This is a genomic window from Rothia sp. HMSC065C12 (genome assembly GCF_001812085.1).
GTDB lineage: Bacteria > Actinomycetota > Actinomycetes > Actinomycetales > Micrococcaceae > Rothia > Rothia mucilaginosa.
This window is the reverse complement of sequence record NZ_KV807679.1, coordinates 456,635-513,530: the sequence shown is the minus strand read 5'-3', so window position 1 is coordinate 513,530 and position 56,896 is coordinate 456,635. Positions and strand designations below refer to the sequence as shown.

The 56,896-nt window shown below is 59.6% G+C and carries 51 protein-coding genes and 5 tRNA genes (2 of these 56 cut by a window edge); 38 read left to right on the top strand and 18 right to left on the bottom strand.

The window, feature by feature from the left end:
* Nucleotides 1-456: the end of an ATP-dependent Clp protease ATP-binding subunit gene (locus tag HMPREF2836_RS08195; RefSeq protein WP_070630057.1), read on the top strand. It extends 2,112 nt beyond the left edge of the window; 456 of the gene's 2,568 nt are visible here — the last part of the coding sequence; its start codon lies beyond the left edge, outside the window; the stop codon is at nt 454-456.
* Nucleotides 457-593: 137 nt separating this feature from the next.
* On the opposite strand, the gene HMPREF2836_RS08190 is transcribed toward HMPREF2836_RS08195, so the two are convergent.
* The gene (locus tag HMPREF2836_RS08190; RefSeq protein WP_070630056.1) at nt 594-1,616 is read right to left on the bottom strand and encodes an HhH-GPD family protein; all 1,023 of its coding nucleotides are present in this window, start codon (nt 1,614-1,616) and stop codon (nt 594-596) included.
* 93 nt (nt 1,617-1,709) lie between these two features.
* Between HMPREF2836_RS08190 and HMPREF2836_RS08185 the strand changes: the two genes are divergently transcribed.
* The gene (locus HMPREF2836_RS08185) at nt 1,710-2,495 is read left to right on the top strand and encodes a hypothetical protein (RefSeq protein ID WP_070630055.1); all 786 of its coding nucleotides are present in this window, start codon (nt 1,710-1,712) and stop codon (nt 2,493-2,495) included.
* A gap of 117 nt (nt 2,496-2,612) precedes the next feature.
* Here HMPREF2836_RS08185 and HMPREF2836_RS08180 read toward each other — a convergent pair whose 3' ends face one another.
* Nucleotides 2,613-2,837 (bottom strand): hypothetical protein, encoded by a 225-nt coding sequence (locus HMPREF2836_RS08180; protein ID WP_060824234.1) that lies wholly within the window; start codon nt 2,835-2,837, stop codon nt 2,613-2,615.
* 108 nt (nt 2,838-2,945) lie between these two features.
* Nucleotides 2,946-4,022, bottom strand: a complete 1,077-nt coding sequence (disA, locus tag HMPREF2836_RS08175) for a DNA integrity scanning diadenylate cyclase DisA (protein ID WP_049352358.1) — start codon at nt 4,020-4,022, stop codon at nt 2,946-2,948.
* A 208-nt stretch (nt 4,023-4,230) separates the two neighbouring features.
* Here disA and radA point away from each other — a divergent pair, with 208 nt between their 5' ends.
* A complete protein-coding gene (radA, locus tag HMPREF2836_RS08170) occupies nt 4,231-5,664 on the top strand; it encodes a DNA repair protein RadA (RefSeq protein WP_070630054.1) in 1,434 nt (477 codons plus the stop codon).
* A gap of 120 nt (nt 5,665-5,784) precedes the next feature.
* Here the strand turns inward: radA and HMPREF2836_RS08165 are convergent, their stop codons facing one another.
* The 6 genes from HMPREF2836_RS08165 to HMPREF2836_RS08135 form a co-directional block, all read right to left on the bottom strand.
* Entirely contained in the window at nt 5,785-7,113 is a 1,329-nt protein-coding gene (locus HMPREF2836_RS08165) for an FUSC family protein (protein ID WP_049340432.1), read from the bottom strand.
* 162 nt (nt 7,114-7,275) lie between these two features.
* The gene (locus HMPREF2836_RS08160; protein ID WP_070630053.1) at nt 7,276-8,997 is read right to left on the bottom strand and encodes a polysaccharide pyruvyl transferase family protein; all 1,722 of its coding nucleotides are present in this window, start codon (nt 8,995-8,997) and stop codon (nt 7,276-7,278) included.
* Between the two features lie 2 nt (nt 8,998-8,999).
* Entirely contained in the window at nt 9,000-10,082 is a 1,083-nt protein-coding gene (locus tag HMPREF2836_RS08155) for a glycosyltransferase family 2 protein (RefSeq protein ID WP_070615405.1), read from the bottom strand.
* 142 nt (nt 10,083-10,224) lie between these two features.
* Nucleotides 10,225-11,259, bottom strand: coding sequence for an inorganic phosphate transporter (locus HMPREF2836_RS08150; protein WP_070615402.1), 1,035 nt, complete (start codon nt 11,257-11,259; stop codon nt 10,225-10,227).
* The gene (locus HMPREF2836_RS08145; protein ID WP_005504391.1) at nt 11,259-11,876 is read right to left on the bottom strand and encodes a hypothetical protein; all 618 of its coding nucleotides are present in this window, start codon (nt 11,874-11,876) and stop codon (nt 11,259-11,261) included. Before HMPREF2836_RS08145 ends, HMPREF2836_RS08150 begins: the two co-directional genes overlap by 1 nt.
* Before the next feature lie 418 nt (nt 11,877-12,294).
* A complete protein-coding gene (locus tag HMPREF2836_RS08135; RefSeq protein WP_083309185.1) occupies nt 12,295-13,068 on the bottom strand; it encodes a histone acetyltransferase in 774 nt (257 codons plus the stop codon).
* Between the two features lie 87 nt (nt 13,069-13,155).
* Here HMPREF2836_RS08135 and HMPREF2836_RS08130 point away from each other — a divergent pair.
* The 8 genes from HMPREF2836_RS08130 to HMPREF2836_RS08095 all read left to right on the top strand — a co-directional run bounded on the left by HMPREF2836_RS08130 (nt 13,156) and on the right by HMPREF2836_RS08095 (nt 20,112).
* Nucleotides 13,156-13,228: transfer RNA gene (locus tag HMPREF2836_RS08130), tRNA-Lys, on the top strand.
* A gap of 169 nt (nt 13,229-13,397) precedes the next feature.
* Nucleotides 13,398-13,907 (top strand): asparaginase domain-containing protein, encoded by a 510-nt coding sequence (locus HMPREF2836_RS08125; protein ID WP_080974501.1) that lies wholly within the window; start codon nt 13,398-13,400, stop codon nt 13,905-13,907.
* Nucleotide 13,908: 1 nt separating this feature from the next.
* Nucleotides 13,909-14,625 carry an amino acid transporter gene (locus HMPREF2836_RS08120; protein ID WP_070630052.1) on the top strand — a complete coding sequence of 239 codons (717 nt, stop codon included), beginning with the start codon at nt 13,909-13,911 and terminating at the stop codon, nt 14,623-14,625.
* A 192-nt stretch (nt 14,626-14,817) separates the two neighbouring features.
* On the top strand, nt 14,818-15,621 hold the full coding sequence (locus HMPREF2836_RS08115) for an organic solvent tolerance protein OstA (RefSeq protein ID WP_070630051.1): 804 nt from the start codon (nt 14,818-14,820) through the stop codon (nt 15,619-15,621).
* A 110-nt stretch (nt 15,622-15,731) separates the two neighbouring features.
* Nucleotides 15,732-16,325, top strand: coding sequence for a flagellar type III secretion system protein FlhB (locus HMPREF2836_RS08110; RefSeq protein WP_049349909.1), 594 nt, complete (start codon nt 15,732-15,734; stop codon nt 16,323-16,325).
* Between the two features lie 262 nt (nt 16,326-16,587).
* Nucleotides 16,588-18,084 carry an ABC transporter permease gene (locus tag HMPREF2836_RS08105; protein WP_246822850.1) on the top strand — a complete coding sequence of 499 codons (1,497 nt, stop codon included), beginning with the start codon at nt 16,588-16,590 and terminating at the stop codon, nt 18,082-18,084.
* Between the two features lie 92 nt (nt 18,085-18,176).
* Nucleotides 18,177-19,046 (top strand): multidrug ABC transporter permease, encoded by an 870-nt coding sequence (locus HMPREF2836_RS08100; protein WP_070630049.1) that lies wholly within the window; start codon nt 18,177-18,179, stop codon nt 19,044-19,046.
* Between the two features lie 406 nt (nt 19,047-19,452).
* Entirely contained in the window at nt 19,453-20,112 is a 660-nt protein-coding gene (locus tag HMPREF2836_RS08095; RefSeq protein WP_070599631.1) for a hypothetical protein, read from the top strand.
* 148 nt (nt 20,113-20,260) lie between these two features.
* Here the strand turns inward: HMPREF2836_RS08095 and HMPREF2836_RS08090 are convergent, their stop codons facing one another.
* Nucleotides 20,261-20,917: a DedA family protein gene (locus HMPREF2836_RS08090; protein WP_005504410.1), complete on the bottom strand. Its 657-nt coding sequence runs from the start codon at nt 20,915-20,917 to the stop codon at nt 20,261-20,263.
* A 337-nt stretch (nt 20,918-21,254) separates the two neighbouring features.
* Between HMPREF2836_RS08090 and HMPREF2836_RS08085 the strand changes: the two genes are divergently transcribed.
* From HMPREF2836_RS08085 to HMPREF2836_RS08045, 9 genes are all read left to right on the top strand, one after another.
* On the top strand, nt 21,255-23,426 hold the full coding sequence (locus tag HMPREF2836_RS08085; RefSeq protein ID WP_070630048.1) for a RecQ family ATP-dependent DNA helicase: 2,172 nt from the start codon (nt 21,255-21,257) through the stop codon (nt 23,424-23,426).
* A 42-nt stretch (nt 23,427-23,468) separates the two neighbouring features.
* Nucleotides 23,469-23,996 (top strand): nucleoside deaminase, encoded by a 528-nt coding sequence (locus tag HMPREF2836_RS08080; RefSeq protein WP_049340406.1) that lies wholly within the window; start codon nt 23,469-23,471, stop codon nt 23,994-23,996.
* A gap of 299 nt (nt 23,997-24,295) precedes the next feature.
* The gene (locus HMPREF2836_RS08075; protein ID WP_246822849.1) at nt 24,296-25,207 is read left to right on the top strand and encodes an ABC transporter ATP-binding protein; all 912 of its coding nucleotides are present in this window, start codon (nt 24,296-24,298) and stop codon (nt 25,205-25,207) included.
* A gap of 2 nt (nt 25,208-25,209) precedes the next feature.
* The gene (locus HMPREF2836_RS08070) at nt 25,210-27,816 is read left to right on the top strand and encodes a YhgE/Pip domain-containing protein (RefSeq protein ID WP_070630046.1); all 2,607 of its coding nucleotides are present in this window, start codon (nt 25,210-25,212) and stop codon (nt 27,814-27,816) included.
* 80 nt (nt 27,817-27,896) lie between these two features.
* Nucleotides 27,897-28,517 carry a TetR/AcrR family transcriptional regulator gene (locus HMPREF2836_RS08065; protein ID WP_005504416.1) on the top strand — a complete coding sequence of 207 codons (621 nt, stop codon included), beginning with the start codon at nt 27,897-27,899 and terminating at the stop codon, nt 28,515-28,517.
* 167 nt (nt 28,518-28,684) lie between these two features.
* Nucleotides 28,685-28,771, top strand: a tRNA-Ser gene (locus tag HMPREF2836_RS08060).
* Between the two features lie 185 nt (nt 28,772-28,956).
* Nucleotides 28,957-29,595: a uracil phosphoribosyltransferase gene (gene upp / locus HMPREF2836_RS08055; protein WP_005504417.1), complete on the top strand. Its 639-nt coding sequence runs from the start codon at nt 28,957-28,959 to the stop codon at nt 29,593-29,595.
* A 579-nt stretch (nt 29,596-30,174) separates the two neighbouring features.
* Entirely contained in the window at nt 30,175-30,927 is a 753-nt protein-coding gene (locus tag HMPREF2836_RS08050) for a winged helix-turn-helix domain-containing protein (protein ID WP_070615368.1), read from the top strand.
* Nucleotides 30,928-31,078: 151 nt separating this feature from the next.
* Nucleotides 31,079-31,624 (top strand): SixA phosphatase family protein, encoded by a 546-nt coding sequence (locus HMPREF2836_RS08045; RefSeq protein WP_070630045.1) that lies wholly within the window; start codon nt 31,079-31,081, stop codon nt 31,622-31,624.
* 93 nt (nt 31,625-31,717) lie between these two features.
* Here HMPREF2836_RS08045 and HMPREF2836_RS08040 read toward each other — a convergent pair.
* Nucleotides 31,718-31,809, bottom strand: a tRNA-Ser gene (locus HMPREF2836_RS08040).
* Nucleotides 31,810-32,067: 258 nt separating this feature from the next.
* Between HMPREF2836_RS08040 and HMPREF2836_RS08035 the strand changes: the two genes are divergently transcribed.
* From HMPREF2836_RS08035 to HMPREF2836_RS08005, 6 genes are all read left to right on the top strand, one after another.
* A complete protein-coding gene (locus tag HMPREF2836_RS08035) occupies nt 32,068-32,505 on the top strand; it encodes a hypothetical protein (RefSeq protein ID WP_070593201.1) in 438 nt (145 codons plus the stop codon).
* A 271-nt stretch (nt 32,506-32,776) separates the two neighbouring features.
* Complete coding sequence (locus HMPREF2836_RS08030) at nt 32,777-33,136, top strand: DUF4190 domain-containing protein (RefSeq protein WP_070593200.1); 360 nt, start codon at nt 32,777-32,779, stop codon at nt 33,134-33,136.
* 222 nt (nt 33,137-33,358) lie between these two features.
* Nucleotides 33,359-33,970, top strand: coding sequence for a polyprenyltransferase (locus tag HMPREF2836_RS08025; RefSeq protein WP_070630044.1), 612 nt, complete (start codon nt 33,359-33,361; stop codon nt 33,968-33,970).
* Nucleotides 33,971-34,149: 179 nt separating this feature from the next.
* Nucleotides 34,150-34,587, top strand: coding sequence for a hypothetical protein (locus tag HMPREF2836_RS09255; protein WP_070674494.1), 438 nt, complete (start codon nt 34,150-34,152; stop codon nt 34,585-34,587).
* Nucleotides 34,588-35,250: 663 nt separating this feature from the next.
* Nucleotides 35,251-35,694 (top strand): hypothetical protein, encoded by a 444-nt coding sequence (locus tag HMPREF2836_RS08010; protein WP_044141755.1) that lies wholly within the window; start codon nt 35,251-35,253, stop codon nt 35,692-35,694.
* Between the two features lie 82 nt (nt 35,695-35,776).
* Nucleotides 35,777-36,220 carry a hypothetical protein gene (locus HMPREF2836_RS08005; protein ID WP_044141753.1) on the top strand — a complete coding sequence of 148 codons (444 nt, stop codon included), beginning with the start codon at nt 35,777-35,779 and terminating at the stop codon, nt 36,218-36,220.
* A gap of 102 nt (nt 36,221-36,322) precedes the next feature.
* Here HMPREF2836_RS08005 and HMPREF2836_RS08000 read toward each other — a convergent pair.
* A tRNA-Ser gene (locus HMPREF2836_RS08000) sits at nt 36,323-36,410 on the bottom strand.
* Nucleotides 36,411-36,535: 125 nt separating this feature from the next.
* Between HMPREF2836_RS08000 and HMPREF2836_RS07995 the strand changes: the two genes are divergently transcribed.
* The 3 genes from HMPREF2836_RS07995 to HMPREF2836_RS07985 all read left to right on the top strand — a co-directional run bounded on the left by HMPREF2836_RS07995 (nt 36,536) and on the right by HMPREF2836_RS07985 (nt 39,516).
* The gene (locus HMPREF2836_RS07995; protein WP_005507576.1) at nt 36,536-37,546 is read left to right on the top strand and encodes an NAD(P)H-quinone oxidoreductase; all 1,011 of its coding nucleotides are present in this window, start codon (nt 36,536-36,538) and stop codon (nt 37,544-37,546) included.
* Between the two features lie 231 nt (nt 37,547-37,777).
* Nucleotides 37,778-38,317 (top strand): hypothetical protein, encoded by a 540-nt coding sequence (locus HMPREF2836_RS07990; protein ID WP_049349921.1) that lies wholly within the window; start codon nt 37,778-37,780, stop codon nt 38,315-38,317.
* A gap of 323 nt (nt 38,318-38,640) precedes the next feature.
* Complete coding sequence (locus HMPREF2836_RS07985; RefSeq protein WP_005507573.1) at nt 38,641-39,516, top strand: HpcH/HpaI aldolase/citrate lyase family protein; 876 nt, start codon at nt 38,641-38,643, stop codon at nt 39,514-39,516.
* A gap of 111 nt (nt 39,517-39,627) precedes the next feature.
* On the opposite strand, the gene HMPREF2836_RS07980 is transcribed toward HMPREF2836_RS07985, so the two are convergent.
* Both HMPREF2836_RS07980 and HMPREF2836_RS07975 read right to left on the bottom strand, forming a co-directional pair.
* Nucleotides 39,628-39,894: a hypothetical protein gene (locus tag HMPREF2836_RS07980; protein WP_049327025.1), complete on the bottom strand. Its 267-nt coding sequence runs from the start codon at nt 39,892-39,894 to the stop codon at nt 39,628-39,630.
* A gap of 107 nt (nt 39,895-40,001) precedes the next feature.
* Nucleotides 40,002-40,076: transfer RNA gene (locus HMPREF2836_RS07975), tRNA-Thr, on the bottom strand.
* A 303-nt stretch (nt 40,077-40,379) separates the two neighbouring features.
* Between HMPREF2836_RS07975 and HMPREF2836_RS07970 the strand changes: the two genes are divergently transcribed.
* Both HMPREF2836_RS07970 and HMPREF2836_RS07965 read left to right on the top strand, forming a co-directional pair.
* Nucleotides 40,380-41,150, top strand: coding sequence for a DsbA family protein (locus HMPREF2836_RS07970; protein ID WP_070615353.1), 771 nt, complete (start codon nt 40,380-40,382; stop codon nt 41,148-41,150).
* Entirely contained in the window at nt 41,150-41,938 is a 789-nt protein-coding gene (locus HMPREF2836_RS07965; RefSeq protein ID WP_070615350.1) for a spermidine synthase, read from the top strand. Before HMPREF2836_RS07970 ends, HMPREF2836_RS07965 begins: the two co-directional genes overlap by 1 nt.
* Before the next feature lie 141 nt (nt 41,939-42,079).
* On the opposite strand, the gene HMPREF2836_RS07960 is transcribed toward HMPREF2836_RS07965, so the two are convergent.
* A complete protein-coding gene (locus tag HMPREF2836_RS07960) occupies nt 42,080-43,054 on the bottom strand; it encodes an EamA family transporter (protein ID WP_070630043.1) in 975 nt (324 codons plus the stop codon).
* A gap of 201 nt (nt 43,055-43,255) precedes the next feature.
* Nucleotides 43,256-44,317 carry an EamA family transporter gene (locus tag HMPREF2836_RS07955; protein ID WP_070630042.1) on the bottom strand — a complete coding sequence of 354 codons (1,062 nt, stop codon included), beginning with the start codon at nt 44,315-44,317 and terminating at the stop codon, nt 43,256-43,258.
* A gap of 273 nt (nt 44,318-44,590) precedes the next feature.
* Here HMPREF2836_RS07955 and HMPREF2836_RS07950 point away from each other — a divergent pair, with 273 nt between their 5' ends.
* The gene (locus tag HMPREF2836_RS07950; RefSeq protein ID WP_070630041.1) at nt 44,591-45,472 is read left to right on the top strand and encodes a di- and tripeptidase; all 882 of its coding nucleotides are present in this window, start codon (nt 44,591-44,593) and stop codon (nt 45,470-45,472) included.
* Nucleotides 45,473-45,578: 106 nt separating this feature from the next.
* Here HMPREF2836_RS07950 and purB read toward each other — a convergent pair whose 3' ends face one another.
* Complete coding sequence (gene purB / locus HMPREF2836_RS07945) at nt 45,579-47,012, bottom strand: adenylosuccinate lyase (RefSeq protein ID WP_070630040.1); 1,434 nt, start codon at nt 47,010-47,012, stop codon at nt 45,579-45,581.
* A 291-nt stretch (nt 47,013-47,303) separates the two neighbouring features.
* On the opposite strand from purB, the gene HMPREF2836_RS07940 reads away from it, so the two are divergent.
* The 6 genes from HMPREF2836_RS07940 (at nt 47,304) to HMPREF2836_RS07915 (ending at nt 55,788) form a co-directional block, all read left to right on the top strand.
* Entirely contained in the window at nt 47,304-47,897 is a 594-nt protein-coding gene (locus HMPREF2836_RS07940; protein WP_070630039.1) for an ABC transporter substrate-binding protein, read from the top strand.
* Between the two features lie 14 nt (nt 47,898-47,911).
* Nucleotides 47,912-50,284, top strand: a complete 2,373-nt coding sequence (locus HMPREF2836_RS07935; RefSeq protein WP_070630038.1) for an extensin — start codon at nt 47,912-47,914, stop codon at nt 50,282-50,284.
* Nucleotides 50,285-50,516: 232 nt separating this feature from the next.
* Nucleotides 50,517-51,644: a histidinol-phosphate transaminase gene (locus HMPREF2836_RS07930; protein WP_070630037.1), complete on the top strand. Its 1,128-nt coding sequence runs from the start codon at nt 50,517-50,519 to the stop codon at nt 51,642-51,644.
* A 413-nt stretch (nt 51,645-52,057) separates the two neighbouring features.
* A complete protein-coding gene (locus tag HMPREF2836_RS07925) occupies nt 52,058-53,224 on the top strand; it encodes a thiamine pyrophosphate-dependent enzyme (protein WP_070630036.1) in 1,167 nt (388 codons plus the stop codon).
* Nucleotides 53,225-53,226: 2 nt separating this feature from the next.
* Nucleotides 53,227-54,213: an alpha-ketoacid dehydrogenase subunit beta gene (locus HMPREF2836_RS07920; protein WP_049357344.1), complete on the top strand. Its 987-nt coding sequence runs from the start codon at nt 53,227-53,229 to the stop codon at nt 54,211-54,213.
* 99 nt (nt 54,214-54,312) lie between these two features.
* Nucleotides 54,313-55,788, top strand: coding sequence for a dihydrolipoamide acetyltransferase family protein (locus HMPREF2836_RS07915; RefSeq protein WP_012902826.1), 1,476 nt, complete (start codon nt 54,313-54,315; stop codon nt 55,786-55,788).
* Between the two features lie 159 nt (nt 55,789-55,947).
* Here HMPREF2836_RS07915 and HMPREF2836_RS07910 read toward each other — a convergent pair whose 3' ends face one another.
* A protein-coding gene (locus HMPREF2836_RS07910; RefSeq protein WP_049346138.1) for a hypothetical protein crosses the window boundary here: on the bottom strand, nt 55,948-56,896 show its 3' portion. 164 nt of this gene lie beyond the right edge of the window; the window shows 949 of its 1,113 coding nt (coding positions 165-1,113); its start codon lies off the right edge, out of view — the gene reads right to left on this strand; its stop codon occupies nt 55,948-55,950.

Below are 56,896 nucleotides of genomic sequence, written 5' to 3'. Positions count from 1 at the left end.
AAGGAGCACTTCCGCCCCGAGTTCCTCAACCGCGTGGATGACATTATCGTCTTCCCGCAGCTCTCCGAGTCTGAGATTCTGCAGATTGTGGACCTGTTCGTGGGTCGCCTGGCTAAGCGCCTGGCGGAGCAGGATATGTCCATTGAGCTGACCAACGCTGCGAAGGTCCTCATGGCGGCTAAGGGTTACGACCCGTCCATGGGTGCTCGTCCGCTGCGCCGTGAGATGCAGCGCAACATTGAGGACGCCCTGTCTGAGAAGATCCTCTTCGGCGACATCAAGCCCGGTGAGAAGATCACCGTGGACGTTGAGGGCGAGGGCGACTCCGCGAAGTTCGTCTTCTCTTCTCAGCCGATGAAGGAGCTGGCTCTGGACTCGGTGCAGGAGCTGAACGAGGATGCCGCAGAGGCTCCCGCAGCTGAGGCACCTGCTGCTGAAGGTCAGGGCAACGACTAAGCTCTGGAATAAGTCCTAGGTAGCTAGGCTTAGCGCACTAAACGCCTGAGGGGCGGTACCGGAATTATTCGGTACCGCCCCTCAGGCATTTCTATTATAAGCCCCAGGAGCCTCTAGGAGCCTGTCTGCGGCGGGTACTAGAGCGAGACGAGCACAGTACCGCCCTGCGTGACTTCGCGGGCGAGAGAGTCCGCCAGAAGCCCCGCGTAGCAGCGCTGCAGCTGCTCGGCGGCGGGGGAGAGCGCATACAGCGCCTTGAGCGGGCGATGCACCGCGGCGGGTGCATCCGCCGGGAAGGCCAAGTCAGGCGAAGCTGATGCACCAGTGGCCGCAGTGGTGCCTGCACCCAGGATGAGGTCGCGTTCCACCGGCTCATGCGCCGCACGCAACACCGCCATGACTGCGCCGCGCACCTGGCGGTCCGTGCCGTGCCAGCTCTGACCCTTGGGGGTGTAGTCCGCCTCCGGCTTGCCTGCCGCAACCCAGGCACACAGATCCTCCACCGGGCACAGCTGACAGGTCGGGGACTTTGCCGTGCAGACCAGCGCACCAAGCTCCATGGTTGCCGCATTCCACAGGCAGGAGGTGGGGGTGTCGGCGGGCATGAGCGCCTCCGCCAGGCGAGTCTCAGCAGCCGTCAACGAACGCGAGGGCAACGCCTTGCCGGAGACAGCGCGCGCATGCACGCGGCGGATATTCGTATCAATCACCGTCGCGCGCAGACCAAACGCGAACACGCTAATCGCCGCCGCCGTGTAGGAACCCACGCCCGGCAGCGCCAGTAGCGCATCGTAGTCGGCGGGAACCTCGCCGCCGTGCTGCTCCACAATCGCTACAGCGGCACCGTGCAGACGCTGCGCGCGGCGCGGGTAACCCAGGCGGCCCCAGGCGCGCACCGCCTCCGAGGTGGGCTCGGCGGCAAGGTCGGCGGGGGTGGGCCAGCGGAGCATCCACTCCTCCCACACGGGTAGAACGCGCTTGACGGGGGTCTGCTGCAGCATAAACTCGCTGACCATTACGCCCCAGGGGGTGCATTCGTCACGACGCCACGGCAAATCGCGTGCCTGGTCGAGGAACCACTGGTTAATGCGTTGGTGAAGCGCTTCAACATTGGTTCCTTCGGGGAGGTGCTGAGTAGGGGTGGATGCTTCTGTGGTCATCCGAAAAGCCTACGCCACAGGGCATATATTCCCAAAACTGCATGAACAGAGTTCACTGTGATTCTCAGGGTTAAACCCGGTATCCTTAAGAGTATGTCTGAAAATGGTCCCGTTCTGCCTCCCGAAGTCTACCGCCGCCGTCGCATCGTGGCGGTTATTGCTCTGCTCGCTATTATTCTGCTGCTGGTTGCCGGCGTGACCTCCATGGTCGGCATGATTAACGGCAAGAAGGAGGCTACCGTAGCCTCCACCGCGACGGCTTCCGGTGCACCCTTCCAGAGCTTCAGTGCTCGCCCCTCCGAAACTGCTTCGGCAACCCCGTCCGCTAGCGCGACTGCCTCGGCTAGCGCTACTGCTTCGGCAACCCCCTCGGTGACCGCTTCTGCGGCACCCACTGCAAGCGCGACCACCGCTACCCCCGTAGCAACCCCGACCACGCCCGCGCCGACTCCGACTACCCCCGCACCCTCGGTGACCACTGCGGCTGTCGCGGCGGCATGTACCGCGAACGACCTAAAGGTGACCGTCACCCCCGCGAAGCGTACCTTCGCAGCCGGTGAGCAGGTGTCCTTCCACGTGACCTACACGAACTCCTCGAAGACCCCCTGCGCTGTGGGCGGCGAGGGTGCGAACACCGGCGTGGACCTGAACATCACCTCCGGTGCGGCTCAGGTGTACACCCGCAGCCTGTGCGCAGCGACTGCCGTTCAGAAGGCTGAGGTAGCCGCAGGTGCCGAGGCGGCAACCGACCTGGCGTGGGACCGTAAGATCAACGTCCTGGGTTGCTCTTCCGCTTCGACCGCTCAGAAGGGTTCTTACTGGGCGACCGCCACGGTGAATGGTGTGAGCTCGGCTCCGGTGAACTTCGTTATTCAGTAGTTCGCCTGCCTGATGTTCACAACGTCTGAACTTTCATAGTTTTTGCCCGTGAATGGGCGCGAAAAGCCCCCGTGCTGGATGATCTCCGGCGCGAGGGCTTTAGCTTTTATCTGGTTGCTACTTGGAGGCGCGAGGCTTGGCGAAACGGCGCTCGCCCAGATACCCGAGCAGGCTACCGAATGCGGTCCACTGCAGTGCCGCCAACAGCAGGGTGGACAGGTCGGTCACCTCAAAAGAATTGGGGATGACCTTGAACCACAGCAGCGGCAGGTAAATCAGGAACAGGATGGGGGACGCCCACACGAAGAACGGGACGGGGCGCTTGGTGCGTGAGTACGACATTGTGACCTCCTTGGGGTGTCAAGGTGTGAAGGGTAACCTCCACTGTCACTACATCATAATGCAAAAGGTCCTTGTGAGGCAGGAAAAGGCCGCCGAGTAGATGTACTTCTAGATGTATTTTTCTAGGCTGCTCTCGGCCATGCGGGAGAGCTGCTCACGCACCGTGCGGGCGCGAGCCTCACCCACACCGTCCACGGCACGCAGGTCCTCAAGGGATGCCGCCATGAGAGCCTGCAGGCTGCCGAAGCGCTCCACCAGACGCTCAGAAATAGCGTTCGGAATGCTCGGAATACCGGCGAGCAGGCGGAAGCCGCGCGGTTGCAGGGGAAGCTCCAGGTCGGGGTTCTCACCAAACCCAACAGCGCGGGAAATCGCGCGCAGATCCACGATGTCCATATCATCCAGGTTCTGAAGCGCCTCAACGCCGGCGGTAATCAGCTCGTCGTTCACCTCGGGCAGGTAGTCGCGCAGAATCAGGTCGCTAGCGGTCATCTCGGGGGCGCGCAGCTCCTCCAGCTGCAGGGCAATGAGGCGGCCGTGCACGCCGAGCTCCAGCACGTAGTGGCTGACCTCGCGGATAATGCGGTTCACCATCTCCATACGCTGAAGGGTCATCGCCACATCCGCCAGGGAAACGTTCGACTCAATCTCCAGGGCAGACAGGCTGGAGAGCACCGAACGCAGACGCTTCTTATAGCTTTCAAGGGTCTGAATCGCCTGGTTTGCGCGGGCCATCAGGTACTGGCTGTCCTCAACCATGTAGCGGGTGCCGTCAACGTACACCGAAATCACGGACATCGAGGCACTCACCGAAATCACCGGGAAACCGGTCTGAATCGCGGTGCGTTCGGCGGTGCGGTGGCGGGTGCCGGACTCGTTTGTCTCAATGGAGGCGTCCGGCATGAGCTGCACGCCGGCGTGCAGTAGGCGGGTGGCGTCACGGTCGCAGATGATAGCGCCATCCATCTTCGCCAGCTCGCGCAGGCGGGTTGCCGAGAACTCAGTGTCGATATTGAAACCGCCCGACGACATGGAGGATACGGTGCGGTCGGATCCGAGTACGATGAGTGCGCCCGTACGGCCACGCATGATGCGTTCCAGGCCCTCGCGGAGCTCGGTGCCGGGGGCGATTCGGGCGATAGTTTTAAGCAATAGGTCACTATAATTCATCTGCACAAAAAACATTGTACCTGTAAGGGCGGTTATTGAGCCAGGTCAGGGGCGGAACGGCGGGCTAAAGTGCCTCAAAAGCGAACGGATATTCTCGATATTTATACAGGAGTGCACGAGGTGAAACTACCTGCATTTAAAAGTAAAAATGCGTTCTGCGGTACCCCATTTCGCCGTGACCAAACACCGCGCGCCATATCGCTCCAGACCCTAAAATAGACCCATGACCGCGCGCACGAAAAACACCAAAACCGCACCCGCCTACCGCTGCACCGAATGCGGCTGGACCACCGCCAAATGGGTAGGCCGCTGCGGCGAATGCCAAACCTGGGGCACCGTCGAAGAAGCCGCCGGAGGCACCCGTGCGCGCACCCGCGCCGCATCCAGCGTGCAGAAACCCGCCCAGCCTATCGCAGAGGTCGACTCGCGCGTAGCCGCCTACATGAGCACCGGAAACCCCGAATTTGATCGCGTGCTCGGCGGCGGACTCGTACCCGGCGCGGTCATCCTCATGGCGGGCGAACCCGGCGTGGGTAAATCCACTCTGCTGTTGGATGTCGCCGCCACCTTCGCGCGCGGCACCGCCGGGAGTGCGGGACAGCAGGGGGTGCAGAATATCGCACCCCAGCCGCCGCGCCCGGTGCTGTACATTACCGGCGAGGAATCCGCCGCGCAGGTCAAGCTCCGCGCCGACCGCATCCGCGCCATCGCGGACACCCTCTACCTGACCAGCGAAACCGACCTCGGCACCGCCCTGGCGCATATTGAGCAGATCAACCCCTCCCTGCTGGTCATTGACTCCGTGCAGACCCTCGCCTCCGCGGAAGTTGAGGGTAGCGCCGGCGGTGTGACCCAGGTGCGTGAGGTTGCCGCCTCCGTGATTGCCGCGGCTAAGGAACGCAATATGTGCACCCTGCTCGTGGGTCACGTGACTAAGGAAGGCACCATCGCGGGCCCGCGCCTGCTTGAGCACCTGGTGGACGTGGTCTGCCAGTTCGAGGGCGATAAGCACTCGAATATCCGCATGCTACGCGCGATTAAGAACCGCTTCGGACCCACCGACGAGGTGGGCTGCTTCGACATGCACGAGGACGGCATCGCACCGGTGCTGGACCCCTCCGGCATGTTCGTCTCCAGTACCCCGCACCCGGTGGCGGGCACCTGCGTGACCGTCACGATGGAGGGCCGCCGACCCCTGCTCGCGGAGGTACAGGCGCTACTGGATCAGGCGGTGGCACCCGCCCCGCGCCGTACCGTTTCGGGCCTGGATTCGGCGCGTATTCAGATGCTGCTGGCGGTGCTGCAGCGCCGCGCCGGGCTGAACGTGGGCAAGCTCGACTGCTATGTATCCACGGTGGGCGGCGCAAAAATTGCCGAGCCCGCCGCCGACCTGGCGTGCGTTATGGCGCTTGCCTCGGCGGCGCAAAATAAGCCGCTACCGCGCAAACTCGCAGTCTTCGGCGAGGTGGGCCTGGCCGGTGAAGTGCGCGCCGTGCCGGGCATCCGCCAGCGCATTGCGGAGGTGGGCCGCCTGGGCTTCACGCACGTGCTGGTGCCCGCCTCCCCGACCGGCGTGGGGGACGTGCCCGAGGGCGTGACCGTGCGTGAGGTAACCACCCTGGGCGAGGCGCTCGCGCTGCTCTTCCCGCAGAAGTAGCCACCCGCGCATCAACAGCATAGAGATAGCGGAGGAGGGGGCTCCCGGCTGGCGTGAATGCCGGCCGGGAGCCCCCTCCGCTGTGTCTTGACGGTTGCCACTGACCCCGCTAGAACCCCGCTAGGAGGAGCGGCTCTCCTCCTCGTTCTCGTGCAACATGATGTTGATCGAGCGGGTGTTGAGCTTGTTCGTGCGGTGGGTGTTCACCGCGCTATCGGTCACGTCGTCAACCACCATGGAGTCATCCATGTCAGCGTCAACAATCGGGATTGCCGAGGTACGCGGTGCGTGCTTCGTGACCGCCTCACCCAGGGGCACCAGAACCGCCACGGCGTCCTTGTGGGACATACCGGTTGCCTCCATAAAGTCCACCACAATCAGGCGGAGCATCAGCACGAGTGACTCGCCCTCAAAGGTTGCCACACCCATCGTGCGCGGCTCGAGGGTGCCGGCAAGCTTAATCATGCGCTCGCGTGCCTCCATCATGTAGTGCTCGCGTTCGCCCTCTGTCGGGGCAGACATGCCCAAGCCGAGGCTCTGTGCCGCCACCGACAGCTCGGTCAGCGCGTCACTGAGCGAGAGCTGCGCGGCAGTGCGTAGCTGCACGTGGTGAATCGTGGACGCCATGCGGCGGTTGAGCACGCGGTCGTTACGGATCGCCAAATCTACCGCGGCGAGGGTCTTTGCCATGCGCGCCAGCTCGCCCTTGCTCTTGCGGCTATTCCAGGACAGCTCATTCATACCCTGCGCGGTGATTAGGTCGCCTCGGCACGCATCATACAGCGGTTGCAGGGCGCGTGCATCAAGCAGGCTCTGGTACGCCTTGTTGTAGTCGTAGTAGCGGATTGCCTCGGAGGAAAGCTGGAAAACCTTCGCGAACGCATCCATGAGAGCCTGCGCGCGTTCACGCGGGTTCTTACGCGGGTCGCGTGGCATCAGGTACATGGCGAGGAACGCGAAAGCGCCACCAACAATACCGTCGAAACTGCGGGTGAACGCATCGTCAGGTACGGGCAGCAGCAACGTGAAACAGGCCTGGAAGCTGAGCTGAATCGTAAAAATAATGCCCTTATCAATAAATCGGGCAATAATCACGGTCAAGAAAAGCACCACTGCCGCCTGCCAGGTGCCGTGACCGAGCAGAATCAGCAGAAGGTCGCCAATGAGAATGCCGAGGGTCACGCCGAAGGAGACCTCAAGGATTCGGCGGGAATGCTTAGCACCGCTTACATAGCCGAGGGATACGAGGGCAGCGACCGGCGCGAAAATGGGTTCCTGGTGGCCTAGGATGTGCTCAGCGAAAAGCCAAGCGCCCATAGATGCCGCAACAATCTGCACAGACTGAAAGAAGTCAGCCCGGACTCGGTGAATACCCTCATGGACGAACTGCCGGGTGTTCTGTTCAGTAGTGCGTAGAATCTCTGCGAAGCGTGCCATGAGCACCATCATACCGGCGCGTGTGCTCTGTACAAGGGGGTAGGGGAGTGTTGGGTGCAAGTGTGAGAGACCCCGCGCCCCGAACCCCGCTTAGCGCCCCGGCTTGGGCGGTTTTGCGTGCCGAAACCTCAGCTTGCGTACCGAGACCTCAGTGCAAGGGGCTTAGCCGCGAATCTAGCCGCGGAGGCGGCGCGCCACCCTCGCCAGCAGACCCGGCTGGGCGGGATGCGCCTCGGCGGGTGCTTCAGAATAAGCCTCAACGGTGACGGGGCGCGTCTGTTCCGCACCGTGCGCGCTGTACCCGCCGATTGCGCGGGCACACTCGAGCTGCCGGCGGTGCTCGGCATCCCAGGAGTGAGCCCGGTCAGACATCGCCCACTCGAACCCCGCGGTGAGGGAGGTTTCGGTGAAGAGCTCGCGTGCGGCACGGACGGTCGCACCCAGCGGCTCGGGGAGCGCCGGAACCTGTTCCACGGTGGGGAAGGGGGCGGGTGCCTCTACTTCGTCCAGCTTTTCTGCGCCAGATGCAAGAATCTGCGTGAGCAGGTAGGCGCGCTCGGCGCGCAGAACCTCCAGCAGCTCGGTGCGGCGTGCATCCGATGCCACCGCCGCGTGCCGCAGGGCGGCGGCAACCATCAGCTCGGGAACACCGCCGGCGAGCATGCCCAACGGCAGGGTGAACTCGCCCAGCCCGTACTGGCGCAGGGCGCCGCCCACGCGCATCTGCGTGAATGCGTCCGGCACGAGGGCGAGCACGGGAATGCCCGCCGCGGCGGAGAAGACCGCCGGGTGGTAGCGGCTGGTCAGGGTGAACGCCGCCGCGCGGTGTACCGCGATGCTCTGGTCGGCGTGCAGAATCGGTAGCAGGGTAGCCGGGGTGGAGGGGCTGAGCTGCTCGGCGATGCGCTGGTGCGCCTGAATATCGCCGCTGGTCGGGTCCTGCGGGTCACCGTAGTGGCTCAGGAATACGGGCGCGTAGCCGTGCTCGCGCCACATACCATTGAGTAGACGCGCAATCTGCTGTGCCTGCTGTTCGGTGCGCTCGTTGACGGTCACGCAGACGTAGTGTTCCGGCAGCTTGTTAAGCATCTGACCTGCGGAAATACCCTCTGCATAGCGCAGGGTGCGTGCCGGGGAGTCCACCAGGTAGTCGGTGGCGTCGTCCACGCTCAGGCGCGCGTCAATACCCCGCTCACGGCACCAGGTGAGCGAGGAGCTTTCGCGTACCGTCACCGAACGGGCGGTGCGCAGCATACGCTCCAGAACCTGCGCATCCTCGGGGTTGAGGACCGGGCCCAAGGACTGGCCGGTCACGTACACGGGCACACCCGCATGTTCGGCGGCACTCACCGCGGCGGCGCGTTCGTAGAGCAGCCAGCCGTAGCGGGAGTTGAGGTTACCGCCGCCGGAGACCACGAGCGCGTCCATGGCGGCGATGGAGTCCGCCAAGCCCACCATGCGTTCGACGGTCTGTTCCAGCGGGTGCAACACCTCGGGCAGCGCCTGCACCTGCGGTAACGCCACCAGCTCAGAGGTGGAGGGGCGCTCTCGGTCGGCGTGCAGCTCCGTCAGGACGCACTCGAACGCCGCGAGGGTCAGCTCGCGTTCAGCCGGCGCCCAGGGGAAGAGGAAAAACGGCAGGTACTCGTAGGGCGCGCCCGCCTCATGCTGTGCCGCCTCATGATTCACCGCTGCGCCAATATAGCGCGCCGAATGGCCCACATCGCGGGTCATGAGGGTGACCGCCGCGCCGCCTTCGGAAAGCGCCTGAGCGCTCGCAATGGTCATGGCTTCGTCGCCCACGTGGTAGGTGTGCTGGCCGATATCGCCAATGACGAGCACGCGCGGTGCTTCAGTAACGGGCAGTGCTGTAGAAGAATGATTGTTCTCTGTCATGGCTATGCGCCCTTCTGATCTGCCGACCCAGCCTCTGCCGAACCAGCCTCAGCACCGCGACGAACCAGGGAACGCTTCGCCAAGGAACGCAGCGCGCGGCCCGGGGTGCGCAGGTGCTTCAGAACCCGCAGACGCTCCTCAATAGCCTGCTGGCGGTTCTCAATAGCCTGCTGACGGGCCTCGATACGTTCCAGGCGGCTCTCAATAGAGCGCAGAATATCTAGGGATTCGCGGGTCAGATCGTGCCCGTCAATCACGCGACGCTCCAGGTCAGCCGCCAAATGCGCCTGATACAGGTACGCACCGGGTCGGGCACCCGCCTGCAGATCCTCGCGGATAGCGCGGGCACGCACCAACGAATCGAAGCGGGCATGATCAGCCTGACGCTTCACGCTATTTGCCTCAGCACCTTCTGCGTCGGGGCGTAGCGACCAGTACGCCAGCGGCTCATCCACCAGCAGAATATCCGCAACGGAGGCGGCACGCATGTTGAACTCCCAGTCGCCGACCACCGGCAGGGACTCGTCGTAGAAACCGACCAGCTCGTGTAGGCTGCGGCGGTAGAGAATACCGATTGGCACGGCACGGTTCGTGCGGAAGAGGAACTGCAAACCCATGCCGGGCAGGCCGTCGTGGAAAATACGCTCCTCGTACACCTCGAACTCGCCGTCGGCGTTCTCACGTTCGTACCGCTCCACAACGCGGGTGGTGCACATGAGCGCGCCGCTCTCTTCCAGCGCCGCGACGGTGCGCTCCAGGAACTCGGGTGCCCACAGGTCGTCGTCATCGTGAATCGCCACGTATTCGGAGGTGGTCGCCGCCAAACCGGCGTTGGATGCCGCCTCCATGTTGCCGCCAGCGGTGGTCAGCAGCTGCACGCGGCTGGAATCCTGCGCGTTAGAACCCAGCAAACCCAGCGGGGAAGCCTCAATGACGGCGCGGGTTGCCTGCTCGTCGCCTCCGTCGTTAATCACGCAGACCGTGTAGTCGGTGAAGGTCTGCTGCGCAATATTCTCCAGCGCGCGGCTCAAGAAGCGGGGGCGGCCCTTCGTGCGGACCAGAATAGCTACGGTAGGGGAAGACATAACCACAATCAGTCGAGGGTGAATGGGCCCGTGCCAGCCCAGGAACTCAACCCATTATGAAGGTGTGCACTGTTCAGACTCAACCCGCCGCCCGGCTAACCCGCGACAGTGGGCATGCAGGGGCACGAGCCGCCCCTAAAATTTAGCTGATGGACTGTAGCGCCACCATTGCCAGCACACCGAGCACAAAGCACGCCGGAATGGTTACCAGCCACACCAGAAGAATCTGCAGAACAATCCTGGATTTCAACGCGTTAAAACGCTGGTTCACTCCCGCGCCGAGCGCCGATGCAGTCGCCAGGTGCGATGAGGAGAACGGCACCTGCAGCAGGAAGTAGCCGAGCACCTGCACCACCGCGGTTGTGCCCTGAGCGACCGCGCCACGGAACGGGTCTAGGCGCACCATCTTGTAGGCGAAGGTGTAGCCGATGCGGCGGCCACCGGTTAGCGTACCGGCACCCAGGCTGAGGGCAATGATGAGGGTGCCCAGCAGCATCCCGCCTCGGGTGAGAGATTGAAGCAAATCCGGGTCTATGATGCGTTCGCTCAGCAGCGCCCACAGCAACAGGTACAGGTAGCCGGTCTGCAGGCCGTGCAACAGCGAAATCGCGGAGGCAGACACCGCCAGCACCTCGCGGGCGTGCTGATTCACCAGGCGCGGGTTATGCCCCACCACGAGGCGGTAGAACGGCACCACCATCAGCCAGGACAGCAGAAAAATGAGCGGCGGTAGGTAGAAGAGCGGCAGCAGGGTCGCCCCAAAAATATGCGGCAGGAAGGCGAGCGAACCGAAGCCTTCAGCGGCGCTGTCGATCCTTGTTTGGGTCCACCAGCTCACGCCGGCAAGGGCACCCACCAGCGCGTGGGTCGAGGAAGACGGAATCCTCGAAACCCAGGTGAGCACACCCCAGATAGCGCAGACGAGCAACGCCGCAACGATGCCGTTCAGGCCGGTGGTACCCTCCGGGGCACTCACCCATGAGGCGGAATACTCACCGAGCAGCAGGAACGCACCGACCACACCGAGCACGTTGAAGAGCGCGGCAAGGTACAGGGCGGAGCGCTCGCCGAGGGCGCGGGTACGCACCGGAACAGCGACGGCGTTTGAGGCGTCGTGCACACCGGTCACGTAGACCGCGGCAATGAAGGCGCAACAGGCTAGAAGACCCAGGAGCATTAGGATTCCTGAACGATAATGCGGCCGATCTCGGCGGACACATCACGCATAGCGTTGGAAGCGGCGGTCAGCTGCGCCAGGAAGGTGGCGTAGCGGCGGTACCGTTCGGGGGTGTAGCGTTCGGCAATGTACGCGTCGTATTCTTCGGCGGTGCGCAGCGCCTGGCGGGAGATGCGCAGCATGTCCATCCAGTAGTTGTCGAGGCCGCGAATATCAGCAAGTTTGGGGATGACGGCGGCGGTCAGCACCGCCTGACGCTGAATAATATCCAGGATTGAGGTGATGTGCGTGGCGAAGCCGTCAATGCTGTGCAGGGACAGCACGTGTGCGGCGCTGGTGAGCTTCTCAACGGCGTTGGTGAGCTTGCGTGCCAGCGTGTACAGGTCTTCACGCGGAATCGGCGGGGAGAAGGAGCTGCGCACCTCGGTGAGGGTTCGGAACAGCAGGTTCGTGGAGTCCGCCTCGTGGGTGAGCATGCGTTCGAAGAGTTCGGGGTACTCCGCGACGGGGGAGCCGACCATTTCAGAGAGCAATGCCGCCGCCTCACCGACCTGCGCTGAAATTTCAGCGAGGGAGGCGAGGGATTCGTTTGCGTGGGGGAAAAGTCGGTGCAGCATAGTTCCCAGTCTAACCAGTATTGGGTGGTGCGGGTGCGCATAGCCCGCGCGTATCTCATGAGCGCTCGACCCGCAAACGTCACTGCAACGACCAGTAAATGTTATAGCGCCGACCTGTTCGCGGTTGCCCGTGAGGGTTTTAAACAAAAAACGGTGGGGGTCGATTTCTCGACCCCCACCGGAACGTTTAGGGATGTCGGGTTGGGAGCGCCTCTCGGCGGAAGGCCGCTCGAAGCGGCTAAAGATTTGGAGCCCGGGGCTACCTATTAGCAACCCGACATCTTGTAATTATTATCCACCCGCACCCGGCGCAGAGTCAATTAGAAACAGGCTTTTCACGCCTTTGCGACCCAATGTGGAACCTGTGCCAATTCGCGGCACGAACCCGCATTTTTAGGCGCCCAAACGTTGCAGAAGACTAGAATGCTTCGAGGTTGGTCTGCGATTTTTCCTGCGCAGAATCACTCTCCGAACCCCCGTTAGCCTGCTGACTAGCCTCAGCGGCGCGCAGCTGGGCGGCGACCGCCTCCAAATCGTGCGCAATCTGCTCCATCTGCTGAGCCTGACGCGGCAGACGAGCACGACGCTCCACCGCCTCACGCTTCACCTCATGGCTACCCGGAACCGCACCATCCTGCCCGGCAGAGCGCGCATAATCGGTGCGAATACCCAGCGCCACCACGTGCGCAAACGCCGCGCAACGTTCCATCGCAATGTCCATATCGCCGGTGTACAGGCCCGTCAGAATCTCATCAATTGTGCGGACCACCTCGTCGGCACTCGGCGGGTCGGGAACACCCGCCACCACGTGCGAACGGTAATCCTCCGCCATGCCCAGCTCAAAAGCGCGGCTTACCCCGCGTGGCGAACGATGCACCACGTCCCGCAGCCAGTACATGCGCCACAGCGCACCCGGCAGGGAGTGGGCGCTCGCGTGCGACCAGAGTTCGGCGAGCATCTCAATACCGTAGTCGTCGGTGAAGCTGACGAGCCGCTCGGTCATCTGCTCGTCGGTGCCGCGTCCGCGCATCAGCAGGATGCGTGCGGAGGCGTGCGCCGCCTCTTCGCGTGCGGCGGGGTCCATGCCGCCTTCGTGGCGTTCAAATTTCTCGGCGGAGTAGAGGACGGGGCGGTGGTGGGTGCGGTGTCGGCTGCGCCAGGAGGCGCCGGTTGATGATGCGGGTGTAGACATAGGATTTCCCAGTGTACCGTTCATTGGCTGGGGGCCGGTAGTGTATAGTATTTCTATCTGCACACTTTCAGTTTTGTGTGGATAGGAGCGCCTTTAGCTCAGTCGGTAGAGCTACGGACTTTTAATCCGCAGGTCGTGGGTTCGAGCCCCACAGGGCGCACTAGCCGACCCGTCGCCTCCCGCTTTGCGGGGGTCGGCGGGTTTTTGCGTCTTCACCCTCGTGTGCGGGGTTTTACCCCGTGTTGATTCCGTGTGGTGGGGCGTGTCCTGCCGGGTTGGCCTGGCAGTTTTTGATTCGTGTACGTTGACCCGAAAAGATGAGGAAACCCGTGAGCGTCACCATTAAGAACCCCGAAGAAATCACGATTCTTGCCACTGGCGGCACGATCGATAAGTTCTATTCGGTGGCGGGCACCATGGATATTGGTGAGCCTGCCGCTAAGGACCTGCTGGACCGCGTGATTACCGATATCCGTTTTGATATTCGCCCGCTGATTGGCAAGGACAGCCTGGACATGACCGATGAGGATCGTGCCGAGCTGACCGAGGTGCTGAACGCTGTCACTAACGACCAGGTGCTCATCACTCACGGCACCGACACCATGCCGGAGACCGCCCGCTACCTGCTGGAGCACGCCGACCTGGGCGATAAGGTTGTGGTGCTGACCGGTGCGATGCAGCCCGCCGTGATGGCTCGTTCGGATGCCGGTTTCAACCTGGGTGCCGCTATTGCCGCACTGAATCTGCTGGAGCCGGGCGTGTACATCAGCATGAGCGGTCGTATTTTCCCTGCTGAGAGCGTGCGTAAGGACCGTTCTCGCGGTATTTTTGAGGGCTAAGATGGCTGATTCCGCTCGTATGCGGCGGGGTGAACCGGTTTCTGCCGCTGAGCTTGCGCCGGTGGCGGGCTCCTCGGATCTTGTGCCGCAGGAGCATATGTCGCAGGCGCAGCTCATGCAGCTGCAGGCTATGGATGAGCTGGAGCAGCAGGCTGACGAGTTCTGGAATGTCACCAGTGATTACCCGCTGCCGGCTAAGAACCTGTACCTGGTGCGTGTGCTACTGCTGGTCGTACCCTCGCTGATTACTGTTTATTACTTTATCCGCGTCACGCTTTTCCCGATTGGTGCGGTGCCGCTGGTCTATCTGGTGATGCACATGTGGGTTGCCATGATTTACCGGGCGAACCGTTCGGTGAAGTTGGTGTTGCTGGCGAATGCGGCATCCGGGGTTGCGGCGGCCATTATGACGGCGTTCTTTGCCTATGCGCTTGTGACGGTGCAGGGCCCGCAGACGCTGCTGGACCGTGTGGGCGTGTTCTATACGGTGGGCCTGCTGACGGTCATGGCGTCGTTCGCATTGGAGGTTCTGTTCTCGCTGTTCTATAGTTTGGCGGTTCGTAGGAGCTTGCGTTTGACGCGGCAGAAGCAACAATCGGAGCAGCAGGGCGCAGAAGAGCAGAAAGCAGAGGAACCGAATCCGGCAGAGCCGAATACCGAGGCGCCGAACGCTGAGGAGTTGAACACTGAGGCTTCGCGTACTGCGGAGCAGAACTAACGCGCACCGACGGGCGGGGATTTTCCCCGCGCATCCGCGCCTCTGGCCGGTGGTGCCTGAGGGGTGGGGATAGGGCGATAAGAGGCGGTGTGACACGCTCTCAGTGATGCCCAGCCACTGCTCAGATTCCCTTAAAGTACGCGTGATACGGTAGAGACAGAAACACGACCAGCACCTGCCAGGAGGTCACCCATGGGCGCTACACATCTGAACACAGATGCTGCTTCATCCGCAGAACACCCGGATGAAGATATCAGTGTGCAGACTCGCTATCAGGCGCCTATCCGCCACGCGACTCCTGCTACGCCGGAGGTGTCTGTCCCGCTGAACGCACCCCCGGTGGTGACTGGTTCGCATCCGGTTATTTCGGCGACTTCTACCGTCATCATTCAGGATGGTACGAACCCTCCGATTGTGGTGCGTACACACCCGACGGGTCCGTTGCCGCCGTTCCCGGGGCAGGGTCAGGTTCCCGCTTTTCTGCGTACTTACACCGCTGAAGAGGTGAAGGAGCGCCAGCAGATGCTCAAGAAGAACCTGCTGGTCCGCGCGGTTATTCTGTGTATTTTGACCCTGGTTGAAGGCCTCATTATCTCTCAGTACACGCAGCCGTTGGCGATTTGCTTTGGTTTTGTGGCTGCTCTTTACCTGGTGGTTCAGATGTGGCCTCTGATGCGCCCTCCTCGTGATTCGGCGGATGCCTCCGTGTATAGCGTCTGGGCTATCTGTTCCCTCATCGGGTATGTTGCGGTGGGGCTGGTGCTTTCACCCATCACGTTCCTGTTGTTGATGCTTGACTGGGCTGGGGTTTCGATGGGGCTTGACCCCCTGCTGATACTTGTTGTCTTGGGCTTGGTCTGGTTGAGCGAGGTCGGTTTATCGTTGCTGACCATTTACCGCTTCAACAACTTGCGAATTGCGATGGCGAACCGGGCAGATTCTCCGTTGCTACCTGAAAGTATTTCTGCGACGGTTGACCCGTCCACTTCTGCCTAAAGTTTTTTGAGGCGGCGCGGTAGATGAACGCCGCGCCGCCACCCACACACCACACACTCGCTCATACATCTTCCACACACACTATCAGCCGACATTCGAAAGATTCAGCTATGTCCGCCGTCGAGTCCTCTCCGCCATCCGCTCCGAACACCACGCATCCTACGAAGCCCGCCACCCCCACTCTCGTGTCTGTGGCGGGTTGGGTTCTGCTCGCTATTGCCGTGGGTTGGCTGGTGCTGATTGGGTACACGGGTGTCACGTATGCGACGACGCAGCTGTCGCATTTTTCGACTTGGCGCGCCCAGTCGCTGGTGGAGGCGCAGGCGTACTATCCGGTGATGTTTTTGCTGGTCAGCGCCTTCGGTAACGTGACGTTGCACGGTTTCTGCACTGTGGCGTACCTGCGTGGTTACCGTTGGGCGGCGCTGGTGCTGTCGGTGGCGTTGGCGCTGGGTGTGTTGGCATCCCTGCTGATTATGCTGGCAGTCGCGGCTCTTCTGGGTACGTTGAATGGTGCGCCGAGCCAGGATGTTGAGCTGCTGCTCAGTAGCGCCTCCCCGCTGTACACGCCGGTATATATTGCTGCACCGTACATGCTGGTGTGTGTGGTCGCGTTGGCGTTGGTGTGGTCGCGTCAGTCGCGTTCGTACATGGAAGCGCGCCGTGATTGGCGCCTGCGCCGCAGCGAGGACTACCTGATTTAGCCTTGCAGATTCTGGCTGCGGGTCCCGGACCTGCGGCTCACCGATAACTTTATTCACCCAACCACAGTTAGGATGACTCGTGCACCCTACTTCCGAACCTGCGCACGAATCCACATCGCAGACTACCCCCGGCGCTGCTAAGCGCACATATGATGAGCGGGCGGCGTTTGAAGAGGCGAAAAGAAACCTTGGCATAGTTGGCGATAGGGAACAGGAATTTAACCGGGGACTGGAGCTTCTTGGTAAAGCCTATTCCATCAGTATGACTCTCATCCTGGTGTATTTCCTCCTGGATGCGTACCAGATTATCGTTACCGCGGGCCGGAGTGTGAACATCGGCTCGTTCCTTAGCTATGCCCTGCCGAAGGTTCTGTCTGACGCTGTCTTGGTGGTGCCGTTCCTCTGGTTCGTTCTGGACTATACCAAGTCAGGGTACGTTAATCCGCGCCGCCTGCTGATGCTGTACCTTCTGCTGTGTTCCTTGAGCGGTGTGCTCTCTTTTGCGGGTGTCTTTGGTCTGGCTCAGGTGCTTTTCCCTGCGTTTACCGCACTGGATCCGGTGTCGCATCCTGCCGCTGCTTCGTCTATGGTGTCGCAGGCTCTGGTCGGGGTGATTACGGCGGGTAGCGCCGTTCTTCTGTTTTTGCTGACTCGCCCGGCTGTGGGCGTGGTCCCGAGCCCCGCGGCGATTCGGGAGCAGATGCAGATTATCAAGGACAGCATGGCGGATGATGAGGAAGAGCCGACCCGTGAGGATGTTCTTCGTCAGCTTGAGAAGGAAGAAGGCCCGGTCAAGGACTCTACCGAGCAGCTGTTGCGTGAGCTTTCCGCCGATTATGCGTTGTCGAATGACCCTGCGGAGAAGAACCGCCTGCTGGCTGAGATACAGCAGGTTCAGCGCGCCCAGAATGCGGGTGTGAAGCCTAACTTCGACGGCGCGTCTGGCGGGTCGGATAAGCCCCAACAGGAAGCGCACGAGGGTGCGGAGGCGACCGCCGCCTCCACCGCGCCTGCCGCGCCTCAGGTGGTGCTCCCGCCCCGCCCGAAGTCGCTGCGCGGCGTCATGTGGCTCGCTACAGCCATTATTATTCTGTCCGCAATCCAACGTATCTATGTATCTATCCATAACGAGGTCCCAGACCGCGTTATGGAAAATATGCCGGGCATCATCATTTCAGGCATATTTGCTACCTTCATCTTCTCTCTCATACCGATTTTCGTCCTCCGTCGACTGTGGAAGGGCCGTAGATGGGCGTACTTCCTCACCCTCTTCGGTAGTGCTTTTGTGGTTTTTATCGGGGCGATGAGTTTGCAATCTTTCATCTCGGCTGATTATTTCTCCAGGCTGGCGGATGAATCGTTGACTTCAAGGCCCCGAGACTACGTAGTTTCCATCGTGGTGAGTGACATTATGGGAGCTTTTCTTACGGCCTTCTACCTGCTGATAGTTGTGCTGCTCATTAGCCGTCCCACCAGGTCGTTTATGACAACCGCGAGGTTGGCATGGATAGAAGCACGCGAACAGGTGAACGCCGGTGACGGTTGGATTGTTGCGCATCAGGATGCAGAAACGCGTACTCATCTGGAAGAAGAACAGACCCGCAGGGAAGAAAAGGAAGCTAACCGACGGGCTGAAGAAGCGGTCGCTCAGCAGTACAAGAGGGCCCGCCGTACGGATGCGCGGAAGAACTCCCGCAACGAACAGCGCGGCTACAAGGATACTTCCGTGTACACCGAGGAAGGCTACCGCCTCAACTAGGGCGGGAAGCCCCTCCCCATGGGGAGACTCTTTGCCACCTGCCCCGTGCTACAGCGTGCGGGGCGGGGTGCGAAGAGAAGAAAGGAACAATGATGTCAGAACGTATCCCAAAGCAACCGTTGAACGATTCGGAGTACACGGTTCCCGAGTACAGTGTGCTACTGCCCTCTAACGAGGCTGAAAATAGCACGGCAGAGGGCGATGCCGCCTCCAGTAACGGAGCTTCCGGTAGCGTCGCAGATAACAGTGCGGCAGAGGGTAACGCACTCGGCGACAGCGCCTCCGAGCACGCCAGCACCCCCGAGCAAACCACTACTGGCTACCGGAAGGCGACCACCGGCTACACTGCCGCCTCCGAGCAGGTAATTCCGGAGCGCCCGAAGGCTATGCGTAGCGTCATGTGGTGCGCTGCCGCCATTATCGTGCTGGGGCCCCTGAGTAATTTTCTGCCGATTCTAAGCGGGTCATATATCGATTTTGAGACGGTGGTGAGTGTTCTCTTCTCTGCCCTGGTGGTTACCCTCATCATCTCCGCCATCCCGATTTTTATTCTCTGGAAGATCTGGGATGGCCGCGAGTGGGCGCGCATTCTTACCATCATCTACTGCGCTCTCGCGGCTGCTAGCGGTGTGCTTATTCTTGCGGATAATTTCTCGGAGTTAAGCTCTAGAGCGGCTGCGGCGTCCAGCCTGGGGCGTGTCGCGAGCGGCATTTTTACTCTTGTTCTTTACCTCCTGATGATTGTGCTGCTGACTCGTGCTCCTATTAGGACGTACACCCAAATCGTTAGCGGGGCACGTGCACTAGAACACCAGCAGATGATGTCTGAGACGAGACAGGCTGCCGGTCAGGTGCCGGCGGAACTTCGAGAGCTTTTCGCTGATGACGAGGACGGCGAACGCACCTCATCAAAGGAAAACAACCCTCGCCCGCCACACCGTAGTGCGGGATGGGGAACATAGAAAGGGGCACCAACGTCAGGAGTTCCGAGGCTAGCCCTAGTAGCGCGGTAGACAGTAACACGGCAGAGGATAATGCATCCGGCGACAGCACTCCCGAGCACACCACTACCACCAAAATGCTCAGAGCATGAAAGGGTGGGGATACCAAACGGTATCTCCACCCTTTTGCGTTAAATATCGAAATCTTCTAGCTGGTAAAACCCTTTGAGTTACCTAAAAGGTTCCAGGCATCGTATAAAAACTCTACAAGGCCCGAAGAGCTTACCCTATACTGAAAAAGTATTATTCTCTCAGCTAACTACATCAAATAACTCTTTTAGGTACGTTTAAGGCAAATCTACCTGAACGAGTACAACAATCACCGACTGACGCACCACAGTGCGAGCATATGAGAGAAAGAACGACGATGTTTAACAATACTTCCGGCGCCCCCGCGGGCACGCTGGTACCTCAGGCGGCTCAGTCTAACGCCGCAGCATCGAATATTCCGGCACCGAACTTTCCGGCACCCGCCGCAGCGGCACCTCAGCTTCCGGTTCCTGCAGGTGCCCGCCCTGTGTATGGTGTGCCGGGTGTCCAGCGCGCTATCAATCATCCGCCGCGCCCCATTGCTATCTGGATGGTAAGCATTTGCGTGGTCTTGCTTCTGGCTACGTACCCCCTACAGCCTCTTGTGGGTCTAGAGTTTATATTTGCGTATTGGCTGGCAGCTTGCACTATGGGGCTTACGATAATTCTCCCTATTGTTCTTGGAGTAGTCTCTGCCTGGTACCTCAATGAGGGTTATGAGTGGGCGCGAGTGGTGATTATTATCGAGGGCGCGCTGCGTATGCTTCTGGATATTGTGGTCGTAGCCGGATCTGACCGCTTCTTTCTGAGCAATGACTATAATTCCCAAGCGGTCAGGGCGATGTTTTTTGGTCCGTTTATGACCCTTGAGGGCATGTATGCGAAGCTCGCCTTTGACTTCATCATCCGCATTTTCTTTATTGTTCTTCTCTGCCAGCCGCAGGTGGGGCGGTACATCCATATGCGTGGAGACCTGCGACGCATGGGCCTAAAGTAACCCCGCGGAGGTAGTAACCTCGCGGAGGTGTAGCTGGCTTCCGGGGCATCACCTCCACAGGGTTGAGAGAACGCAAAAAGGTGGGGATACCAAACGGTATCCCCACCTTTTCTCATCCCCGGCTCAGCAGCCGAGAAGGACTCACGTATTACTCAGCAGATTCCTGCTTCGCCTTCGAACGGCCACGCAGGTACTCGATAATAACCGGCACCACTGAAACCGCCACAATAATCACAGCAATGTACTCAATGTTGTTATGCACGAACGGGATACCGCCCAGCAGCACACCCGCCAGACCAATCAAACCAATCCACGCAACCGCGCCAACAACATTCCACAGGTGGAACTTCTTACGGTCGTACGAAGAAATACCAGCCGCAAGAGACACAAAAGTACGAACAATCGGCACGAAACGACCCAGAACCAGAGCCAAACTACCGCGCTTCTGGAAGAACTCCTCGGTAGTGTGCAGGTTCTTAGTGCTCAGAATCTTCGCGTCATCCTTGAAGATCTTACGGCCGTAACGGGCACCAATCTGGTAGCCAACCTCAGCGCCAGCAATAGCAACCAGCACCAGGACCGGGAACGCAACCCACAGGGACAGGCCCATCTGCTCATGCAACATACCCAGAGCAAAAATCAGGGAGTCACCCGGAAGAACCGGGAAAAGAACACCGGACTCAATAAATACGATAATTGCCGAAACAACCAGAACCCAGGGGCCGGTATCGAGCAGGAACTGCTCAAGGTCGAGGCCCAAGAGCGCAACCGGAAGATGCGCCAAAGCGGTGGCAAGAAAAGTCATGAAAAATCCTGAACTGTGAGTGGACCGCACACACGGATCGGCGGCGGAGTAACACCAGCATAGAAAGCGTACCTATGGTGAACATTGTGCAAAACTATGCGGAGGCTGTGTATTACTGGCACAATTCTACCGGCATTTACGCCGGACGCACGGGTGAGCGAGGCGTAAATCTCCTCGCCCGCATGGCGAAACAACCTGAGGTGACGCGGCGCTCGCGTGCCTCCCCAAGAAATGACCATCCGCAGAGCCGGGCGATACCGGGTGTGACATGATGGAAAGAGAGCACGGCGCGTCGCGGCGTAGCGATTGACCCAACCACCCACCGTTGGAGAGAACCATGAACCCCCAGCACCCAGCGTCCAGCCCCGCGGACTCCCTGCGCGCTGACCCTCTGCACACTGAAGCCCGCGAAGTGTTGCGCCGCCTCACCGGCGTCGCTGATGCCGAGTTCCACGACGGCCAGTACGAGGCGATTCGCGCCCTCGTAGCCGACCACGCCCGCACCCTCGTCGTGCAGCGTACCGGCTGGGGTAAGTCCGCCGTCTACTTCATCTCCTCCCTGCTGTTGCGTGCCCGCGGTATGGGCCCGGCGCTTATTGTCTCCCCACTGCTCTCCCTGATGCGTGATCAGGTTGAGGCAGCATCCCGCGCGGGGGTGCGCGCCGCAATGGTGAACTCCGCGAACGTGACCGAATGGGATGAGATCCGCACCCGCCTCGAAACTGATGAGCTCGATGTGCTGCTGGTGGGCCCCGAACGCCTCAATAACCCGGCGTTCCGCGAGCAGTGGCTGCCGTACCTGCTGCCGCGCCTGGGCCTGCTTGTTATTGATGAGGCGCACTGTATTTCTGACTGGGGCCATGATTTCCGCCCCGATTACCGCCGTATTGGTTCGCTCATTAAGTCTCTGCCGGTGGGTGTGCCGGTGCTGGCGACAACCGCGACCGCTAATGACCGCGTTAGCCGCGATATCGCTGAACAGCTCAGCACTGACACCGCCCCTGTGCACGTAATCCGCGGCCCGCTATCCCGCGAGTCCCTGCGCCTGGGTGTGCTTACCCTGCCTGATGAGGCGCAACGTATCGGCTGGCTACTCACGCACCTGAACGACCTGCCCGGATCCGGCATTATCTACACGCTGACTGTCTCTGCTGCAGAAGATACCGCAAACGCTCTGCGTGCCAGCGGCTACGAGGTTCTCGCCTACACGGGTAAAACCGACCCCGATGAGCGCCTGGTTGCGGAGCAGGCGCTCAAGGAAAACCGTGTCAAGGCTCTTGTGGCGACGAGTGCCCTCGGTATGGGTTTTGATAAGCCTGATTTGGGTTTTGTGGTGCACCTGGGCGCGCCGTCGTCTGCGGTGAGCTACTACCAGCAGATTGGTCGTGCCGGTCGAGGTGCCGTCAACGCTGATGTTTTGCTCCTGCCCGGTCGTGAAGACCGCGCCATTTGGGAGTATTTTGCGACCGCCTCCATGCCTAACGAGGAGCAGGCGCTGGCTGTTCTTGATGCGCTGGCTCAGGCCCCGGAGGGGTTGAGCATTACCGCTTTGGAGGCGCGCGTTCAACTGCGCCGCTCAACCCTGGAGCTTCTGCTGAAGGTGCTGGATGTTGAGGGCGCCGTCGTGAAGGAAGGCAACTATTGGCGTCGAACCTCTTCGCCGTGGCGGTACGATAACGCTCGCTATGCGGCGGTGGCGCAGGCACGTGTGCTGGAGCAGAACGCCATGCTCGAGTATGAATGTACTAGTCAGTGCCGCATGCTTTTCCTGGCTCAGCAGCTTGATGATGCTTCCGCTGTTGCGTGCGGTCGTTGCGATGTGTGCGCGGGCCCCTGGTACCCGGTGGAGGTCCCCACTGAGGCACTGCAGGCGGCACAGAGCAGCTTCAACACGGTCGGTGTGCCGTTGCAGCCGCGTCGTATGTGGCCGAGCGGGTTGGATCAGCTGATGGGTGCGGATGCGCCGCGCGGTCGTTTGTCTAAGGACGAGCAGGCTGAATCCGGTTACGCTTTGGCACGTCTGAGCGACATGGGGTACGGTACACGTCTGCGTGAGCTTCTGGCGACGAATGAGCTGGGTGAGCCGGTTGATTCTGAGGTCCCTGCCGAGCTGGGTCGCGCTTGTGTGAAGGTGCTTGCCGCTTGGGAGTGGTCTGAGGCAGGTCGTCCGGTGGCGGTGTTGACTCTGCCTTCGCCGGTGCGTCCTCGTTTGGCTCAGTCCCTGGGTAGGGGATTGGCGTCGGTGGGGCGCCTGGTGGATTTGGGTCAGGTTTCTCTGGTGGATGAGCCCCGTTTCTTTGGCGGTAATAGTGCGTTCCGTTGCGCGGACGTGGTGCGCTCGTACCGGGTTCCTGCTGAGGTTCTGGACTATGTGCGTGAGCATCAGTGCCCGGTTCTACTGGTTTCTGATGTGGTGGATTCGCGGTGGGCGTTTACTGCGGTGGCTCGCGAGCTGAGGTTGGCGGGCGCTTCTGCGGTGTATCCTTTCTCTTTGGCTGCTACTCACTAGTCGCGCTCGATAATGCTTCATTTATTCCCCTGACGAGGATTTATGTCATATTCGGAATATTCAAAATTAACGGTCACTGATGGTTCCTCCGCTGTGCTCAGCGATATTCCCTCTCGCTCTGAACACAGTGAGTGGATGGCGCACGCCCTCGTTGAGGGTGCCGCCGCTGGTGAGCGTGGCGAGATTCCTATCGGCGCCGTGGTGGTGGATGAGCAGGGCATCATTATTGGTTCAGCGGGCAATACCCGCGAGCAGGAGCATGACCCCAGCGCCCATGCGGAGGTGAATGCGATTCGTCAGGCGGCGGCGCATCGTGGGCAGTGGCGCCTGGACGGTTGCACCCTGGTCGTGACCGTGGAGCCGTGCCTGATGTGTGCCGGCACGATTTTGGCGTCGCGCGTTTCGACGGTGGTTTTTGGTGCCTGGGAGGAGAAGACGGGGGCTGCTGGTAGCCGTTACGATGTGCTGCGTGACGGCAAGGTCGCTCCGGCTCCCGAGGTGTATGCGGGGGTGCGTGCTGATGAGTGCGCGCAGCTGATGGTGGACTTCTTTAAGGAACGCCGCCCCTAACCGTCACCCGTGGTGGCGCTTCAGGAACTGTTTTGTATAACGTGGAAAGCTGCGTGAGAACGCGTGGCTTTCCGCGTTATTTGTACGAAACCCCCATTTATTTGAAAAATACTTCAAAAATTTCAAAATTGGTACCCAATTTCAGGCAAAAAGCCCACTACATCACACATGTCCGGGTCTACCATATATAGGCACTGGAGCCTCCGTCTGCCCGTGACTGAAAATAGATACCCCACGCAACCTGCGGAGTGCTCCCCAAAACTCACCTGAACCGTCCTGTATTTAAAGGGGATTTATTCGTGCTTCGCGTTGACAATATTTGGGCTAAGGGGCGTCACCACGCCCTTTTTGGTCGTACCTCTTTTTCTGTAAATCAGGGCGAGGTCATCATTATTCAGGCGGATAGCCAGATGGAACGTACCTCGCTGGGTTTGGCTCTTACCGGCCGTTTGCCTCTGTCGGGTGGCGAGATTTTTTGGAGCGATGGTGATGCGGAGCCGCAGCCGATTTCGATGAAGAAGCTGCGTCGTATCAGTGACATTGTTGATTCTCCCGATGTGACTGCCCCGGAGCAGCACATGCGTGTGCACGATTACGTGTCTGAGATGCTCTCCTATAATCTGCCGGTTTTTGGTCGTTCCCGTGCGAGCCGCTGGCTGAAGGAACGCGGTCTTGAGGACCTGGACGGCCTGTGGATGGATGAGCTTGATGGTGAGATGAACATTGAGTTGATGGCGGCTTTGGCGCAGGCGAGTCCTTCGGACCTGCTGGTTTTTGATACGCCCTCCCGTCATTTGAACCACACCTATATGTGGCTTCCTTACCTGGAGGAGCTTGCCACTGACGAGGATCGCCCTCGCACTGTGGTGGCGATTGTTCCGCATATTTCGGAGTCCTGGCAGGGCGCCCGTGCTGTGGTGGGTAGTGTTCACATGGATCAGGACGGCGAGTTTGAGCCGGCTGAGGAGCCTGTAGAAGAGCTGACTGAGACGGAAGAGCTGACTGCCGCAGAGGAACTAACCCAGACCGAGCCTGTGATTGACGTGATTGAGGTGCGTGAGGTGGAGGAAATCCCCTCGGCCTCTTCGATTTCCCTCACCCCCGCGGTATCCGGCACTTCCGGAGCCGCTCAGACCACTGACCATAAGACTGATAACCAGAAGACCGGCAACCAGAAGACTGTTGCCCAGAAGACCGCTGAGAAGGAGTAAGAATGACTGTTCTGCGTGTTGCACTCGTTGAGCTGAAGCGCCTGACCAGCGGTGTTCTGCCGGTTCTGGTGCTGCTTGCGATGTCCTGCATTCCGCTGCTGTACGGTGCCCTGTACCTGTACGGCAACTGGGATGCTTACGGCCATGTGAATGGCATTGTGGGTGCCCTGGTGGTTGAGGATGAAGGCGCGACGGATTCTGAGGGTCAGCAGGTGAATACCGGTGCGGACGTGAAGAAGAACCTTCTAGACGCTGGCACGTTTGATTGGCGTCAGGTGCAGACTCGCACTGAGGCTGTTGAGGGCGTGGAGAACGGCACCTATGACTTTGCGATGGTGATTCCGAAGGACTTCTCCCGTAATTTGCAGAGTGCCGGTTCGTTCAAGCCTGATGCTGACGGTAAGACGGGCACTATTGATGCGCGTTCGGCGGGTATTGAGGTCATTACGAATGACGCGAACAACTATGTGCTGACGAATATTGTCACGAAGGCGGGCACTGCGGTGCGTGATTCGGTGGCTGAGAAGGTCGGTAATTCTACGGCGAATTCGCTGTTGGCTAGCTTCACGACTATTCATTCGAAGATGGGTGAGGCTGCTGATGGTGCGTCGAAGGTGAATAGCGGCACGGTGAAGCTGGCGGATGCTATCACTCAGCTGAAGGACGGCACTGCCACGGTGAATGATGGTGCCGTGAAGCTGAAGGATGGCACCTCCTCCTTGGCTGATGGTCAGTCCCAGTTGTTGGATGGTCAGAAGCAGTTGGCGGAGGGTGCCGCGAAGCTTGCTGATGGTGTGTCGACTTTGGATTCTGGCGCGGCGAAGCTGGATTCTGGTGCGTCGAAGCTTGCCGATGGTGCTTTGAGCTTGAAGGATGGTTCGTCGACTTTGGCTTCGGCTGCGGCGTCTGCTTCTGATGGTGCGGCGAAGTTGAAGGACGGTTCGGCGACTCTGGCTGAGGGTACCGCGAGCTTGAAGAGTGGTTCGGCGGCGGTTGCGAAGGGCGCTAATGATTTGGCGTCGGGTATTCATCAGATGCGTACTGGCATGGATCAGGCGGGTATTCGTGAGTTGCCGGCTGAGCTGAATGCGATGTGCACGCGCCTGCATGAGACGGATACGTCTGCTGGTAGTGGTGATTTTGGTCGTGACTTGTCGAATACTGTGGTGTCTGCGACTGCACAGAAGATGCGTGCTCAGTTGGCGCCGTTGGTTGAGGCGGGTACGTTGACTCAGGAGCAGGCTGATCAGCTGGTGGCTGCTGTTGATTCTGAGGAGACGAAGAATGAGGTTGCTGAGCTGAATCAGAAGGCTCTGCAGTCGCACCTGGCTACTCGTGATGCTGCCGCTGCTGATGCCCTGTCGAAGCTGAGCGCATTGAAGTCGAGCCATTGTATTTCTGATGGTTCGTCGTCGACTGCGGTGAAGATTCAGACTTTGGTTGCTGGCGTGGATTCGCTGGATTCCGGTGCGTCTTCGCTTGCCAAGGGCGCTTCGTCGGTAGCTGATGGCGCCGCTCGTGTGGATGCTGGCGCGTCCTCGTTGGCGTCAGGTTCGGCGAGCCTGGCTGATGGTAATTCTAAGATTGCTTCGGGTGCTTCGAGCCTTGCGAGTGGTTCTGCGACTCTGTCGGGTGGTGCTTCTGAGCTGAAGGAGGGTACCGATTCTTTGAAGAGCGGTACTGCCGAGCTGAAGGATGGTAGCGGTACTCTGGCGGAGAAAGAGCAGTCTGCGGTTGAGGGTCAGCAGAAGTTGGCTGATGGTGCGAATGAGCTGAAGGATGGTGCGTCGCAGCTTTCTGACGGTACGGCGAAGCTGTCTGATGGTTCTACTCAGCTGAATGATGGTGCTTCCGAGTTGAAGGATGGTACTTCGTCGTTGGAGAGCGGCCTGGCTTCTGGTGTTAAGCAGGTTCCGAGCCTTGCTCCGACTGATCAGGCGAAGGTTGCGGATACGATGTCGAACCCGGTGACTTTGTCGCATGATTCCTTGGCGTCGGGCCGTAACTATGGTGAGGGCATGGGCCCGTTCTTCATGTGCTTGGCGTTGTGGATTGGCGGCTTGATGCTGGTTCAGACGTTGCGCGTGATGAATAACCGTGCGTTGGCTTCGCATGCTCCGTCGATTCGTGTGATGCTCGGTAGCTGGATGCCGTTCGGCCTGGTGGGTATTGCTCAGGCGACTTTGATGTTTGCCGCGATTAAGTTTGGTTTGGGCTTTGAGATGGCTCATCCGTGGCTGGTGTGGCTGTTCCTCTGCTATGTGGCTTTGGTCTTTACCGGCTTCATTCACGGTCTGACGGTGATTTTGGGTGCGCCGGGCAAGCTTGTTGCTTTGGTCATTCTGATTCTGCAGCTGATTACTGCGGGCGGCACGATGCCGTATGAGACTTTGCCTGAGTCGATTCGTTGGATGCATGATTTCTTCCCGATGGGTTATGCGGTGGCGGGTACGCGTCGTTTGGCGTATGGCATTAATGAGTCGAGCCTGTGGGGCATCATGCTGGTTTTGACTCTGTGGGGTCTGGCTGGTCTGATGTTGGGTTACATTGGCACGCGTCGTGATCGTACGTGGTCGCTGAAGAAGCTGGCTCCGGAGATTACGGTGTAACAAACCCTGTTTGGTCGCACCGGGGGAAAACTGTCTAATAAAATAGAGATATATCTGCAAAAAGGGAGGGAGGACTGCTGATGTTGCAGCGCCCAGTCGCTGAAGCTTCAAGTCGTCGTCCCGGCCGTACAGGTAGAACTCAGTTGAAGTTGTTCAACGCTGCTATGGAAATCATGACCGAAAAGGGGCTTGAGTACGCCACTGTTGAAGAGGTGGCTGCCCGGGCGGGTGTTTCTAAGGGAACCGTGTATTACAACTTCGGTTCTAAGAAGACCATGGTGGATCAGCTGGTTCAGTACGGCACGCAGTTGCTGCTGAGCGATGCGCGTCGCGCGGCGTCGGTTCATTCTGATCCGCGTGAGGCGTTGCGGAGTGCTGTTCGCGCCGCGTTCCAGTATCTTGAGGACCGTCCGGGTTTTACTCGGATGTGGCTTTCGGAGGCGTGGAAGGGTGCGGATGGTTGGACTGAGGCGATGAGCGATAACCGTCTGAATCTTCTGGATTTTTTGGAGGAGATGACGGAGGCTGTGGCTCGCCGCTATACGGTTGATACCGCTCAGAATCCTCGTGCGATTGCGATCTCTATGTTCGGCGCGATTTACATGTTTGCTATGGATCGTGAAGTGCATCAGGCGGAGCGCAATGCTGAGGATGCAACGCGTGCTGTCATGCTGGTTGTAGATGGGTATATCCGTCATTAGGCGGACCTGTTAGGGTCTGTAGACGTAGCCGGGACTTCGGTGTCGGGTGTCGAAAAGGGCACGGTGAAAGGGGCCGTGAAAGGGGCGACACCCGGCTGCCGTACGCGCACGATATGTAGGCTCATTCTTGCCCTCCTGTTGGGGGTGTGCTATAGTTTTCCACTGTTGGTGGTGTGTCCGAGCGGCCGAAGGTGCATCACTCGAAATGATGTTTGGTGTAAAAGCCAACGGGGGTTCAAATCCCTCCACCACCGCACCAACGAAAACCCGTCGAGATTCGTCTCGGCGGGTTTTTGCATGCCTGGATTGTTCTGGGGTGCTGCTGGCGGGTGTGTTGGTGGGGGTTTGTGCGGGGGTACTTCGCCTCGTTTTATAGGTTGTGTGCCACTTCCGGGGCTTTGCCGGTGCTTGCTGATTTGGGGGTGGGTAAAATCGTATTATGCGTATTAAGATTCTTGACCACCCGCTGGTCTCTCACAAGATTAGTGTTCTGCGTGATAAGAACACCCCGTCCCCGATTTTCCGTCAGCTGGTTGATGAGCTGGTGACCCTTCTTGCCTATGAGGCGACTCGCGAGATTCGTGTGGAAGAGGTTGAGGTTGTGACTCCGGTGGCGACTACTACCGGTGTTCGTATTGCTGATCCTAAGCCGCTGGTTGTTCCGATTCTGCGTGCTGGTCTGGGCATGCTTGAGGGTATGACTCGCATGGTGCCGACCGCTGAGGTGGGCTTCCTGGGTATGGCTCGTAATGAGGAGACCCTGGATATTGTGACTTATGCTGAGCGTCTGCCGGAGGATCTGACTGGTCGTCAGGTGTACCTGCTGGATCCGATGCTGGCTACCGGTGGCACTCTGATTGAGGCCATTAAGTTCCTGCGTGAGCGTGGTGCTGAGTCTGTGACTTGCGTGTGCCTGATTGCTGCTCCTGAGGGCATTGCTGCTCTGGAGAAGGGCATTGAGGGTATGGAGAATGTTGACCTGTTCCTGGCTGCTCGTGATGAGCGTCTGAACGAGAAGGCGTACATTATTCCGGGTCTGGGCGATGCTGGTGACCGCCTGTACGGTCTGGCTGAGTAGTTTTTCAGCGTTATTCACGTGATGTGAGTGGGGCGCCTCTGCATATGTTTAAGCATGTGCGGGGGCGCTTTGTTGTGTCTGCTGGAGGCCGTGTGCAGGTCATATGGTGTGGTGTTGAGGGATGTGTGTCTAACGGTCTGCTGTCTTGGGTGTTTATGGTGTTGTTGGGCGCTTGTGTGGGTTTATGAAACACCCTTGATAATATGTGATGAGGAACACTATAGTGCTTTGAGGGGCTTAAAATATATTGAGCATATTCACAGCTTCACATGAAAATACAGGGTGAAACCAGTAAATAAAAGAAGCTATGAATATTTATAAGGGAAAAAAATACTGAAAGCTTCAGGTAGCCCCTGAAACCCCAAAACGCGAGAGGGGGTATTGTACTCCTCTCGCCCATAAAGATGAATCCACTATGCTGAATCCGCTTGATTTATCCGTCAAATAGGAGAAATATTAAGTAAGAGGATTGAAGCTCGAACAGGTATTGGGGACTGTTTGACTCGGCGTCACTTCCGGCGCACCCCACACTACGTACGACAGGGATCCCGTACACAGACTTTGAGAGAAGGTTGAACCATGTCAGGCGCTGTACCTGGATATGTCCACATCTCCCAGCGCGGCCGCGCCGCTAAGCGCCAGGTCGTGCAGCCTCAGCGTCCCGCTGCGCAGGCCGCAACGTTGCGTCCGATGACTTTCTCAGCCGGTGACTCTGCCCATAAGCAGGCTCAGGAAAATGAAGCACGCGGCTTCGTGCTCTATGTTGGTTTGAACGAGGAACTTGCTGCAGCGAACGGCACCTCCCTGGTGCGTATCGTTCAGGATCTGCGCACTTATGCACACCACCTGGCTCCCGAGTCGGAGTCGTACGCCGCTGTGGCGTTGGCTCCAGTGAATGCTGAGGGTAGCGACCTTGAGGTGGTACGTAATGCGCTCGGCGATCCGACCGCAATGTATATGCACCCGGAGGCGCATGTCGCCCGCGAAGCAGAGACCACGAATAGCCACTCTTCGGGTGTGCTGATTGACCTGGCGCGCCGCGAGGTGTTCCTGGATGGTGAGCCGCTCATGCTGACCTTCAAGGAATTCGAGCTGCTGGCACACCTGGTGGAGAACTCTTCCCGCACCGTGGGTCGTGAGGAGCTGCTGAAGGCGCTGTGGAGCTCCGGTGACGAGCATCCGCATGAGCGTACGATTGACGTGCATATTCGTCGTCTGCGTTCGAAGCTGGGTCGCCTGTCGGGTACCGTGCGTACGGTGCGCGGTCAGGGTTACCGCTTCTTTGAGCACCCCGAGGTTGTTGTCTGGGCTGCTCCGGAATACTCGATTTAGCGTGTACAGAATTTAGCTTCTGTAGAGTGCACCCCGGTGTGCTGGCGTGATGCCGGTGCACCGGGGTTTACTTGTGCCCGCCTGGGGATGTTAGTGTGCGTGCTGTGGCGGCGTGCGGCACGTTCCGGCGCCCTCTAGATAGAATGGGTGTATGGCTGAAAATTCTTCCAATACTGCATCTGGCTCGCACCGCAGCGGGGTCAAGCGTCTGATTATTATGCGCCATGCGGAGGCTGATTGGGGTCTGAATGATTTTGATCGTCCGCTGACGAAGCGTGGTCATGAGCAGGCTGCCGCTGCTGGCGCTTGGCTGGCGGCTCGCGGTTATATTCCGGAGCAGATTATGTCGTCATCGGCTTTGCGTACTCGTCAGACGACGACTTGGGTTTCGGATGGTTTGGGGGCGAAGGCGCCTACCGCTCATCTGGACGAGGGGCTGTATGAGGTGTCTGCGTCCCGCATTATTGCGCGCATCAACAGTGTTTCGGAGAATGTTCATTCTCTGATGGTGGTGTCGCATCTGCCCGGCGTGCAGGATGCCGCGCAGCGCCTGATGAGCCCGGATTCTGACCCGAACGCGTCCATGGATGTGTACTACGGTTTCCCGCCCTCTTCCATTGCGGTGTTTGAGGTGCTGGGGGAGTGGGCTCTGCTGGATGGTGCGGATGCGCGCCTCGTGGACTTCAAGAGCTTCTAGACCAGAAGTTTCTAAACCAGGAGTTTCTAGGCTTTGTGCCTGAATGAAATGGGTAAAGCAAAAGCCCCGTACCAACCGGTACGGGGCTTTTTGTGGCGGAGACGGGGGGATTTGAACCCCCGGTCGAGTTTAACCCCGACCCTTCATTAGCAGTGAAGTCCATTCGGCCGCTCTGGCACGTCTCCACGGTGCGCTCGTGAGCGCATCCCTATAAGAATATAGGCTGTTTTGCACTTGGTCAATTCGACCTGTGAGGCGCGAGAGATATATGCGGGTGGGGTGGTGTTAGTTTCTTCGCGATCGTGATTTCTTTACCTGCGAGAAACGTGTGAATAGAGCCGTTTAATCTTTAAATACCCTGAATTTATGTGTTTGAGGTATTTAGGTGATGTAGTTTTGAGGGTAGAAGCGACATTGCGGTCCAGATAGAAAGGCTCCCTCCCGTGACGACCACCGTTCCTCAGTTGCCCCAGGTTCCTCAGAAGACTCAGCCTCCTCAGGGTGCTCCCTCCTCTGTGAATAACCCGGCTTTCAATAGTCAGCAGGTTGCGCAGTCTGCGGTGCATCCTGCGCAGTTTGCGCAGCCGGTGTATGTTCTTCCCGAACAGGAGAACACACACACTCAGGGCTGGATTATTGCGATGGCCTCGGTCATTATCGGTGTTCTTGGGCTGATTAGTGTTTTTGTGCTGAATTATTTGACGGGCGGAGGCGCTTCCCTTCTTCTGGGTCTTACGGGCTGGGTTCTAGCGATTGCTTCACGCCACCGCGGTCATATGCGTGTGGCTGGTGTTGCGTTGGGAGTTATGAATATGTTGCTTGGTATCCTGACTGTGCCTTTCGAGATGCTGCTATTGATTCTGGTCATGATGCATGTTTAGACAATATCGTTCATAGCTACTGGTCAGAGAAAGTCCGCGAGCGCCCCGTGTGTCCGCGGGCTTTTGCGTGTCCGCCTGCTTAGCTGTAGCAGTTTTTATGGTCACCTGACGCGGGTTTTTCGTCGTGGACTATGGGCTAGGGGCTTTGAGGTTCATAAGCATGTTCGGTACACTGCATGAGTCCCAACCGATAAATAGAGGGCATCTCTGACGTTTTATCTTCCGATACAGCACATCAGAGGCACCTCATCACTCAGCAAAGCGAGAAATCATGTCTGAAAACCCCAACAACCCCCAGCCCCAGTTCAACCAGGACCCCCAGTTCAGCCAGCAGGCACCCCAGTATGGTCAGCAGGCTCCGTACGGTCAGCCGGTCCCGACCCCCGAGCAGCAGGCTCAGATGAAGAGGGCGAAGATTCTGTCGATTCTCGCTATTGTATTTGGCGCTATTGGTCTGGTCCTTCTAAGCCCGCTTTTCAGCGCACTGGGCCTGGCTTTTGGTTTGGCGTCTCTGCGTGTCCCTGAGCTGCAGTCCCGTGGTCTGGCACTGACTGGTTCCATTATCGGTGGTACTGCTCTGGTCCTGAGCATTATTGTTGTCGCGCTGGGTGCTCTCAAGAACCTGGGCTAGGACCTTATAGCGTTTTAGCCAGCATCCTCCATGGAGATTGGCTACAGAAAGCCCGCGAGCGCCCTGTGTGTCCGCGGGCTTTTGCATATCCGTTAGAGCGGCTAGCTAATGCATTGCGGTGCATTGTGGGGGCTTGGATAGCGGATGTAGTTGTACCCGTTCCATTCATGGGTTAGGGTGAATTAGGTTTAACGCACACCAGCCGTACGAAAGTGAGATGCCGTGTCTCAGAATCCTCGGGGTTCAGACCCCTACGACTACAACCCGGACTACAACCGTCTGAACGAGCAGTACAACCAGAACGGCCAGTACGGGCAGAACACTCAGTACGGTCAGTACGGGCAGAGCTCCTACGATCAGTATTCTTATGACCAGTACGGTCAGAATTCGTACGGTCAAGACTCGTATGGTCAGAATCAGTATGACCCGTACGGTCAGCAGTACCAGCAGCCCGACCAGTACGGTCAGCCCATGATGGTTCCTGTGGGCTTTTTGCAGAAGACTCCCGAGCAGCTTGCCGGTGAGAAGGCTGCTCAGACTTCCACGGTGCTGGGTATTATCAGCTTGGCGTGTATAGTGACTCTCAGCTGGTGGCTGTTTGGTCTGCCTTCCCTGATTCTGGGTGTTATCGGTATTTTCAAGGCGAACGAGGCAGAGCGTTATGGTGTGGCTGCTTCAGCTGGTCGTATCTTGAACTGGATTAGCGTAGCCATTGGTGGCATGTTCCTGGTGCTTTTCGGCGGAGGTCTTCTGCTGGCGATTATGCTGGCTCTTTCTGATTCTGCCGCAAATTCTAGGCTCGTGGAGACTGTGCAGATACTGGCATTCTTCTAAACACTTTCACCCTCATTGGAGGGTACGCAAAAGCCCCGCTCCTCAATTACGAGGAACGGGGCTTTGCTGTGTATATGCCGTATATCTCGTGGATTGGTCCTGACATGCTTGTTCCCGCGCGGGGGAAGGTCTAGGGTGGGTTTAGCATCTGTGTCGGTACGTGAAAGGTTGTGGATGCGATGTCGCAGCTACCCCAAAATAATGAAGTTTTTGATGACAATCCCGAATACGCCAAGCTCCACCCGGGAAATAACAATGGGCAATCCGCCCCGGGTAACCAACCACTACCTACACGTCAGTTTTACCCGAGCTACCCGAGGAATATTGTCGGACCTGTGGGCATCCTGGAAGAAGGGCGTAAGTTGGCTCAACGGTCATTGACCTTTGGCATCATCAGCGTGGTGCTTATCCTCTTGACGTTCTTGCTGCCCTACACCCTCCTCGGATCTTTTATTCTGGGCATCCTGGGAATCTTGTCTGCACGAGACGCGGAATGTCACGGCGTACCGGCAAAGGCGGGGCATATCCTCAGCTGGATTGGTGTGATTCTGCCCATCGCCCTATCAGTCCTGGCGGCTATTGCCCTGTTAATGCTTGTTTTCACCTTGAAAGGATAGTGTCGTAACCGGCTTAGGAAGTTTGGATAGCCGAGAGTCGAATTCATGGTCTTTCGTATGTGATATGTAAAGAGCCCTGTTCCTCAATGCGAGGAGCGGGGCTTTGCTGTGTGTATGCCGTATGTTTTGTGGAATCGGCTCGACATGCTTGTTCTCTCGGCGGGGAAAGCATAGGGGGGGCTTAACACCCGGTATTGAAAGGTTATGATGCAACGATGCAGGATCCAATCCTAGGCCCGTATTCCGACCCAGCAGCTGGTCTGCGCTCGAAACCTCATCGCCACAAACAGGGTGCTGATATTGAAGAGCCCCCTATGATGCAGGGCGGTGGGAAAACAGCGACTAATCTAGGGGAGCGAGCCTCCCAACTTTCACTCACTTTTGGTGTGCTCAGCCTCATCAACATCTTGGTGTTGGGTTCGTGGTTTTTCGGTATCCCCACTGTCATCTTGAGTGTCCTTGGTCTACAGAAAGCTAAGGAAGCGGATAGTTACGGCGTAGTTTCTCTTGCGGGTCGAATCCTGAGCTGGATAGCTATCGCTGTGCTTGTCCTTGGGTACGTACTGATTGTGTGGGCGTGGTTCAATGCCGAATAGGTTTTTGCGAAGCACCAGGCTGAGGTATTCAACTAACGCGTGTAGATTCTGAAAGGTTGTGGATGCGATGTCGCAGCTACCTCAAAACAATGAAGCCTTCGATTACAACCCCGAATACGCCAAGCTCTACCAGGAAGATAACAACGAGCTGCCTAGCCCGGATACATCTGACGAGCAGCTACTGCCCGCAAATGAGTCTCTGGATGAGTTCTCAGATCAAGCGGCGGGTAAAAGAGCAGCGAACCTCTCCCTACTTTTTGGCTTCCTCAGCCCGCTGTCTTTCTTTCTAGGGTTCTGGTGTCTTGTCCAAGGTCTTGAAGAAAGTGCTCTGCAGGTAGCTATCCTTGCCCCAATCCTGAACATCCTGGGTATCTGGCAGGGGTTCGCGGCGAGGCGGCGCGGTACGCGTGCCAGCGGTGGCCTGATTCTCAACGGGCTGGGGCTATGCATTTTCATCGGTATCGCCGCCCTCATCATGCTGATTGTAAACGCCTTGTCAGGCATCAACTAACGACGCCGGCTCGATAGTGAGCCCAGATGCTCTCTCGAGTCGCTAGACACTTAACACCCGGTATTGAAAGGTTGTGGATGCGATGTCGCAGCTACCCCAAAACAACGAAGATTTTGATAACAACCCCGAGTACGCCAAGCTCTACCAGGCGAACAACAGCGTGCAACCCAGTGCTGACGATACGGACGACTGGGAGCAACATGCGAGCGAGCAACCTCCTGACGTGCAAGGGGCACAAGACGGTAAAAGGGTAGCGACCTTCTCCCTGCTTTTCGGCGCTCTCGGCCCGCTGACGTTCTTTCTAGGGTGCTGGTTGATTTTCCATGATCTTGGAGAAAGCGGTCTGCGGGTAGTGTTCGTTGCGCCGGTGCTGAATGTCCTGGGTATCTGGCTGGGGTTCGCGGCAAGGCGGCGTGGTACGCGTGCCATCGGTGGTCTGATTCTTAACGGGCTGGAGCTATGCATCTTCATCGGTATCGTAGTCCTCGTCACGTCGCTTCTAAACGCCTTGTCAGGCATACACTAACGACGCCCCCGGTAACTCGAAACGGCATATGTGAAGAGCCCCGTTCCTCAATACGAGGAACGGGGCTCTTTGCGCTCCACACGTGGAGCAGAAGCTAAAACGCGGATGGTAAGGGATTTGAACCCTTGAGACGGGGTTACCGCCTACTGGTTTTCAAGACCAGCTCCTTCGGCCGCTCGGACAACCATCCATACGCACCAGAGACCGGCATTTTATGGCAATACCGTGCCGCAGGGCACTACGAGATTATCTCATGCGATAAGCTTTCTGTAAATCGCGCACCAACGATGGTGCTTCCGGCAATGAGGAGGACTCATGAGAGCAATTATTGAGAACAGTCACGGTGGACCTGAGGCTCTGACAATCAGCGAAGTCCCCGCCCCCGTACCCCGATCCCACGAAGTTCTCATCCGTGTTCACGCCGCCGGAATCAACCGCGCCGACGCCCTGCAGCGCCGCGGATTCTACCCGCCGCCCGCCGGCGCGAGCGCCATCTACGGCCTCGAAGTAGCCGGCATTATCGAAGCGGTCGGCGAAGGCGCCTCCGTAGAGAACCGCGGCACCCCCGTCATGGCGCTCCTGCCTGGAGGCGGCTACGCCGACTACGTGACCGTACCGGTCGACCACGTGCTACCCGTACCCGAACAGCTGAGCTTCGCCGAAGCCGCCGGTATTCCCGAAGTCGCGGCAACCGTCTACTCGAACCTGGTGCTCACCTGCGGCATGAGCATGAACCCCGCCGAAAACCTCAAGGAAGACGGCGAACCCGCGGTGGTGCTCATTCACGGTGGTACCGGCGGTATCGGTGTGCACGCCATCCAGCTGGCGCTCGCCGTAGGTACACGCGTGTTTGCAACCGTGGGCACCGAGGAAAAAGCAGAATATGTGTGCTCACTAGGTGCGGAACCCATTATTTATACCGAACATTCGTTCCGTGAAGTTCTGCTGGCTGAAACTGGCGGACGCGGCGCCGACTACATCCTCGACGTTGTGGGCGGAAAGTACCTGGACGACAATCTGCACACCCTCGCCGATGGCGGGCACCTGTGCATTATCGGTCTGATGGGCGGCGCTAAAGCAGAAGTGAACCTGGGGTATATGCTCTCCCGCCGCCTGTCGGTGCACGCCACGAGCCTGCGCACCCGTTCGGATCAGCAGAAGGCTGAGATTTTGCGCGGTGTACGTGAACACGTGCTGCCGCTGATTGAATCCGGCAGGATTGGCGTGGGTCTGGACCGTATCTTCGACATGGAGGAGGCGGCTGCCGCCCACGAATACTTCGACTCGGGTCAGCATCGCGGCAAGATTGTGCTGCGCATGGTCTAGAAATCGTTGCGCCCCGCGGTGCCTTTTTAGGCTGGCGCCGCGGGGAGCGTCGCGTGAGGGGCGTGAAGAAAATCTGGGTTTGAAATAATCAGCTGACTGCTGACAGCTCGTCACTAAAAGAGATTTAGGGTAACCTAAGTATAGGGAGGTTTGCGGGTCGCCGCAGAGCCCATCACCGGCAGCCTCCACCGACCAATAAACACGGCACACACACCACGCAGAGGAGGACATATGGGACTTAAAAGCTACCTGCAATCGCGCCGCGACGACGCCGAACTCGGCAAAGGCATCTGGCGCCGATCCCACGACCGGTTTATTCGCGGCATTGACCGCTTCCACCAGGTCCTCGAACGCCTAGCGGCAACCGATTCGTCCACCTCCATGATTGAGCTCATCGTGCCGGACGCAAACGCGCTCGCCGACCTGATTCCGCGCGTGCGTGCAGTCGCTATGGAAGCGCACCGCCTCGCCCCCAGCGACGGCGATATTCCCGCCTCCCCGTTCGGCACCTACTCCGACCTGAACCGCGCCCTCTCCAAGGCAGGTAACGCCGTGGCACTCTGCGCCGAAGCGCTCGCCATGGCACGCTGCTTCGGCAATTGTGCTACCGGATGCGACCGCCAGGTGAGCGTGCACCGTCGCGTGGAAACCGTCATCCAGCACATTGAAGACGCCGAACGTCTGATTCAGCGCGCCCAGAAGGAAGCCGCCGGCGAGCTGACCTTCGACGACGGTATTCCGGTGGGTCGCACCCAACTGGTGGAAGCCTAATCGTAAACTTCTGAACTGCCCGCAGTATCCGCACCGGATGCTGCGGGCAGGTTCGTTGACAATGCAACCCAACCCGCACCCTGACCCGCGTCCGCCACGTGAGCAGGGCAAAGTCGAACGGTGACTAACAGGTGAGCTAGTTTGATGTGCACCTCAACAGGCGATAGGCTTAAAGAAGAGGTGTAGGACACTTCTTATGCGGTTCCGTCACAATGGAGGTGACGACACAATGCGATGGTACGCGCGGAAGAACCGCAGGCTTTTTCCTGCCCCTCTACGGCACAACCCACTGCATATACAATTCACGGAAGAAGTCACACACCATGTTTGAATTCCACCGCAATGAGCGTGCGCGTCAGCTGCGCCCCAGCCTCTCACGCTCCTGGCTCCTCGTGCGCGCCAACTCCTCCGAAGAAGTTTTTGAAGAGGCCTTCGAATCCGAGGCTGACTCCATCATCATCGACCTCGAAGACGGCTGCCCCCCCGAAGAGAAGGACGCCGCCCGCGAACAGGTCGTCCGTATGCTCAACTCCGGCGTCGTCGCATGGGTACGAATCAACGCCATCACCACCGAACACTGGTGGAAGGACGTCAAGGCCCTCAAGAACGTGAAGGGCCTGCGAGGCGTCATGCTCGCCACCGCAGAGCACGCCACCGACATTGACCGCACCGCAGCCGAGCTGCCCCCCGGAACCCCCATCATCGCGCTGATCGAGTCCGCACTCGGCGTGCACCACTCCATCGAAATTGCGCGCGCCATCGGCACTTTCCGCCTCGCATTCGGCGCAGGCGACTACCGCCGCGACACCGGCTCCTCCGCAACCCCCATGGCGCTCGCCTACGTGCGTTCGCAGCTGGTCATCGCCTCCACCCTGGGTGGTCTGCCCGGCCCCATCGACGGCCCGACCCTCGGCGCATACGGTGCCGACCTCTCCAAGGCATGCGGCTACGCGAACGACCACGGCATGACCGGTAAGATTACCCTCGACATCCGCCAGACCGAGACCATCAACGCCGCATTCTCCCCGAGCGAGATTGAAATCGAAGAAGCACACCAGATGCTCGACGTGCCCCTCGACGGCCCCCGCGACGGCTCCTACCTGCCGCGTTACCTGCGTGCAAAGAAGGTCAAGGAACTTGCCAAGGTTTACGGCCTGTGGGGCAAGACCGACAGCGACTTCCAGCGCGCATCCAAGTAAGGTGCTCGCCTAAAGTACACGCGTAAAAAGCCGCGCATCCAACCCCTGAACGGGGAACAGGATGTGCGGCTTTTGTCTGCCTGAAACCTCTGGCGCGCTACAACTTAGCTACTAGTTGCGGGGCGACTTGCCGCCCGTCAGCGCATGAGCGCACACGTATGAAGTCACCAAAGAAATCACAATCGGCACCAGGAACGAGGTGTCATCCTCATACACGGAACGGTAGAAGAACCACACCGCCAGGGAAACCACCAGCGCCAGCACGTACACCAGAGCAAAACGCATCGTGGGGCTCATCGGGCGTGCAGGGTCCGCAGAGGCGCGACCACCCTGCGAACGGTTCTGCAGACGCTGAGTATTTGAGGAATGAGAAGACACGAGAATCTCCTAAAAATCGATGGTGACATCCTGCGAGATACGTGACATCTCTCAGATGCTAAAAACCGCCGCAACACACCGGAAACCGGCACGCGTTACGGCGGATGTGGAGCCCCCAGTGGGATTCGAACCCACGACCTTTTCTTTACGAGGGAAATGCTCTACCCCTGAGCTATAGAGGCACATATGCGTTCGTTCCCAACCGCCCGAAAGCAGCCGACGAACAGTGCATACCCCGCAATAGTACCAAAAAGGCGGGGGAGAGGCTAATTACTTTCAGCACCGTGACCGCTACCGAGAGCAGACGGCAGAGAGCCTATGGTGTGCACTGCATTCACCCCGTAAACCCGCCCGAAGATAGGGAATGTTCAGGGCAGAGGCATACAATAAACCCTATACCCACGGCGGCTAATCGCGCCTCACCGCGCCCAACAACCACTGACACATCAACCACAGACAGCCGCCCCCCATAGAGAGGAACCACCATGACTTCACCCCTCAACCGCCGCACCCTGCTGCTGGGCGTAGTGCCCGCCGCAGCCCTGGGATTGAGCGCATGCGGTTCCAGCTCCTCCCAGCCCTCCGCATCGGCATCTGCGAGCGGTTCGGCAAGCACCGCCGCAACCTCGGCAAGCGCATCCGCGAGCGCCACTGCGAGCGCTTCGGCATCCGCGGATTCCTCGGCTTCTATGAGCGGCTCGGCAACCGCCGATGACGGCTATGTCGGCTACCGCCTCAACCGCGAAGTACCCGGTGCAGGCACCGCAACCCTGTACACCGACTACCAGTGCCCCTACTGCGCCAAGGCAGAACCCAAGTTCGAAGAAGCCGCCAAGAAGCTTGACGGCATCATGAACGTGACCGTGCGCCACATGCCGCTGAACATGCACGCCAATGCCGTACCCGCCGCTCTCGCCGTAGAAGCCGCAACAGCTCAGGGTAAGCACCTCGAAATGGCGAACAAGCTCTTCAACACCCAGAACGACTGGAAGAACATCAAAGAGCGCGACAAGCTGCGCACCCTCTTCAACGACTACGCCAAGGAACTGGGCCTGAACGTCGAAGAATTCGACAAGGTCCTACTCGCCTCCGACACCGTCAAGCCCATTCAGCGCGACTACGAGCACGCCGTGAAGATTGGTGTGAAGGGCACCCCCACCTTCGCCGTGAACGACAAGGTCGTTGAGGGTCTGGATTCTTCCTCCTCGGTGGACGACCTGGTCAGCACCTTCAAGCGTGAAGCTGGCGTGAAGTAGTGGCACACATTCAGCTCTCCGGCGGGCAGCGCGCCGAAATTCACCCCGACGGGTTCAGCGATCACGGCCACGTCCTCGAAATCGGTGGCGCCGAGCAGTCCCACGTGGATATTGCGGACCCCGGCTACGTGTTCTACGAGTACCTGCGCCGCATCGCAAACGCGGTGGATGCGCTTGCACCCGCCGGCGAACCCATCACCGCAGCACACCTGGGCGCCGGTGCGCTCACCCTCGTGCGCTATATTCAGGCGACCCGCCCCGGCTCCCGCCAGGTTGCCGTGGATATTGAACCCGAGCTCGTGGGCTTCGTAACGGACCGCCTGCCGCTACCCGCCGGAACCAACTGCCAGCTGGTGGTGGGGGATGCCCGCGAGCAGCTGGCGAACCTGCCCGAGCTGCTGGGCGTGCCCGGCTTCGACGCGATCATTCTCGACATCTTCACCGGCATGGATGCCCCCGCCCACCTGGCGAACCGCGACTTCTACCGCGAACTCAAGGACGCCCTGAGTGAGCGCGGCATGGTCGCCATAAACGTGGGTGACGACGCGGGTCTGCCCTTCTTCCAGCTGCAGGCAACCGCCATGCTGGAAGTCTTCGATCACGTGTGGTGCCTGTGCGAAAGTTCCATGATTAGCGGGCAGAACGAGGGCAACCTCGTGCTGGTTGGTACCGCCCGTGAGCTGGACGAGGACACCCAGGACTGGCTGTACGCCCTGGGCCCGCATCCGGCGGAGGTGCTCACCACCGATGAGCTGCGCGACCTGCTGGACGAGCTGGCTGAGAGCTAAACCTGACATACAAAACCGTTGAGGCGGGTACCTAGCCGGTACCCGCCTCAACGGTTTTCTCTATGAGTTTTCTATAGGGGCTTTCTATACGCCGCGCGCTGTACGCCGGCAGAATTTGGATTTTTACTCGGGACTTTGGCTTTACTCGGGTAGCGGCATGGGAACGGGGTCCTTGCCGTCATCCTTCGGCTGGGGAGAACCACCCTTCGTGGTGGTCAGCGTAATACCCACACTCGCAGTCATCAGCAGGAAAATCGCCACCCAACGAATCGGGCCGGTCTCCTGATTCAGCAGCGCCCAACCGGCAATCGCCGCAATAGCGGGCTCCATACTCATCAGCACACTAAATACGCGCTCCGGCAGGTTACGCAGAGCCATCAGCTCCGCGCTATAGGGAATCACCGAAGCGAACATGGCGGTACCAAAAATCATGAGGAGCAGCATCGGATCCTGCGCCGCATTCCAAATCGGCTGAGGCGCCGGAACAACCGCCGCCACCGGGGCAATAAACGCAGCACCAACAAGCATCGCCACCGCCAGGCCGCTCGCACCCGGAACCAGAGCACCCACCTTCGCACTAGAGCGAATATACAGAGCCCAGAACACGCCAGCAATCAACGCGAACGTCAGACCCAGGTAATCGGTATCCTTACCAACCGCCGCCTCATAGCCGAGCACCAGCATGCCCGCCAGGGCGCAGAGCACCCACACCGCGTCGCGGAGCCTGCGCGTCAGCATGGACGCCAACGCCAGCGGGCCCAAGAACTCCACCGCAACCGCCAAACCAATCGGGATGCGGTCAATCGCGCAATAGAAGAAGCCGTTCATCAGACCGAAAGTCATACCGAAAATGATGACGGCACGCCACTGCTCCTTCGACCAAGACAACGCACCCGGCGGCATTTCGCCGCCGCGGCGGGTACGCCAACGCGCCGCCAACCACACGGTGCTACCCACCACAATGGAAGCAATTGCCAGGCGGCTGACACTAATAGCTAGCGCACCAAACAGCGGGAAGAGCGTCACCGCGAACGCAGCGCCGAACTGCAGCGACGAGCAGGATATCAGCACAAACATAATGCCCAGTGCGGGACGTTGAGATGAAGTATGCGGCATGATTCTCCTTCCTGTGCATCACAGGGAGGTGGTGCGTCTCTCAAGGTGTACAGGTGACGTATCGATTCGGGCGGAGGGGGCAAGAACCTGACCAGCGCAGTTAAGAGCAGTTAAAGAGTGCGCCCCCGGGCAACACGAGATACTATCCTACTCGTCACCCGGGGGTGCTAGAAACCGTTGACACGGCTACAGTTCAGCAGATTAGAGGCCCTTCGCCTCACGGTCAGCCTTAATCTGCGCAGCCGACGGAAGCGTAATGGAACTTGTTGCCATCTGCGCAATATCCACCGCGTGGGCATCCACCGCGCCGGGCAGGTAGCGATCGGGATCCTCCATAGTGCCGTCTTCCTGAGCCTTCTTCTGCGCGCGAGCGTGAGAAATTGAAATACCGATACTCGCAGCCACCAGCAGAGCAATAGCAACCCAGCGGACCAGGCCGGTAGCCTCACCAAGCATCACAATACCCACAGCCGCCGCAATCGCAGGCTCCAGGGACAGCACCACGCTATAAATATGCGCGGGCAGCAGACGCAGCGAAGAAACCTCACCGAGCGCCGGCAGGGCAGAAGCCAGCAGACCCATCAGGCAGCCAATAGCCAGCAGGTTCACATCCTGAGTGACCTTCAACAGGTTATTGCCACTCAGAATAAACGGGAACGGCAGAACCAACAGGGTCGAAACAGCGTTACCCATGACCATGCCACCCATACCCGGGATGAGCGCGCCCACCTTCTCCGTCGCCAGAATGTAGGCGGCACGAGAAATAGCGGTCAGCACCGCAAAGAACACACCCACCAGGGCGAAATCCTCCGGCTTCGCCTGCGACTCAGCCGTCAGAATCGCCATGCCCGTAAAGGACAGAGCAATCCACACCAAATCCAGCTTGCGGCGCGACATGACCGTCGCCAACACCAGCGGACCCATGAACTCAATAGCCACCGCAATCGCCAGCGGAACCTGCTCAATCGCCACATAGAAGAACGCATTCGCGCCGGTCAGGGCAATACCCATGACAATAACTGTCAGCCACTGCGCGCGAGTCCACGAACGAATCTGCGGGCGGAAAAACGCCCACATCAAAATGGTGGAGGTCAGCAGGCGCAGAGTCACCACGCCCCAAGGGCCCAAATCACCCATCAGCTGCTTAGCAAGAGCCGCACCGAACTGCGCCGAAATAATCGCGCCGGTCGCGTACGCAACACCCAACCCTTGAGTCATGACGGGGGAACGCGCAGCATTGGGCCTATGGGTGGAAGAAGTCATAGCAATCCTTATTAGTCCAGAAGAGGTATTAGCCGCTATCTGTCATCAGGCGCGACCCCGAATCGTCGTGAAACAGGTCACGCACTATGCAAACAATGAATAGTGTGTAATCTACGACAATTTTACGCGCTTTAAAATCCGGCGCAAATAAAGACCAAAACACCTTAACAAGCAGACAAAAAACCACACGCCCTCGGTGAAATTTCACCCCCGCACCCCACCACAACCCCCTATATCCAGGAAATATTCACCCAGCCGTGATTTACTGAGAGCATGCTTGACCCGAAGAAGTCTCTATTCGATGAAGACGGCAACCCCCGTCCCGCGCTAACCACCACCCTCGACAACGTACTGCGCATGCAACGACCGCTCGCGCTGTCCATCGTCAAAAAACTCCGTGAAGCGCACCCCGACGAAACCCCCGAACAAATCCACAAGCGCCTCGACCGCACCTACCTGCGCGATATCACCGCTATCGGCGGCGTCACCGGCGCATCCGCATTCGTGCCCGGCGTCGGCACCGTCACCTCCATGAGCCTGTCCGCGCTCGCAGTCGGCGGCTACCTCGAACGCACCGCCCTCTACGCCCAGGCAGTCGCAGAACTGCACGGCGTGCACGTGCACGACGCCGAAACCGCCCGCTCCATGGTCATGGCAATCATGCTCGGTGAAGAAGGCTCCCAGCTCATGAACACCGTGCTACTGCAGACCGGCAAGGCAGGCGGCATCTCCAACAAGTGGGGCATGCTGCTCGGCAACTCCTCCAGCGGCAAGATGTTCAGCGTTGAACGCACCATCCGCAACCTGTTCATCCGCCGATTCCTCACCCGCCAGACCGGCGCACTGCTCGGCCGCGCCCTGCCCTTCGGCGTTGGCGCAGTCGTTGGCGGCGGCGCAAACCTGACCCTCGGCAAGGACGTCGTGCGCAACACCCGCCGTGCCTTTGGCGACGCACCCGCGTACTTCCCCGCAGAGCTCATGATCACCCCGCGCGCACCCCGCGTACAGGGCGGCGAAGGTTCGGAAAGCCCCTCCGGTGTGGCTGGTGCCCTCCTCAAGGGCGTCAAGGATGCAGGTAAGGCGGCAGGCAAGGTCTTCACCCGCGGCAAGGGCCACGACACCGAAACCGGCCACCGCCGCATGCTCGGCCGCTAAAATCCTCGCCAGCTAACAGAACATAGCAAAGACCCAACACACTAAAGACCCCGGCTCCCTAAACACAGGGAACCGGGGTCTTTAGTTTTTAATCCTTTGCTACGGACTAAGCGTTCTTCGCGTGATCCAGCAGCTGAGCCGCAATACCGTTATAGGTGTGCGGAGTCAGAGCCGATAGACGCGCCTCAGCCTCGGGGGAAAGGCCCAGAGTAGCCACAAACTCCTTCAGACGAGCTGCATCCACGCGGTGACCGCGAGTCAGCTCCTTCAGACGCTCATACGGGTTCTCCATGCCGGGAACACCCGCGATAGCCTCAGCGCGCATCACCATCTGGATCGCCTCAGCCAGGACCTCCCAGTTGGAATCCAGATCAGCGGAAATCACGTCGGTTGCGATATCCAGACGCTGCAAGCCCTTCACCACATTGGAGATAGCCAGCACCGAGTGACCGAACGCCACACCGATATTGCGCTGCGCCGACGAGTCAGTCAGGTCACGCTGCCAACGAGAAGTCACCAGGGTCGAACCCAGCGAATCCAGCAGAGCGTTGGACAGCTCCAGGTTAGCCTCCGCATTCTCAAAGCGAATCGGGTTCACCTTGTGCGGCATAGTCGACGAACCGGTCGCACCAGCCACCGGAATCTGACGGAAGAAACCAATCGAAATGTAGCTCCACACATCGGTGCAGAGGTTGTGCAGCACACGGTTGAAGTGCGCGATATCCGAGTACAGCTCAGCCTGCCAGTCGTGCGACTCAATCTGAGTGGTCAGCGGGTTCCAAGTCAGACCCAGGTGCTCCACAAAACCACGAGAAATCTTCTGCCAATCAGTGCTCGGCACCGAGGCGTAGTGCGCGGCGTAAGTACCGGTCGCACCGTTAATCTTGCCGAGGAACTCGGTCGCCTTCACGTGCTTGACCTGGCGCTTCAGGCGGTAGGCGAGCACGCCCATCTCCTTGCCCAGGGTGGAGGGGGTCGCCGGCTGACCGTGAGTGCGGCACAGCATCGGCACGTCGCGGCCGTCCTCAGCCAGCTTCAGCAGAACATCAATCAGCTCCTCCGCGGCGGGGATCCACACGTTCTCAACGGCATCCTTGATACCCAGCGCGTAGGAGAGGTTGTTAATGTCCTCAGAAGTGCAGCCGAAGTGAACCAGCGGCACCAGGTGACCCAGGCCCAGGCCCTCCAGGCGGCGGCCAATGTAGTACTCGACCGCCTTCACATCGTGAACGGTGACAGCCTCAATCTCAGCCAGCTCCGCCACAGAATCAGCGTTGAAATCGGTCACGATGGCGCGCAGGCCCTTCTTCTGCTCCTCGCTCAGCGGGGACAGACCCGGCAGCACCTCGTGCTCGCACAGGTAAATGAACCACTCAACCTCAACGTGGATGCGGTCGCGGTTCAGAGCCGCCTCAGAAAGGTAGTTGGTCAGGGGCGCGGTCACGGATGCGTAGCGTCCGTCCAGGGGGCCCAGCGCAAGTTCGCCGGTGCCCAGGTCAATACGGCCAGAAGGCAAGAAGGTGTTATTGGTGTGAGACATAGCTCTATTTTTGCATGAATTCGCTGAAAAAAAGAGGCGGGAAGAGCATGTGGACGTGACGGGCGGCTTGGTTAGTTACAGAAATATGACAAAACGAGGGGACGCGGAGGGGGAATTTTTTGGGTTTTGAGGACGCAAAACGTGCGAATTTTTCGAAACAAGCCTGAGTTATCCACAGGTTGGCGCACTCCACCTGCACGGTCACCGCGGCAGATTTAGCCTAAAACAAACCCAAACACAGGACAGAAATAGGCGCACAAACAACCAGCCCAACCACCGAAAGGACGCTCCGTGACCACGATCGTCGACACCGCACCACCTCCCGCACCCCAGATGCCCCACATCGAACCAACCGATATCCTCCGCGCAGCAGGACACATGGGCATCGGCACCGCCCCCGGCCACGCCCTCGCCGAGCAGCTCATGGCCGCAGCCGCCCTCGCCCGCGCCAAAGGCGCAGAACTCGCCCACAGGATGCGTACCGAAGCCCAAGAAATCCGCACCGCACACCAACGCGCCAACGAACTCAACGGCGACCACTGGGCATCCGAAGCCGGACGCGCCTACCGGCGACAACTCGAAGAACACCGCGAAAAAATCCGCAACCAAGCCGAACAAGCCGAAAGCGCCGCCGCCATGATCGCCGCCGCAGGTGAAGAACTCGCCAACGACCTCACCTCCAAGGCGCAGGCAATCAAAGGCGCCGCCTCCGCCGTAGATAACCTACTCGGCAAACTCGCCAACGGAGCCGCGGACGCCCTCGAAAAACTCAACCCCGGCGAAATTATCGCCCGCTCAGGCGTGCAAAAAGCCCAGTCAGCGCTCGATTCACTCATGCACGTAAACCTGCCCGACGGGCTGAGCTCGCTCATCCGAACCCACTAACCTCAGGAGAAACCATGCTTACCGGACCCACCGTTGCACCCATCGGTGACCTCTCCGGGCCCGTAGACCCCACTGGGCCTGGTGTGCTTACTGGGGGTACCATCAGCGTTACCCTCGAAGAAATGCCCGCCATCGCCGACGGGCTCGACACCGTCAGCCGCACCTGCGCCGACCGAACCATGCCGATTCTCGGCATCGCCGCCGAAACCCGGCTCTTCCTCGGCATCAACGGACGCGCCCAGCAGGCTGCTGGCCTCTGCGCCGGCCTCGCTACAGACCTCGGCGGAAGCGCGCTAAAGTTCGGTGCCACCGCAGCAGCCGTCCGCGCCGCCCACAGCTCCTACCTGCAGACCGAAAATATTGTCGCAGGCTGGTTTGAGTTCACAGGTAAGACGCACGGTGGAAAGCTACCCGACGGGCGCAGTAGCCAGGACTACATCCGCGGACTTATCGCAAGAGGATACGGAAATATCACCTATTTCGTTAAGCTCACCATTCCCGAGCTTGGGTATTTCGCGGCCTCTCGGACATTGCCTTTTTCGCCTCTAACCGCTCTCGCCCTCTTCGGCGTAGCCGCCTACTTCGACGCCAAATGGAACCCCGAGATTGCGCGTCCGCGTATTGCTAGCAGATTCTCCGCTATGACGGGACTGTCCCAGGAATTCATTGAGAAAGTACTGGAAAAGAATGGAGTTGGCATTGTAGGTCCCCTCCATGGCCCGGAGGCCGATAAGAGGGCGTATAGCGTGTCTACCACCTCAGCTGAAAAATACGGTGTTGCTGCACATCGTGGCGAGAAAAGCCAGCTCTCTGTAGGCGTCAGTTCGGACCGTCTGCAGGTGGCTGCCAAGGCACAGGACCAGGAGTTCGAACGTTCCCAGCAAGATGCGAGTAGGGGCGAGCGCGGTGCAGTGCTTGTTACCGTCATGTACGAAGCAGGACATGAAGGCGACCCAGCCCATGCACTGTATGTGGTGAGTATTCCGGGTACTAATTTTGCCTCATGGGGCGGTTCTCCCATTGATCCGGCAGGCGCTATGCGTGAAACGTTAGGTGAAGATACTCTGAAGAATCCCGCCTACCAGATGGTTTTGCAGGCCCTGCGTGATGCAGGGGCACCTCAGGGCGCACGCGTGTACATGGAGGGTTTCAGCCAGGGCGCCATGATTGCCTACAACATGGCTAATAGTCTCGAGGTTGCCAAAGAAATCAACATTATGGGTATCTATGCTCAAGGTACTCCGCTGCGGGGTTTGCCCGCCAAACGCCGTGGTTTCGCCGTGGACTACGTGGAAGGAGAAGGAGACTGGGTTCCTGACTCTGCATGGCGAGAAGATGGATGGCGTCCTGACGACCGTGATACGCCAATCACAGTCCAGAATCCTGAACATGATGGTGGAAAATATCGAGAAACCCTAGAACGCGAAGGATATAGTGGAGCGGTATTTGGTGGCATGCGTGCGGCAATGGACGGCAAAGAGTATGTGCTGGGGGAACAGAAGGTTACCTCGGGCTCTGCCATGCCAGACGGGTACAGCTCGGCTGAGCGAAAGGGCGTAACACTCGCACGTCTCGGAACTTACATAGACCAAGCCCATAAATCTGGAGTTAAGTTTGACGAGAAGGGTATAGACGAAGCGATTGAACAAGGAACGGGCGGTAAGTTTAAGGGCCTTCAAGATATTAGAGATCGGGTGGAACGGGTACAGCAAACAGCAGAATATGTAGGGGGGAAGTTCAGCGGGACACTCCCTGCCGTCATCGAGGGCGTCCAAAAGACCATCCCTCACCCCGAGCCGACTCCGCAGGAATCTCAGAACCCGCAGCCTGCATGGCCCGAAATGCCTGTGCCGCAGATGCCCAAGGTGCCCCTCCTGCAGGGATACAACCCGCAGCATCTGCCGCCCGCCATCAATATGCCGAGCGACCTGAGCCGCCCCGAGCCTGCCCCCATCAAGATGCCCGGGGACCTGAGTCGTCCGGAGCCTGGGCCCATCAAGATGCCCGATCGAATCGAGGCAGAGGGGCAGCTACCCCCTGCAGGTCTGATTCCGCCGGACATTCTGCCCAAACCTGCAGATCTGCATACGCACATCGAAAAGGCTGTTACTCAGCCATTCATCGAGCAATTGCAGCTCCCTAGTGTGGGTTCTGCTCTCAAGAATCCTCCAATCTTCCAATCCGGACAGGGCGGAGATTACGACGGCGGTGAGTCGCTCATCCCCACGCTGCCGGACCTGAAACCTGCGCCCATGCTCCCGCCCAAGAGCATTGACCCGGGATTCCTCGCACCAACTCCGCCCGAGAATATCGATCCCGGGTTCCGCGCACCAGGCCCTCCCGAGGACCTGACTCCCCTCGAGGAGCGTGAACCCCTGATGGTCTAAAAGCCCAATCTCAAGAACCAATCTTGACGGCTCGGTGGAGGGTGGAGGGGACGAGTAGAGTAGAGAAGAGAAGAGGGGCGCCGCCGGTCCAATACCCGGCGGCGCCCCTCCATCTATGCGTACAGCGCTCGCGGCTAGTCTCTGCTACCTGCACAGGTACAGCTTGCTCGCGACCTGCTCTCCAGGTGAGAAGCGTTAGCCTCCGAGCCGCCCGCAGGCACATACTGGAAGCATGAGCCAGTCAGCTGAACACGCCAACATCCCGGTCCGCCCCGTCTTCAACACCCTGCCCAGCTACGCGGCAGGCAAGCCGCCCGCACCCGTTGAAGGCCTCACCCAGTACAAGCTCTCCTCCAACGAGAACCCGCTGGGCCCCGTACCCGAGGTTGCGCGCGTCCTCGCAGAATTTGCGACCGCGCACCGCTACCCCGACCCGCTCTCCACCGCCCTGCGACAGAAGCTCTCCGCACGACTGGGTGTGGACGCTGACGACATCGTCACCGGTGCCGGTAGTCTCGGCGCGCTCAACCAGATTCTCAAAACCTTCGCCGGCGTAAACGCCGACGGCGTTCAGGACGAAGTCATCTACGCCTGGCGTTCCTTCGAGGCGTACCCGATCCTTGTCGGCATCATGGGCGCTCGCAGCGTGCAGGTGCCGAACCTGCCCGACGGCTCGCACGACCTGGACGCCATGGCCGCCGCCATCACCGAGCGCACCCGCCTGATTCTGGTCTGCACCCCCAACAACCCGACCGGTCCCGCCGTCACCGAAAGCCAGATTCGTGCGTTCCTGGCGAAGGTGCCCTCCCACATTCCCGTGGTGATTGATGAGGCGTACTTCGAATTCTGCGCTGCCTCCACCGTGCAGGAGGGTGAAGAGCCTCCGCTGAACGGCCTGGATATCTACTGTGACTACGAGAACGTCATCATTCTGCGCACCTTCTCCAAGGCGCAGGGCCTGGCGGGTCTACGCGTGGGCTACTCGATTTCGCATCCGCAGATTACGCAGCACCTGCGCGTGGCGGCGACCCCGTTCGCGGTGACGGCGCTGGCGGAGGCGGCGGCTATCGCCTCCATCGAGCATGAGGATGCGGTGATGGAGCGCGTGAGCCACCTGGTGTCTGAGCGTGAGCGCGTGACCGCCCGCCTGTGCGAGCTGGGCTACGAGTTCCCGAGCACTTACGCGAACTTTGTGTGGCTGCCCCTGGGGGAGCGTACGGGTGAGTTTGTGCAGCTGATGGCTGAGCACGCGCTGTCGGTGCGTGCGTTCGGTACCGAGGGCGTGCGCGTGAGCATCGGTGAGGTGGAGGCGAACGACCGTTTCCTCTCGCTATGCGAGGTCTTCGCGAAGGGTCTCTAGAGCCTCTGGTAAAGGGGAGTGGGTGAGCACCTGACCCTAATTCAACCCTAATTGAACAATGTACTATTTTCCCTAGTCGAGGTTCGTTTAGGCTTTTCAAATGGTTCTCGCGTGGGAAAAATGGCGGCTCGAAAAAGCGCTTAATGGCTAAATTAAACCTCCCATATATTCCTGAAAAAGAATATATGGGAGGTTTAATTTAATGATGTTCAAATAGTGAATGACAGGGCACAATACACTGCGTTATCAGCGTAACTGCCGCGAGATAAAGCCGGAAAGAGTAGACTGGTAACTATATATGCCCAGACCCTCACAGGCCTACCGGAACAGCTCAAACCCTGCACCATCAGGTGAACGTTGAGACTAAAACCCAAGCCGCTGAGGGCCAAGCCCTCGTCACGTGTGGAGGTTAGATGCACGAGAACGACAAGTACCCCGGAGTGCCCGAACGCATCCAGCTCATGGATGAAAACGGCACCGTACACGAACACCCCACCTACAGCCGGTACATCGAAGACGTCAACGCAGACCCCCTGCGCGAGGCATACCGCCTCATGTACACCACCCGCCGATTCGACGACGAGGCAACCGCCCTGCAGCGCCAGGGCCAGCTCGCCCTCTGGGTGCCCAGCCGAGGCCAGGAAGCCGCACAGGTCGGCTCCGCACTCGCCTACGCACCCAACGACTACATCTTCCCCTCCTACCGTGAGCACGCCGTCGCCCTGACGCGTGGCGTGGACTTCCGCGACCTGATCACCATCTTCCGCGGCTCCACCACCCACGGCTGGGACATGAAGGCACACAACTTCCATACCTACACCAAGGTGCTTGCCGCCCAGACCCTGCACGCCGTCGGCTACGCTATGGGTCTGAACTTCGACGCCGACATCGAGGCTGAAACCGGCACCCGCCGCACCGGTCAGGGCCAGGCAACCGACCCCGCCGAGGACACCCAGAAGCCCGCCGTGGCGGTCTACTTCGGTGACGGCTCCTCCACCGAGGGTGACGCACACGAGTCCATGGTTTTCGCTGCCTCCTATAACGCGCCGGTGCTCTTCTTCGTGCAGAACAACCGCTGGGCTATCTCGGTGCCCTTCGAGGTGCAGTCCCGCGTGCCGGTGTCGACCCGCGCCGCAGGCTACGGCTTCGAGGGTATTCGCGTGGACGGCAACGACGTTCTCGCCGTGCTCGCCGCAACCCGCTACGCCATGGAGAAGATCCGTGCCGGTGAAGGCCCCGTGCTGATTGAGGCTGAGACCTACCGCCTCGGCCCGCACACCACCGCGGATGACCCCACCAAGTACCGCACCGATGCCGACCTGGAAGGTCCCCTGCGCCGTGACCCCATGCTGCGCCTGGAGAAGCACCTGCGCGATAACGGCTACGCCGACGATGCCTTCTTCGAAGAGGTTGCAGAATCCGCCCAGCAGATCGCGAACGGCGTGCGTGAGGCAGTGCTGAACTCTGAGGTTGCCGACTTTGAGCGTTTCTTCGACCGCGTCTACGTGCAGGAGCATCAGCAGGTGGAAGACGACCGCGAGTTCTACCGTAACTACGTTGCAGGCTTTGAGGAGGAGTAAGCATGAGCGAGAAAATTGAACGTTTGACCCTCGCTAAGGCGATTACCCGTGGCCTGGAAGACGCCATGGAAGCCGACCGCACCGTCGTCATGCTCGGTGAGGATATTGGCAAGCTCGGCGGCGTGTACCGTGTGACTGAGGGCCTGCAGGCGCGCTTCGGCAACCGTCGCGTCATGGATGCGCCCCTGGGCGAGTCCGGCATTATCGGCACCTCCATCGGTATGGCCCTGCGTGGCTACCGCCCCGTGCCGGAGATTCAGTTCGACGGCTTCGTGTTCCCCGCATACAACCAGATCACGAGCCAGCTGGCGAAGATCCACAACCGCACCGATAAGCAGTACACAGTGCCGGTGACTATCCGCATTCCGTACGGTGGCGTGATTGGTTCGGTGGAGCACCACTCCGAGTCCCCGGAGGCGCTGTTCGCCCACACCGCGGGTCTGCGTATTGTGACCCCTTCGACCCCGCACGAGGCGTACTGGATGACCCGCAAGGCGATTGAGTGCCCCGACCCGGTCATTATTTTTGAGCCGAAGCGCCGCTACTGGCTCAAGGGTGAAGTGGACTTTAGCGACACTTCCTTTGATCCGTTCAGCGCCCAGGTGGTGCGTGAGGGTACGGACGCGACCATCGTTGCGTACGGTCCGCTGGTGCCGGTTGCTCTGGCTGCGGCAGAGGCTGCGGTGGAGGATGGCCGTTCGATTGAGGTTATTGACCTGCGCTCGATTTCACCGCTGGACGTGCCGACCGTTGCTGCTTCGGTGGCGAAGACTGGCCGCCTGATTATTGCGCACGAGGCGCCGACCTTCGGTGGTATGGGCGGTGAGTTGGCTGCGGCGATTACGGAGCGTTGCTTCTACAGCCTGCAGGCGCCAGTGATTCGCGTTGGCGGCTACTACATGCCGTACCCGATTTCCCGTGTTGAGGAAGAGTACGTGCCCGATATTGACCGTATTCTTGAGGCGGTTGACCGCGCTTTTGACTACTAGGCATTCCCTGATCTGACGTATCAGCGTGTTGCGCTATGGCGGGTTGCGAACCCGCACAGAATATTCCATATAGGGTATATGCCCTAGTGAGAGGTAAAAATGTCCCAGATTTTCCCGCTCCCTGATGTGGGTGAAGGCCTGACCGAAGCAGAAATCCTCAGCTGGAAGGTAGCGGTCGGCACCGAGGTCGCCATCAACGACGTCCTCGTCGAAATTGAAACCGCGAAGAGCGTCGTGGAACTACCCTCGCCCTTCGCCGGCACCGTCGAGGCGCTGCTCGTTGCCGAAGGCGAAACCGTTGAGGTGGGCACCCCGATCATCAGCATCTCCGGCGGCGACAACGCACCCGCAACCCCGGCGGCACCCGCCGCGGCAGAGGCTGAGTCCGGCACCGCACTGGTCGGCTCCGGCCCCAAGGCGGACGCTGTGAAGCGCCGCGCCCGCAAGCGCCCCGCCTCCGCGGCCCAGCCCGCACAGGCTGTTGCGGCACCGGTCGCACCGGCTGTTCAGGCACCCGTGGCGCACACCCCCGCCGACTCGGCGAACCGCAACCAGGGCCTGCTGAGCGAGCTGGCTGAGCGCGCCTCCCGCTTTGTGGAGAACACCCCGCTGAACTCGGTGGTGCAGCGTCTGGCACCCGAGCCCGCAGCGGCTCCCGCGCCGACTTTGGCTCCTGAGCAGGTTCCGCACCGCCCGACCCTCGCGCCGCCTCCGGTGCGTCTTGCCGCAAAGGAGCTGGGTGTTGACCTGGCGAACGTGACCGCTACCGGTGCGCGCGGCCAGGTGACCAAGCAGGACCTCATGAACTATGTGGCGCACCTGAGCGATGTGCAGCATAGCGGCGCCCGCCAGCCGTTCTGGCAGCCCGCAGCCACCCCCGGTGACCGCATTGAGCGCATCCCGGTGCGTGGCGTGCGTAAGGCTACCGCGAAGGCTATGGTTGCTTCGGCGTTTAGCGCCCCGCACGTGTCCATCTTCGTGGATGTTGATGCCTCCCGCACCATGGAGTTCGTGAAGCGCCTGAAGAAGTCCCGCCACTTTGAGGGCGTGAAGGTCACCCCGCTGCTGGTACTTGCCGCCGCGGTCATTTGGGCTGCTGAGCGTAACCCGCAGGTCAACGCGACCTGGACCGATAGCGAAATCCAGATTAAGCACTTCATGAACCTGGGTATTGCTGCGGCGACCCCGCGCGGCCTGATGGTTCCGAACATTAAGGACGCTCAGGAGCTGTCCCTGCGTGAGCTGGCTATCGCGCTGAACAACCTGACCACTCGCGCCCGTGAGGGTAAGACTCAGCCCGCTGAGATGGCGAACGGCACCCTGACCATTACGAACATCGGTTCGCTGGGTATTGATACGGGTACCCCGATTATTAACCCCGGTGAGGTGGCGATTGTTGCCTTCGGTACGATCAAGCAGAAGCCGTGGGTGGTTGATGGTGAGGTCATTCCTCGCTGGGTGACGACCCTGGGTGGCTCCTTCGATCACCGTGTGGTGGATGGCGACCTGTCAGCTCGTTTCATGGCTGATGTGGCTGCGATTCTTGAGGAGCCTGCACTGCTGCTGGACCACTAAGCGGAACATTTTGGCTAGTCAGCGCCGTATTGCTGGGTAGCTAAGGCCGTTTAGGATACAGATACTTAGATACAGAAAACCTCCGGTACCTTTCGTAAGGTACCGGAGGTTTTCTGCACGTTTTATCCCTATCGCAACGAGGCGCGGGTGCTTAGAAGACTAGGCGTCCTCGCGTGCCACCTGGTCGCTCGGGTACTTGTCCACGCGGCGGTGGTACAGGCGTCCCAATAGGCCGCCGAGGATAGCGCCGAGGAAGCTCAACGCCAGAACCAGCAGAACCGCGAGCAGGCCGTTCGCGAAATCGCCCGCAATCAGCTTCTGCAACGACAGGGACGCAACACTATTCTGGAACAGCTGAGGCATGAGGAAGGTCGCCAGGGATCCGAGGATGAGCGCCATAATCTGCCAGAGCCACACGGCAATGCCCTGCTTCGCGCCGGCGAATCGTGCCATGCGTCCCGCCGCGTAACCGCCCACCAGGTAAGCGAAGAAAATGAGCACACTCAACGCCACCGCGACCGGCACGGCGTTCGACGCGCCGCTGAAGAGTCGGGAGACCACCGAGGCGTATTCGATGGACTCGCTCTGACCGGTCAGGGTCAGCCACGACTGGATAGCCCACAGGCCACCGTCCATGAGGGAGATGGTGATCAGCCAGCCGAGCAGGCCGGGCAGTAGGTGCATGCGGGAGTAGCGGCTCTTCTGCATGGACAGTGCGGTTGCGGCGGTGAGGATGGGTTCCGAGCCAGCGGCATCACCTGCGGGGGTGGGGATGACGAAGTGGTCATCTGCCGCGGGGGCAGCCTGCGGGGCGCTGGGTGCCGCATGGGCGTTGCCGGGTGCGGGCACCTCGTAGCTTGCCGCTGCGGTCGGTGCGGTAGGGGGTGCGCTAGCTACGCCGCCGCGCACGTTGTCCGTGCTGGGGGCTGCAGGCTTGTCGAGCCAGCTGAGGTTGTCGGTAGCGGGTTCGCCCAAGTCAGCGCCGGAGTCTGCACTTTGAGCGGTGCTGTTTGCGGAGAGGAGCGGCTGCGTTGCGGTAGCCGCTTCGGTGAGGGGGCGGGTCGCATCCTGCGAGGACTGCGCGGAGGACTGAGCCGAAGAGGCCGCC

Excerpts from the sequence above, each read along its gene's own strand:
- disA (WP_049352358.1), bottom strand. The coding sequence starts at position 4,022 with ATGTTTTTTGTGCAGATGAATTATAGTGACCTATTGCTTAAAACTATC.
- HMPREF2836_RS08180 (WP_060824234.1), bottom strand. The coding sequence starts at position 2,837 with ATGTCGTACTCACGCACCAAGCGCCCCGTCCCGTTCTTCGTGTGGGCG.
- HMPREF2836_RS07950 (WP_070630041.1), top strand. The coding sequence starts at position 44,591 with ATGCTTGACCCGAAGAAGTCTCTATTCGATGAAGACGGCAACCCCCGT.
- HMPREF2836_RS08110 (WP_049349909.1), top strand. The coding sequence starts at position 15,732 with ATGTCCGCCGTCGAGTCCTCTCCGCCATCCGCTCCGAACACCACGCAT.
- HMPREF2836_RS08090 (WP_005504410.1), bottom strand. The coding sequence starts at position 20,917 with ATGACTTTTCTTGCCACCGCTTTGGCGCATCTTCCGGTTGCGCTCTTG.
- HMPREF2836_RS08115 (WP_070630051.1), top strand. The coding sequence starts at position 14,818 with ATGGGCGCTACACATCTGAACACAGATGCTGCTTCATCCGCAGAACAC.
- HMPREF2836_RS07970 (WP_070615353.1), top strand. The coding sequence starts at position 40,380 with ATGACTTCACCCCTCAACCGCCGCACCCTGCTGCTGGGCGTAGTGCCC.
- purB (WP_070630040.1), bottom strand. The coding sequence starts at position 47,012 with ATGTCTCACACCAATAACACCTTCTTGCCTTCTGGCCGTATTGACCTG.
- HMPREF2836_RS08155 (WP_070615405.1), bottom strand. The coding sequence starts at position 10,082 with ATGTCTTCCCCTACCGTAGCTATTCTGGTCCGCACGAAGGGCCGCCCC.
- HMPREF2836_RS08080 (WP_049340406.1), top strand. The coding sequence starts at position 23,469 with ATGTCATATTCGGAATATTCAAAATTAACGGTCACTGATGGTTCCTCC.
- HMPREF2836_RS07920 (WP_049357344.1), top strand. The coding sequence starts at position 53,227 with ATGAGCGAGAAAATTGAACGTTTGACCCTCGCTAAGGCGATTACCCGT.
- HMPREF2836_RS07915 (WP_012902826.1), top strand. The coding sequence starts at position 54,313 with ATGTCCCAGATTTTCCCGCTCCCTGATGTGGGTGAAGGCCTGACCGAA.
- HMPREF2836_RS08105 (WP_246822850.1), top strand. The coding sequence starts at position 16,588 with ATGACTCTCATCCTGGTGTATTTCCTCCTGGATGCGTACCAGATTATC.
- radA (WP_070630054.1), top strand. The coding sequence starts at position 4,231 with ATGACCGCGCGCACGAAAAACACCAAAACCGCACCCGCCTACCGCTGC.
- HMPREF2836_RS08120 (WP_070630052.1), top strand. The coding sequence starts at position 13,909 with ATGGCTGATTCCGCTCGTATGCGGCGGGGTGAACCGGTTTCTGCCGCT.
- HMPREF2836_RS08050 (WP_070615368.1), top strand. The coding sequence starts at position 30,175 with ATGTCAGGCGCTGTACCTGGATATGTCCACATCTCCCAGCGCGGCCGC.
- HMPREF2836_RS08030 (WP_070593200.1), top strand. The coding sequence starts at position 32,777 with ATGTCTGAAAACCCCAACAACCCCCAGCCCCAGTTCAACCAGGACCCC.
- HMPREF2836_RS08185 (WP_070630055.1), top strand. The coding sequence starts at position 1,710 with ATGTCTGAAAATGGTCCCGTTCTGCCTCCCGAAGTCTACCGCCGCCGT.
- HMPREF2836_RS09255 (WP_070674494.1), top strand. The coding sequence starts at position 34,150 with ATGTCGCAGCTACCCCAAAATAATGAAGTTTTTGATGACAATCCCGAA.
- HMPREF2836_RS08160 (WP_070630053.1), bottom strand. The coding sequence starts at position 8,997 with ATGACAGAGAACAATCATTCTTCTACAGCACTGCCCGTTACTGAAGCA.
- HMPREF2836_RS08065 (WP_005504416.1), top strand. The coding sequence starts at position 27,897 with ATGTTGCAGCGCCCAGTCGCTGAAGCTTCAAGTCGTCGTCCCGGCCGT.
- HMPREF2836_RS08095 (WP_070599631.1), top strand. The coding sequence starts at position 19,453 with ATGTTTAACAATACTTCCGGCGCCCCCGCGGGCACGCTGGTACCTCAG.
- HMPREF2836_RS08100 (WP_070630049.1), top strand. The coding sequence starts at position 18,177 with ATGTCAGAACGTATCCCAAAGCAACCGTTGAACGATTCGGAGTACACG.
- HMPREF2836_RS07925 (WP_070630036.1), top strand. The coding sequence starts at position 52,058 with ATGCACGAGAACGACAAGTACCCCGGAGTGCCCGAACGCATCCAGCTC.
- HMPREF2836_RS07985 (WP_005507573.1), top strand. The coding sequence starts at position 38,641 with ATGTTTGAATTCCACCGCAATGAGCGTGCGCGTCAGCTGCGCCCCAGC.
- HMPREF2836_RS08165 (WP_049340432.1), bottom strand. The coding sequence starts at position 7,113 with ATGATGGTGCTCATGGCACGCTTCGCAGAGATTCTACGCACTACTGAA.
- HMPREF2836_RS08150 (WP_070615402.1), bottom strand. The coding sequence starts at position 11,259 with ATGCTCCTGGGTCTTCTAGCCTGTTGCGCCTTCATTGCCGCGGTCTAC.
- HMPREF2836_RS08085 (WP_070630048.1), top strand. The coding sequence starts at position 21,255 with ATGAACCCCCAGCACCCAGCGTCCAGCCCCGCGGACTCCCTGCGCGCT.
- HMPREF2836_RS08145 (WP_005504391.1), bottom strand. The coding sequence starts at position 11,876 with ATGCTGCACCGACTTTTCCCCCACGCAAACGAATCCCTCGCCTCCCTC.
- HMPREF2836_RS08005 (WP_044141753.1), top strand. The coding sequence starts at position 35,777 with ATGTCGCAGCTACCCCAAAACAACGAAGATTTTGATAACAACCCCGAG.
- HMPREF2836_RS07955 (WP_070630042.1), bottom strand. The coding sequence starts at position 44,317 with ATGACTTCTTCCACCCATAGGCCCAATGCTGCGCGTTCCCCCGTCATG.
- HMPREF2836_RS07930 (WP_070630037.1), top strand. The coding sequence starts at position 50,517 with ATGAGCCAGTCAGCTGAACACGCCAACATCCCGGTCCGCCCCGTCTTC.
- HMPREF2836_RS08190 (WP_070630056.1), bottom strand. The coding sequence starts at position 1,616 with ATGACCACAGAAGCATCCACCCCTACTCAGCACCTCCCCGAAGGAACC.
- upp (WP_005504417.1), top strand. The coding sequence starts at position 28,957 with ATGCGTATTAAGATTCTTGACCACCCGCTGGTCTCTCACAAGATTAGT.
- HMPREF2836_RS07960 (WP_070630043.1), bottom strand. The coding sequence starts at position 43,054 with ATGCCGCATACTTCATCTCAACGTCCCGCACTGGGCATTATGTTTGTG.
- HMPREF2836_RS08010 (WP_044141755.1), top strand. The coding sequence starts at position 35,251 with ATGTCGCAGCTACCTCAAAACAATGAAGCCTTCGATTACAACCCCGAA.
- HMPREF2836_RS08070 (WP_070630046.1), top strand. The coding sequence starts at position 25,210 with ATGACTGTTCTGCGTGTTGCACTCGTTGAGCTGAAGCGCCTGACCAGC.
- HMPREF2836_RS08135 (WP_083309185.1), bottom strand. The coding sequence starts at position 13,068 with ATGTCTACACCCGCATCATCAACCGGCGCCTCCTGGCGCAGCCGACAC.
- HMPREF2836_RS07935 (WP_070630038.1), top strand. The coding sequence starts at position 47,912 with ATGCTTACCGGACCCACCGTTGCACCCATCGGTGACCTCTCCGGGCCC.
- HMPREF2836_RS07990 (WP_049349921.1), top strand. The coding sequence starts at position 37,778 with ATGGGACTTAAAAGCTACCTGCAATCGCGCCGCGACGACGCCGAACTC.
- HMPREF2836_RS07995 (WP_005507576.1), top strand. The coding sequence starts at position 36,536 with ATGAGAGCAATTATTGAGAACAGTCACGGTGGACCTGAGGCTCTGACA.
- HMPREF2836_RS08045 (WP_070630045.1), top strand. The coding sequence starts at position 31,079 with ATGGCTGAAAATTCTTCCAATACTGCATCTGGCTCGCACCGCAGCGGG.